Genomic DNA, 44,549 nt, shown 5'->3' on the forward strand with positions numbered 1-44,549 from the left:
TGGTTTTCATTTTCCATGACTTCCAGCTCCCAACCTCGTGCTTCTTCCACCATCTTCCTTCAATTCCTGTCTAATTCCGAGAGGCTATAATAGTAAATAATATCCTCTGAGCAATTGCCGTGGCTTGTGGCTCCACCAACAAACAGTTACTCTTCTTAGGCTGCTATTTTCGTAAACCTCCAAATTGTGTGGGTATTCCACTTACCGCTTGTGATTCGAGCAAACAATTGAGTAACTGGTCCCGACATTCACCATGTATTAAACTTTAAACAATAATGTTCCCGTTTTCTTTTTTAAAGCTTTCATGTACAAATATATACTCCCTAACGATATAAGTAACTGTATAAAATGCATGTTATACGAAACAATACCAAGCTCAAGAGGAAATAGACAGATCAAAAAAGCCAGGAAAAAATCTCTTAGCTTTGTAGCATCCTCTCTATCCATCAATAACTTGTAAATTAAAAAAATATAATAGGAGTAGTATAATACAAGTCCTAATAAACCATGAGTAACCATAAGCTCAATAAAGTTGTTATGAGCATACACCACATTTCCAGATATGTTTCCATACATCAGCTTATAGTTATCAATGCCAAATCCGAATACAGGTCTCTGAGCAAAAAAATCAAGTCCATATATAATCATATTTTGTCTTATTTGATCTTCAGGAAGCTTGACTTTTTCTTCTCCAGAAAATATATTGAAGACACCTTCCATGCGATAACCAACAGTATTATAAAGCTGAGGTATATTAAACATCGCCCAATAACCGATTATACCGATAAAGATAAAAACTAATGTGTATTTTACTACCTCCATTTTTCCTTTTTTATTTTTCTTTAGAATTAGCAATATGTAAAGGAAAAGTGCCGAAACTAATATATACTTTCTACCACCTGAAAGAAAAAGCAAATAAAATTCAGATGCTACGCATAAGGCAAATAAAAGCTTTTTAACACCTGGGTTGTATAGCAAAAGCCAAGTAGAACTCATGAGTGAAACCATTACTATTAACGCAAAGTAGTTAGCATTTCCGAATAGGCTTTCTCCTAAACGATCAGTCGTAAATAGCTGATTTGTGGCTAATAATAGAGTAAATAATCCAAAACCAGACAAAGAAAAACAGACTAAAATTTTTCCAATATCTTCCTCCCCATTAATGACCCATGTTAGAGCCAATGTGAGCCCAAGTACAACAATTAAATTGTATACACTCCCAAATGCAGTATTAATATCAAGTGCATACAAACACGAAATGATCGATAAAGTAATAAACGTTATATACCAAGCATGGTAATTAACAAGTTTAAAACGTCCCAGAAATACAAATGACATTGTACACATCACGATCAGTAAATACAAACTTAAACTGTGCAATCGTTCATCAATAATCCCTTGTTTACCTATATAAGAAAGAAGTATATAGATGCATGCGACTAACAATCCAATGTTTCTTTTTTTGGTTCCGAACTCCATTCTAGCCAGCATACTTACCACCGATATGTTTATTTATATATTCTTCCCATTTACTCATGATTTTTTTTGGAGTAAATCTGTCCACTACCTCTGTCGCTTTTCGACCATATTCCTCAGCAATCTGCCCATTTTCAATGTAATAAATAATGGAGTTGGAGATCGCGTCCACATCCCCCTTCGGAACGAGACAACCATTTACTTTATCTTCAATTAACATTCTCGCACCTCCTGGGCTACAGTCGGTTGCCACAACCGGCAAACCTATGGACATAGCTTCAATTAACGCATTAGGTATGCCTTCATAGTCGGAAGTAAGTACAAACATTCTTGCATTTCTTATTCTTGCAGCCACATTCTCGACAACACCTTCGAATCGAACATGATCCGTAAGATTTAACCGCTCTGTCAACTCTCGGACGTATGTTTCATCCGGCCCGTCCCCGTAAAATACAAGCTTTATATCCGGATACTTATCTGCAACTTTACGGAATGCCAACAACATCAAATCCTGTCTTTTTTGCACCAATTCAAACCGGGCAACAAAAGCAATTTCGTTGTTTCGTTCGGTAACAGGCTCGTGCTTAACCTTTTGAATAACTGGATTTGGAATTACACAACTTTTATTTGCCAACCTTTTTGTAAAATAATCTCTGGCTCCATCCGTTTGAAACACAGCTCCGTCAGCATACCGGTACATATATTGCCGTACTGTATCGAAAATCCCATTTGTTTGATAAGGATCTGCCCGCTCAGAAATAATAACAGGAGTCGATGTAAACATAGTTGCCAGAATGCTGAGCAGATTAGGGAAATTTAAAAATGAAACAACTACGTCAGGCTTATGTTCTTTAATTACTTTTTTAATCTGAAAAATTTGAACAAATCTTCTTATACCTCTTGTTGTAGATATATTCTTTTCTACCAGATGTACAACATCCTCATCTAGTGGATAGTGCTGTACAGCATCCTCATAGGTAAACACCTGTACTTTAAATCCCCTTCGGGATAACTCATTCGCAACAAATGTTAAGTTTTTTTCCGCCCCGCCGTAGCTCAAGCGATGAATAATAAATAATACACTCTTTTGCAATGGCTTATACACCTGCCCCGAAGCCAAACTCTCTAAATATTTTAAAAACCGTTTTGTATTTTATCTTTTGGATTTGAATGCCTGTAGTTTGATCCTTAAATATTTTTAGGCTTGCTTGTAAAGCTCCTTTATGCTTTCTTAAATGAACAAACCATCTTGCCATAAAAGCAGCATAAATAAGGGGCTTAAATAACGATGGATATAATAAATACTTCGAGGCCAGTAACCCGGCATTTTCTCTACAAATTATATCTTTAGCGATATCGCTCCCTTTTCTCCATTTATTCACTTTAGGTCGATGCTCGATTGCAACTTCTGGAAAGTACACATTGCACATTCCTTTATCTATAGTTAGATAGGAAGGTATTATTTCTTCAAATGCGTACTTGAAGTCTGGGTAAAGTGGTTTAGGGAATGCGGATGTTCGAATAAAATTTGAAGTACCAAGGAACATACTAATAGTGTCATAACCTGATACTTTATTAACTCTTGAAGCGATGACTGGCCTATCATAGCCAAGCATTTCATCCCATACTCTTGTAGTAATTGTTGCTACGCTGCTATTTTTTTTAAAAATAGCTATACTGTCTACAAAAAACGAACCTTTACTTTCGTCAGAGATTACAGCGTCATCATCTAAAAAATACACATATTTACCTTTCGCCGTATTAAACCCTTCGTTTCGTCCGCCCCCTACACCACGGTTTTCTTGCATAAACTTGTAAGTGTATGTGGCCTCCTTACCTTTGAAGAAATCTCGGATGGCCTCACCGGTACCGTCCGTCGAATGATTGTCTATAATAATAAATTCCGTTTTTTTAGGCAGCTTGCTTTCCATACAACTTTGAAGAGCATCAAGTAATTGATCTCTTCTGTTCATAGTTATTACTACAATTGAAAGGTCCAAAACATCATTCATGAATAAGCTCACCATCCGCAAGATATGTTTATTTATCAGGATTCTTGATTTGTTCAACCTGATACGTGAATGACTTTAGGTTCCTTCAAGTTTCCTTCTATTACAGACAAGAACTGACGTATCACATAGTCCGGATTATACTTATCGTACTCCTCCAGACAGTTCCTCTTTAAGTTATTGATCGCATCGGGATCACCAAGAATATCCTCAAGCTTATCTTGCAAGCTCTCATTTTCCAGATTGTAAATAAATCCGTTGATTCCATCCGTAACGATCTCTCTGTTGTATTTCCAATCCGAAGCAAGCACCGGCAATCCCGATGCGAATGCATCGAGCAAAGTGCCAGCAAATCCCTCGCTGGAATAATAAGTCGGAAATAATAGCATGAAGTATTCTTTCAGAGTCTCTACAGATTGGTCGTAACCGACAATACCTTTATAAGAAACGTATTCCTTCGCCGTACTCATTACATGGCTAAACCGGTCCTTATATTCCGGATCGATCAAACCATAGATATCCAACGTGTAAACCGTTTTTCCATGTTTTTCGTTAATTTGGGTGACCGCTTCAATGGCCGTCTCGATCCCTTTTTCCTTTAACACCCTGGAAAAAGTACATAACTTGTAGGGCATTTGCTGATTAAGCGTTAGTTCTTCTTCGGAGAGCGGTTTTAATCGTTTGAAGTTGGGCATATAATGGGCTTGCCGAAACCCTAGGTCCATTAATTTATTGATCATCGTATGGCTTTCAACGTGAATGCTGTTTATTTTTTTAACAACCGCTCTGTATGAGCTATGGTCCTTTAAGAAATCCGGAAGCCATCCGCCGATGACCACATAATGAATTTTTCTTCGAAATAAGGAGTTGAGAGCAATCATCAGCGGGACTAACACTCTGATTCCATTGGTGTCCGGCAGAACGACTATATGATTGCAGGTTTGCAATAACCGAACACAATGAAACAATAGTTTAAATGGATTATTCTTCCAGTTGTGCGTATCGACAGATATCGCTTTGTTTTCGAGCACTAGGTTTAATTCGTCTTCTAACATTCTTGTTTTAATCGTTTGTCCGTCTGCTGCATTTAATCCTTTAGCAAAATGACCTATAATACCGATTTTTAACATCGAATTACCTCTCCGTTACTTAGTCCCTTCGCTTGCTTCATCATAGGCTTATCTGACTACTATCTTCTTCAATGTCCGAAAAATTAATGTAATATCCTCGAGAATCGAAACCCGCTTCAAATATTTCAGGTTTAGCAGCAGCTTGTTAACCATAATCACCTTCACATAAGTCTCTTCCGGATTATCGCTCTCTCCAAGCAGCTTGTTCTCGTCGAAATATTCGATCGAGGCATAGTCCGTAATCCCGGGTCTAACCTTCAAGATTCCACGCTGGTTACGGGTATACAGCTCCACATACTTGGGCACCTCGGGCCGCGGTCCTACGAAGCTCATCTCTCCGATCAGCACATTGATTAACTGAGGCAGCTCATCCAGCTTCGTCTTTCTTAGAAAGTGCCCGCACTTCGTAATGCGTCTGTCTTTTCCTACGGTGATTTGCATGCCTTTTTTCTCGGCGTCGACGACCATCGTACGAAATTTATAGATTTTAAAATATTTGCCGTTTTGCCCCACTCGGATCTGCTTGAAAAATACAGGTCCTTTCGATGTCGTTTTTATAAGGAAAGAAATGACCAGCAATACAGGCAGCGTCAGGAGCAAGCCTGCTACCGAAAAGAAAACGTCAAACATTCTTTTGAGTACGAGCTGAAGTCTCCGCTTCTTTAAAATTTCGTCGATTCGCTCGAGAACAAGGAACTCTTCAGCTTGGGATTGCTCATAAAGCAACTGGGGCACCGGCCTCACTCCAACTCATAACGGACAACAAGTTTTCCGCTATATATTCGATCTGTTCATCCGACAGCAGCGTGTGCAGCGGCAATGAAATTTCATTTTGATACATGTTGTAAGCGTTCGGGTAATCTTGAATATCAAATCCCAAGTTCTTATAAGCCGTGTGCATAGGCAGCGGTTTATAATGAACGTTTGTTGCAATTCCTTTTTCAGCCATTTTCTCGATAATGCCGTTGCGGTACGCTTCCGATTTGCCTGTCAGCCGGACCAGGTACAAATGACCGCTCGATACAAAGTCCGTTCCGAAATGTTTTAACGGTTCAACTTCGCCCCGGGCAAGCAGCCGATCGTACCGGCCAATGATCGCTTTTCTTCGTTCCAACAGCTCCGGGTATCTTTGAATCTGACCAAGCCCGATCGCCGCCATAATATCGGTCATATTGCATTTATAAGCGGGCGAAACGATGTCATACTCCCATGCGCCAAGCTTCGTTTTAGCAAGCGCGTCCTTCGACTGACCGTGGAGGGACAGCAGCATAAACTGCCGGTATATCTCTTCATTAGATACGCCAGGAATCTCTCTCCAAGTAACGGCGCCGCCTTCTCCAGTTGTTAAATTTTTCACGGCGTGGAACGAAAAACTGGTAAAATCCGAGGCGGCTCCGCTTCGCGTTCCTTTACAAACAGCACCGAAGGAATGAGCGGCATCAGCCAGTACAACTACTCTACCGAACGCTTGCTGCAAAGGATTGGCTGGTTGAAACAGGCTGCTCTTTCTGTTCACGATAGCAAGGATTTGATCGTAATCGCACATCACGCCGGCAATATCTACGGGGATGATCGCTTTCGTCCGCGGAGTTATCGCTGCTTCCAACTGACCGTAATCCATTTCAAACGAGTTCTCAGCCGTATCCACCAGAACGATCTTAGCTCCTACATGCTCGATTACGCTTGCGGAAGCGGAATACGTATATGCTGATGTAATCACTTCGTCGTCCTTGCCGATTCCCAATAATCTCAAGGTCAGCTCCATCGCGGCTGTTGCGGAATTCAGACATACCGCCATGGACGTCCCGCAATATTCGGCAATTTTCTTTTCCAGCAGCTTCGTTTTCGGGCCGGTTGTGATCCACCCAGATTTTAATGTATCGATCACTTCATTAATTTCGACATCGGAAATATCCGGTGGAGAAAACGGGACTTTCATCGCGAGAAACCCTCTCTTCGTCCAATAATGGGAACGGTCTACCTAAAAAAAGAAAAACCTCAATCCACTATCATGTGGAGCTTGAGGTTTCTCACCGATTCGGCTGGACCGTCATTTCTTTTGTGATCATCCAATCCGCAAACGCCCGGAGCCCGCTGCGAATATCTTTTTTCGGATCATAGTGCAATCTTGCTTTGGCCTTGTCGATATCGGCCCAAGTTCGCGGCACATCACCGACCTGCTCGGGCAGCCATTCGATAGACGGAGCTTTTCCGACCGCATCCTCCAAAGCCTTTACCAGTTCTAGCAGACGAGTCGGCCGATCGTTGCCTAGATTGAATACTTCATACTCTTTCACATTGTAGTGAATGGCCGCTTTGATTCCAGCCACAGTATCGTCTACATAGGTGTAGTCTCTTGAGGTCGATCCGTCGCCGTATAAAGTGATCGCTTCATCGCGAAGCATCTTCTTAGCAAATTTATGAATCGCCAGATCCGGTCTTTGCCGTGGCCCGTAAACTGTGAAAAACCGAAGCGCCACAATGGGAAGCCCGTAACAGTTGCTGTAACTTCTGCATAGCGCCTCTCCGGCCGCCTTAGTCGCTCCATAAGGAGACGCCTGATTCAGAATCGGGTCCTGTTCCGAGAAGGGAACTTTCTCATTCAGTCCATACACCGAGCTGGAGGAGGCAAAAACAAATTTCCCGGCCTTAACCTTTACGGAGGCGTCCAATACGTTTATCGTTCCGTTAATGTTAACCTCTACATATTGCAAAGGGTCTTCGAGAGACGGCCTTACCCCTGCCTTGGCAGCCAAATGAATAACGGATTCAGGTGCGTACGATTCAAAAATTTCAAACACTTTTTCGCGGTTTCTAATATCCGCCTCTACCAGTTGGTACCGGCTCGATTCCAGTTGCTGCGATATGTTTTGTTCTTTTAAACTTCGTGCATAAAAAGGATCGAAATTGTCGATTACCAGCACTTCATGCCCTTCAGCCAACAAGGAGTCCACGAGATGGCTCCCGATAAACCCCGCCCCGCCGGTCACTAGCATTCTCATCTCATTCGCCCCTGCCGATTCCTTTGTATGTAATTCCTGCTCGGACAATTCCCTCTTTATCGAGCACATTGCGTCCGTCCACAATCAGCTTCGTTCTCATCCGCTCTGCGATCCTGGAGTATGGAAGATGCAAAAACTCCTCCCATTCCGTAATCAACACGACTGCGTGACAATCTTCGAACAACTCCTCAGACGACGATGCATAGCTGATGATTAAATCCGGATACAGCCGCTTGCAGTTCGCCATCGCGATCGGGTCGTATACCTTTACATTCGCTCCAAGTTCGAGCAAACCGCGGATAATGTCGAGGGATGGCGCATCTCTTAAATCATCGGTATTCGGTTTAAATGCCAGTCCCAGTATCCCGATCGTCGAACCTCTCAGCACTTTCAGCTCGGACTGGAGTTTTCTAATGATACTCTCGCGCTGTTTGTAATTCGTTTTAATAGCGGCTTGCACAAGCGGCATCTCAAAATTATATTGATTCGCCGTATACATAATTGCAGCGGTGTCTTTGCCGAAGCAGCTTCCGCCCCAGCCGATCCCCGCGTTCAAAAATCTCGATCCGATACGTTTGTCCTGACCGATTCCTTTGGCAACTTCGTTAATGTCCGCTCCCACTAGCTCCGCAAGCCCGGCAAATTCATTAATAAACGATATTTTCATCGCCAGAAAAGAATTCGCCGCATACTTAATAAGTTCGGCGCTCGTCGGACTTGTTGTAATCATATGCGGCAGCGTTAATCCTTCCGGCCGTCTGACCGATACCGGGGGAGTAAACGTCTGCTCGAGTAGCGGCTGGTATAGATTGATCAGCCGGTTTTTCGCTTTATCCGATTCGACCCCGATCACGATCCGGTCCGGATAAAACGTATCAAATAACGCCTCTCCCTCGCGGAGAAATTCGGGATTCGAGGCTACATCAATCTGTTTATGAATGTCCCGCTTCTTCATCTCTTGTTCGATTATAGTCTTTACCCTTCTTGCAGAACCGATCGGCACCGTCGATTTGTTAATGACAACAGGGTCGGAGTCCGCTGTCAATCGTTCACCGATCGCCTTTGCGACCACTTCTACGTATGTCAGATCCACGTCGCCATTGCCTTTATTAGGAGTACCCACTGCTACGATGACGATATCGACTGACGAATCGAACTCTTCCCATCTGGCAATAAATTCGATATTTTGCCTCGATTCCCCGATAACTTCCGCCAAACCTCTTTCGTGGATCGGGATTTCCCCGTCTTTAAGACGCATAATTCTTTCTTCATTAATATCTAATAAGGTGACTTGATGTCCGAGATAAGCCAAAGCACTACCTGTAGTTAATCCGACATATCCGCTTCCTACGATTAGGACTCTCATAGTTCACTCCAGTATGTTTAATATACTCTTTTAACGCGACGCCACTACATGCTTCTCTACCAATTTCTCCATATATTCCAGAAGGCTTTGTCTTAATTCGCTATGCTGCAGCGCAAACTCGATGTTAGTTTGAATAAACCCAAGCTTCTCGCCCACATCATACCTGACACCTTCAAAATCATAGGCATACACAGCTTCTTCTTGATTTAATTTGGCGATGGCATCCGTAAGCTGGATTTCGCCTCCCGCCCCCGGCTCTTGCCGGTCCAAAATATCCAATATTTTTGGGCTAAGAATATAACGTCCCATGATGGCCAGATTGGAAGGAGCCTGTTCCATCTTCGGTTTCTCAACTAGGTTGCTCACGCTAAAAAAGCGTTCATGTATTTCTTTAGCCTCGATGATCCCGTAACGCGGCACCTCTTTCTCAGGAACCCGCTGCACGCCAATGACCGACGCTTTAAAGCGCTCGTATTGTTCAATCATCTGTTTGAGACACGGTTTGTCAGCCGCTACGATATCGTCGCCAAGCAGCACAGCGAACGGCTCGTTTCCGATAAACTTACGAGCGCACCATACGGCGTGCCCCAGCCCCTTAGCTTCCTTTTGTCGGATATAATGAATGTCGACCATCTTGGAAGACTTCTGGACTTCATTTAACAGCTCCAGTTTTCCTTTCTCCAATAAGCTTTGCTCAAGCTCAAACGAGTTGTCGAAGTGGTCCTCTATGGCCCTCTTCCCTTTGCCGGTTACAATGATAATGTCTTCGATCCCTGATTCGACAGCCTCTTCGACAATATATTGAATGGTCGGTTTATCAACGATTGGCAGCATTTCTTTTGGCATCGCTTTGGTAGCTGGCAAAAATCTCGTTCCCAATCCTGCAGCAGGTATGATCGCCTTGCGTACTTTCATTATCGATGTTCTCTCCTTATGTATAGTTATTTAGGTAATCTTAATTAACAGCGGCGAACTTTTTAGGCTGACTAGGCTGGCTTTTCCGGTTGTATACAATATCCATAATCTCCTGACGTAATTCTACGGATGTGAAGGATTGAAATTGATCGATCAAAGTTTCAATCAGGATAATGGGAGTCATAGCCGCCTTGCCTACATATATCTTTGGATAGACGTGGTCGTTATGCACTTCATTTTCATTCAACAGTTCTTCGAACAATTTCTCTCCCGGCCTCATCCCGGTATATTCGATGCCGATTTCTTCCTCCGTATAACCGGACAGCCGAATTAAATTACGGGCCAAATCTGTAATTTTTACGGGTTCGCCCATGTCCAGAACAAAAATTTCTCCTCCTTGCGCGAGTGCACCAGCCTGGAGGACAAGCCTGGAAGCTTCGGGTATGGTCATAAAAAATCGGACCATCTCCGGATGCGTGACCGTAACCGGCCCGCCTCGAAGAATTTGTTCCTTAAATAGTGGAATTACGCTCCCCCTGCTGCCAAGCACGTTGCCGAAGCGTACAGCGACAAATTTTGTTGAACTCCTTCGATCCAAGTCTTGAATGATCATTTCCGCCAGCCGTTTTGTCGCACCCATCACACTGGTAGGGTTGACCGCTTTGTCGGTCGAGATCATGACAAACGTTCTAACACCGCTATAGCTGGCCGCCTCAGCTACGTTTTTCGTGCCGAGCACGTTATTTTTAAACGCTTCCTCAGGATTTCGTTCCATTAAAGGCACATGTTTATGAGCAGCCGCATGAAACACTACGCTCGGTCTGTGCTTCTCCATAATTTTGAACATTTTGTCCCGATCCTGAATATCGGCAATTTCCGCAATGTATTCGACGTTGTTTGCATTCTGGCTCTTTAGTTCCATTTCAACGGAATAGATGCTGTTCTCGCCATGACCCAGTAAAATCATCCGTCTTGGAGCAAAACGCGAAACTTGTCTGCATACCTCGGAACCGATCGATCCGCCGGCCCCTGTAACCAATATCGTATTCCCGGTTACGTAATGCGCGATCGAATATGTATCCAGTTCGACCGGCTCCCGGCCGAGCAAGTCTTCCACCTGGACATCCCGGACGTCGCTAACCGTTATTTTCCCGCTGATCAAATCCTCAAGCATCGGTACGATTTGCGCCTTCGCTTTTGTTTTGTTGCACTTCTCGACAATCTGGCTTAATGCCTTCTTATTTAAGGAAGGGATCGCAATAATGATATTCGTTATCGCCAGCGACCGAACGGCTTGTTCGATCGATTCCTGACCGCCGATCACAGGGAGACCCAATACTTCGAGCTTATGTTTCGTACAATCGTCGTCGATAAAAGCAACCGGGTAAAGCTCTGCATCCGGATTTTGCTTCAGTTGTCTGGCGATCATCGTGCCGGCGGCGCCTGAGCCGATTATTAACGCCCGCTTCTTACCACTTATATCCGGCTTTGTTAAAACGCCGTCACGCATAATCCGCCAAGAAAACCGGATTCCGCCGATCAGAATCAGGTGCATCATCCATGTTATGGCCATCACACGAACGTACACGTCTTGAAAAAGCAGCAGTTGCAAAATCGACGTCACCGCTATCGATACGGTAATGGCTCTAATAATGGCTAGAAGCTCGCCGACACTGCTGTACTGCCATACTCGCTTGTATAATTTATACACATAAGCAAATATAAAGTGACACAGGAGCAGCGAGATCGAGCTGACCATCAGCTCGGGAGTAAATACGGTTTGAGACGGCATTAAAATAAAATTGCACATATAAATGGAAGTCATAACGATGATGGAGTCAATGAAAATTAATGAGACCAATCTTTTCTGGTAAGACATAGTTCCTCCTCCTCAAAATGTGGTGCGCCAATATAAGCTCGCTTATTTGCATGCTCCGACTGGCTCACGAAAATAAGCCAACTCACATTGGCAATAGGGCATTCAACCCCGCCTCACACCACACTCTTGACGATTTACGTCTAAGGTGACAATCACCCACAGCATGGCCGAGTGCCTACAGTGATAAAGGTTCAGTAGACATTACCTGAGTAAGAAGTCACTCCACATTCACTTATTTCGATGTATTCACCAACACAGCCCCGAGTACAACAGCCCTCACATAGTTCAACTGGGCCAAAGCTTTCTTCGCTGCTTCTCGCTTTACTTTTCCTTGATTCACAATCAGCACTACTCCATCGCTTATGGCTGCGATAATCTGTGCGTCCGTTACGGCCAGCACAGGAGGAGAATCGATCAAGACGATGTCGAACTCTTCTTTTACTTGGCTCAAAAGCTCCTGCATCTGTTCCGACGACAACAACTCCGAAGGGTTTACGGTAGCATGCCCGGCCGGTATGAAGGAAAGATTCGCTATTTGCGTCTCGGAAATAGCATTGGATAATGGGCTTTGTCCAAGCAAGATATCCGCTAATCCAAATCCGTTGGATGTAAAAGTGTGGTGCAGCATCGGTGTTCTTAGATCAGTGTCAATGACGAGTACCTTCTTACCTTCTCTGGCGTATATGACGGCGAGATTGGCTATCGTTTTCGACTTTTCGTCTTTGGAAGTTACAGATGTCAACAACACGGTTTTCATCGGCTCGCTTGATGTCGAATACTGAATTTTCATCCGCAGCGTTCTGTAAGCTTCCGTTATTAGTGAGTTTGGATTAAGCTCGGTTACCAGGTTCATTTTGATTTTATCCGTTACTGCTGGCATAAGTTTTCTCACCCGCTACTCTTTGATAGGAAGCTTTATGCCTTCCTTTTAGATCCTTCTTCTTGATCTTTCTGATCATTGCCAATGTAGGTACCCCGAGCGCCAGCTCGATATCTTTCTCGCTTTTGATCGAGTCGTCTAAATATTCGAGAAGGAAGATCAAACCTGTTGAGATTAGCAGAGAAGCAATAACAGCAATAACCATATTCAACTTGATGTTCGGACTAATTGGACTCGGGTTTTGTACTACTTTTGCTTCACTTAGAATGGTAACGTTATCCACCTTCATAATTCTTGGAATTTCCTGTTTAAACACTTCCGCAACTGCATTAACGATACCGACTGCCCTTGTATGCGAAGTATCCTGGACACCAATGGTCATAACTTGAGATTGTTCTTTGGAAGTTACCGTAATTCTTGAATTTATCCCTTCTGAGCTAAGATTAAATTCGGGATGATCCGCCGCCACCTTATCTAGAATAGCTGGTGTCTTAAGAATCTCTTTGTATGTATTAATCAGTTGAATATTCGCGTTTAATGAACCTAAGTCTAACTTCTCAGTGTTAGATGAATCACTTGACTTATTTACAATCAGCTTTGTACTTGTAGAGTAAATAGGTTTAGCGAAATAAATATTAAATATGGCAGTGGCCAGACAAGCGATTAGAACAACCGAAATGATGATCCAAAGTTTTCTCTTTACGATTTGCAGCACTTCTTTCAGTTCCAGCTCCATGGGTACCTCCTATTTTCGATCCACTTCGTATCATCAACCGTAAAAATGATTAATGATACGTATTGTATCATTAATTCCTTAATTAACTATTCACTTTACATATTAAGTGACGTTACGGAGAGGGTTGAACATTCCTGTCGTCTTTTCTAGGAGTAAGATGCTCGATATAAAACTTCTGAACCGTTTCCTTGCTAATCTTCAGCTGTTCTAAAACTTTGTTTATATCTAAATCTGTTCTCCTGTCATTCTCCACTCCGTTCCCTCCTGTCTTATTCATAACCTTACTTTAAGATACATTTTGTATCTGTGTCAAGTATATATTTGGTTAACATAACAGACAAAAAGGAAAAAGCTGCGTTTCTAAAGGGATAGCAGCTCAATCAACAAGGATTCATTATTGGTATGGAGAGCGCATCTTTCAAACCAACCCAATATATTTTAACGTAACCGAAGGAGCCGAATGATTAAACAGCTCCTTTAGTCGCATAACATCATTCGTTTTCAGATAAACATGGTAACCATATGTTTTACGCATCGTGTGAGTCCCTACGTCCTCCAGGCCGGCTTGCTTGGCCGCTTCGTTCAGGATGCGGTATACCCGGATTCGCTTGATCGGCTGCCCGGTCCGTTGGGAGCGGAACAAGTAGTCATTACTGTCCATACTTTTGTTATATTCACGGAGGGCGTGAATTAATTCATCCGTCAGCTTGAAACTTTTCATTTTTCCCGTTCTTTCTTCCCTCAGCGAAACGACGGTTTTGTCCTGGACGTCGCTCACCTTCAGCTTCAAAATATCGGTCAAATGCAGCCCCGAGCTGATGCCTATAGTAAAAAGCAGCCAGTCTCGATCGGACTGTTTTTTCAGTATGGTCTGGATCTCTTTAATTTTCTCCACGTCCTTTATAGGCTGGACGACTTGCATGATTCACACTCCTTCTTAGTAAGAATCCTCTCTCAAATTGTGCGGCTACATTCACAGTAATACGTCAGCCCGAAGCAAGCATTTTGCTAAACGTGCCTCTCGTTTCATCGGACAGCTTCTGGTACTCCCCTTGTTGAATAATTCTCCCGTTCTCCAGAACGATCACCTGATCGGCATTTCGAATTGTAGAGAGTCTGTGAGCGATGACGATTAAGGTCATTTTCCCTTTCAACCGATCGAGCGCTTCCTGAATTTTCGTCTCATTTTCGTGATCCAGCGCGCTCGTTGCCTCATCGAGCACCAGAATGAGCGGTTTTCGCAGGATCGCCCTTGCCAATACGAGCCTCTGCCGCTCCCCGCCCGACAGTTTAATCCCCCGGTCGCCAATAACGGTATCCAAACCTTGCGGAAGCTTGCTTACAAATTCATCCGATGCGGAAAACCGGAGAGCCTCCCACAGCTCCTCCTCTGTGGCGCCCGGTACGACCATCAATAGATTTTCCCGGACGGTTGCGTGAAAAAGGAACGGATCTTGCGAAACGTAACTGATCGCCCCTCGAATGGACGGCCGGTTGGCAGAGGTCAGAGGAATTCCGTCTATTCGGATCTCGCCCCGTTCCGGCTCAATCAATCCGATCAGAAGATCGATCAAGGTACTTTTGCCTGCACCCGACTTCCCTACAACGGCGGTCATACTATTCGCGACAATTTGAAAGCTGACGTCGTGAAGGGCATAGACCGGTTCATGGGGATCATACCGGTAAAATAAATGGCGGCATTCGATACTTTGTTCCATACGCACGGTGGTTACAGCTTGGCCGTGACGGTCGATATCCAGCTCTTTGGCGTCCGCACATTCCCGGTGCAAACCCGACAAACTCTCAAAGGCCGGAAAGGTAGAAACAATCTGCTGCCAGCTCGATTGGATGGACGTAAATCTCGGCCACAATCGGGTAAAGATGAGGATAACCAGCATCAGCTGCCCCGGTTCGGCACGAAGAAGCTTAATCGACACCCAAATGAACATGGCGATCAGCAGCGTCGATACTACGCGATAGACGAATTGGGAAGTCGTTTGCAGCCGCGAAAATTGGACATAAGTGGCCTCCATCTTGTTGCCTAATCGAGTAAACCACGTGTAGTGATGCTCTTCCAGCGTATTGCTTTTTATATCTTTGATCCCGTTAAAATGCTCGGTGACGCCCGCCGTATAGGTCCGAGCCAACAGAGTGATGTTTTCTCCCAAATGTTTGGCTTTTCTAATAAATTTCCGCGAGAACAAAGCTAGCAAAATGCCGCTGACCAGCACAAACAGCGTCAGCTTTACCGATAACCATAAAGCAAACACGATCTGAATGCCGGTAAATACCAGGTTCGTTCCCAATCCAAGCGCGGAAACGGTGCCCTGGCTTACATTCGCAATCTCGTGAGTCATCATATGCGTAAAATCGGCTCTTCTCTTCTTAACGAACAAACTCCAATTCGACTGCAGAATCGCCCGGTACGTCTCAAATCGTAAAGATTTAATGAACATTTGCTGGATTTTGCTGTTCTGGATTGTTTGACTTCTTTGCAAGAAAGCTTGAATCGTTACAATCACGATGAATGAGAGCAGAATAACCAGCAATTGCAAGGTTTCCGGAATATGGGCAAACCCCTGATTCATCCAGGCAATAAGCGGGATTGGTCCCACATCGACGCTCAGAACCCCGATCACGCCCAACATCGGGATTAATAAATAAATCGCCGCCCCTTCCAGAGAACTGATGATCATCATACTGAAAAAGTTAACGTACAGCTTAAACCCGACGACATGGTGCATTTTCTTCAAATAGGGCAGTAATGGCGCCATCTCACATCTCCCTTGTCAGCCCTTGGCGCTTCATAAATCTCCGCCTGATATACAAGAGGGGCCGCAGCGGAACATACAAAAAACGCAGTCCTTTTGGCAGCGGAAACATTTCCATATCATACGCTTTCGGCTGGAGCATATGAATGAAATATTTCAGCTTTGCCATTCCTTTTACCAGGGATATCGAATACTGATGCGTTCTTCGTCCCTGAATATACTCGATCGCCAGCATGGCGAGCCGGTAAGAATGATGGGTGGGTTGAAGGGCCGGCAGCCGGTCGCCCGTCTGCGTTCCGAACAAGCGGGAGGTCAACAGGAGAGCCTGCGCGCCGATATGCTGCAACCGATACGCTTCCAGGTGATGTACGATCCGGCTCCAATCGAGCTCCTCCGCCATCAGCTTATCTATATCTGATAACCAGCGAAGCCTAGACCAGCCATGACGGGCGCCGTGAGTAGTCAAGCTGAGAAACAAGTCCTCGGGGCCGAAGCTGTGCACGGAAACCCCTTTAAATGAGAACGTCCTCTTTCTTGCCCACAATTCGTCGAAGGCAGGTTCGCTCCAGGTTTTCCAATTCAATCTCCAGTGAAGCTCGATCTGTATTTTTTTATTAGGATGAATGTAAGAATGATGATGCTCCCTTGTTTCCGTTAGGATCGTGGTCGGGTCGGCATCCGCCGCGAAGTAACCCGCATCGCGCAATACCGCGCCTGCCCGTTCCAGATCTTGATCCGCTACAAGGATGTCCAAATCTTTGCAGGTCCGCAGCGAAATGTCCCCATATAGACGTTCCGCAAGCAGAGGACCTTTTACTAGCAAATACGGAATCTCGCTTTTGTCCAATTGGATACCGATCATCTGCATCTCTGCGCTTAAGCGAAGCATTTGAAACGTATTATTCGTATAGTCTTGCTGCAGAACCTGAACGACGTGTTGCGGAAGAAGTTCTTTGCCCAATCGGCTCACATTCGAATAAACCAAAGGATACACGCGATGGTGCCGGGTCAGCTCTATAAACTGAACCCAGTCGATTGATGCGGATGTGCGCAAGATGTGACCGGGAAGGTCCGGCGCATGTTCCATGCCAACGATGGAAAGCAGCAGCTTCAGCTCTTGTGACATCGAACTCCGTTTCAGTTTGAACTTGCTACCCATTGACGGCTCCCCTTTGGCTCGCTTGGCGCTTACTAACGTTTCCGAACTTGGCTACAACCGTAAACCGCTCCATTTCCTCATACCCGGAAATATAATACGGACCGCTGCGCAGCCACGCATGGGCGATCATGCTGCCGCTTTCGTCTCTGGTCGTTCCCAGATACAAGGTGCTCTCGATTCCCCGTCTTTCCAGCATCTTCATCCCGGCGATCGCCTTGACCAGACACATGCTTTCCCACCATGTGTAGCGGCTCATCACTTGAATCGCTTGCGAAATATGCTTAATAACGTTCCGCTGGGCCGGATTGGGCGCCAGATCCGTCTCCATCATCCGGATTCCCAAGGTGGGTGCGACTTTCGCAAAAGGCAGCGCTTTTAGCAGTCTCGCCCAGCCCAGATATAAAAAAGCTTCCATAAATAACAGCTTCGTGCCCGAGTTCAGCGACATAAACGATTTCACTTTTCTCCACAACGTTAGGTGCGCCCTTCCTGCTACAATTTGGCCATAGCCTTAAGTTCCGGTTCGTATGAGCTTCTCGGTCAGCATCGTCTGCAAAAACGACAAAACCTGCCGCTCGCAAGCGTCCTGGTCGATCTCGTACTCTTCTCTTAAAGAAGTGACCACTTGCCTGACCGAAGTCGGCGATTCGATCAATTCCCAGATTCGTCCTCCGATCGAGCCGAGGTTATAATATTTGCCCGATTCGACGCTCATCATTACTTTCTCGTCATTCATATTGCTCGCCAGAAATCCGTCGGACTGCATCACGATTTGGTCAAGCTCAAGCGGTTGAACGCTCATCACAGGTCAAGCTCCTTTGTTAATAGAATCCACAATTCGTGCGAGCAGCTGCTCCGGGGCAAAGGACGAAGCGGATCTTCGAACCTGATACACCCGAACCTGCGTACTGATGCTTGCCGACATATGGAAATGCCATTTCTCCAATTGAAGGATCGGGATCAGCATGCTGCGGTACGTATGGAACCGGAACACGGGAAGCTTCTCCAGTCCCTCCAGCTGATGGACATACAGGTCGTCCCGGGCAGGCAGCAGCTCGAAAATTCCGCCAAGCGGCACCGGACTCGAATAAAACCGGTTTTTGACCGGGATCGCGTATTTATTTACTCCGCCGTATAACGGAGCATATTGATCCGTCTGCATGCCGAAGCCGGTCAGACTTTCCTGCCATAATTTTTGCTGCGGATACGACGGGGTTACAACCGGCGTCCCCTCGTGCGACAACGATACGGCAATGACGTCGTCGCTCACAAGCGAGTACCCTTGACGGACGAACGCAGCGGCAAGCGTCGATTTGCCCGCCCCGGATTCACCGACGAAAGCGTAAGCTTTGCCGTCCACGACGACCGCGCTGCCGTGAAGCGGCAATATTCGGCGCTGCATCAACAAGGCGCCCATACAGCTTCCGAGCACATACAGCCGGACCTGATTCTCATCCGAGCCCGCCAGCGGCGACACGAGAATCTCTCTCCCTCCCCGGATACAAACATGGGCGATTCCCGGCAAATGAAAATAAATGTGCCCGTCTTTGCCCGCATAATAAGAGTCGTGAAACAACGAGTCGTCCCAGATGCCGGACAAATCGGCAATCCGGATTTCTACGTCAGGCGCCCCCTCTTCATCGTCGATCGATATAAGTTCGGGCAAAGCAAGGTCGCTGGAAAAACGCAGTCCGAACGCCCGATAGGCATTTCTCTTGGCTGTAGGAATGATCATGCAATTGCTTCCCCCTCCCCCTTAAAAAGGGGCCCCTATACAGGTTATGTATAAGGGCTCGGATTCTCATAATAAGTACGGTTTAGGAATCGTAAAGATCCCCGTCCAGCTTGCCGCCAACCCATGTCCAGTCGACTTTCGTCGAACCGATACCGGACATCGTCATGCTGACGTCAAGGACTTCCAATGTAGGAGCCTGCCACTCTTTTTTCATACGTTTCACCTCCCTCCGTTGCATGCAGCCGTTTTATAAACCGGAACGCGATTAAACTTCGCATCAAAAACCTTACGTCCGAATCGAAAGCCTGCTCCGGGCGCGGAGCGTCGCCGATCCGGGCCAAAGCTTGGTCGATTGCGGCGATGTTTAAATAGGCCGATGCGCCGGTACCCTTGGATAACTCGCGAAGCTCGTCAGTAAACAATCCCCACGCAGGCAGCATCCGATGCAGCCAATCCGCTCCTTGCACCCCGCGGGTCCGTTGATTCAGCCGCACTTTGTCGGGCAAGTACGGCTTCGAGGCTCTCCGGATTAACGACCGGTCGTATCCGTTCTGGACAAACTGGTCGAGCGGCAACGATAAGCAGAACCGTACGACTCGGGCATCACTGCTAGGGTCGCGCTCCCATACCGAATGACGCAGCGACAGCTTCGTGCAGGAAGCTCCCCGCATATTTTGAACGGCCAGGTTGTGGAAGAAGCTTTCCCTTTCATTCATCATGCTGACGCTGGATTCGAGGCCGATATCCTGATCCTTCAACCGTTCATACACGTTCGTTTTCTCGGCGAAATCCGGATGAATCATCGAAACAATATCCATCTGGCCGATCGAGCGGTGCGTAGGGCGGAAGAACGCATACTTGCCGAGCCGTTTGATTAAGTTCAGCCGGCCCATCCGCATATTTCTGCTGTAAGGCTTCAGCTCGCGATAAAAACGGACCCAGCGAAGCTTCCTTAATAAATGGACGTAATATTCGGCCGCCGACCCCCACGAGATGGAGAAGTTCCCGGCTGCGCCTGTAAGCAGGATGCCCACCCCTTGTCTCGAAGCTTCTTCATAGATTCCTTTTATCCAATGCGAGTTTTCGAAATTTTTGTAAGGCGCCTGAAGCACATCCAGCCAATCATCCACTTCCGAAAACGGACTCAGGTCCGGGAAGTCCAAATAATTTTCCGTAATATTGCCTACGAAACCAACCGTTTCCTGAATAAACGGACGTTCGTCCGCCATCCGGCTCGCTGATGTCCAATCGACAAAATCGGGAGCGGGAATCGTGCTGAACGCATGCAGCGGCCTTCCTTCCCGTCGAAGGAGTTTGGCGGCCGCACCCGCGACCAGGCCCGAATCCAGGCCGCCGCTTAATGTCGCTCCCACCTTCCGATGGGTGCGCAGTCTGCAGGCAACCGCTTTTTCAAATACGTCCCGAAACGCTTCTTCGTAGTCCTCATTCGAAGGCAAGCGCAGCCGGGTCTCAGGCACAAGCGTCCCGTACCTCGTCAGCTCGATTCTTCCGCTTCTCATCACGAAAGAATGGGAGGCCGGGATTTGATTAATATGTTTGTACGCCGTGGCATGTATATCCGTATTATCCAGCATCGTCGGGATCGCGAGATATTGCGCAAGCCACACTTCATCAGGCTCCGCCTTCACACCGGGAATCGCGAACAGGGGCGAGATCGTCGTACAAAACGCGGCCCTTTCCGGATTGCGGTGATAGTACAACGTCCGGCTGCCGAATAAATCCCTCGCTCCGAACAAACTTTGATTTTTCCGGTCCCAGATGAGAAAGGCGAAGTCGCCGAGCAAAAACTTCGGAGTATCCGTGCCCCACTTCATGTAAGCGTCCAGGATCAGTTCACTGTCGGTAATCTGCTCCCGTCTCCCCGCTTCGATCTGCAGCTGCTGAAATAACTCGTCGCGATTATCGAGGATCGCGTCCGCCGTTATCGCGAGCCGGGCTTCATCCCGGTAGAGAGGCAGCCGCTCGCCAACCGATTGGGGCGTGATCCATTGGGCATGACAGCCAAGAAAAACAGTTCCGTCATTCCAAGCACCCTGATCGTCAGCAGGATACGGTTCAAGAGCCTGCATCATCCGTCTTCCTTCGTCCTGGAGCTTTCCAGACGCTTCACGATCGTATACAATACCGACTAGTGCACTCATGATTCCCCCTGCAGCATTTGAAGCAATGTTGTCGTCCTCGGATTTATGTTATGATACATTTTGTATATTGTCAATCTAATTTGATACAAATAGTATCATTATGATTATAAGGACTCACTATTGGTTCTTTTTTCCTATTTCATCAAGCGTCGTAAATTGCCGTTTGAAAAGGGGATATGAATACTATATTAGCCGGCGCTGCGATTATGCGCGCTGAACTCAAAAACGGAACGAACCCGGATCTTGGAATCCGGAGCCGGCTCTTACGCGATACTGCCGATCCCCAGCTACTCTCGGTTCTTCTCGGCCTGCTGCTTGAGCTGCGCTTCCTCCCCATTTGCCGCGCTTATTTGAACCCGATCCGTTTCCTTAAACGAGCTCTCCTGCAGCCTGGATAAAAACTGGTAAACTTTCTTCGTTTCAATCTCCAGGTGCCTCATTACTTCCAACACATCGATTTCCCTCTTCTCGGCCATTTTCTCCCCCAAAAATGTAGATCTGATCTTCATCAATTTTGGCGTGCAATGAGTCATCTAATGTTGTAAAATATGAAATGATTTGCTCATCAACAATATCGAACCGAACAGGTATGTAGTTATAGAGTTATGATACTTTTGTATCAACAATTCAATTTTAGATACACAACGTATCAAAGTCAAGCGTTATCCCTTTCCTTTTTCCGTCTTTTTCAAAAAAATCAAATTCAATCCATCCGGAGTTCCTAACGTCAGTATATCAAGGGAATATTTAGTCGCTTCCGTTTGCTAGATTACGAAATTTATATCGTTCGTCTTGTTTTACTGTTATGCCAGTGGGTATACTACTATTATCGGATTTCGAACTTAGGGGGACAGACGATGATGAAATGTGGGGATAGAATAGCATATCTTCGCGAGAAGAGGGGCCTTACGCAAGAGGAATTATCTCATAAACTCGGGATCTCTCGCGCCTCCCTATCCCACTACGAAACCAATCGTAGAGAGCCGGACTATGAGACTTTGCGGAACATAGCCAACTATTTTGACATATCTCTGGATTATTTGCTGGGCCGAACCAACGATCCTTACTCGGAGCTGGATAAGGACGTACGGGATTTCGTAGACAGCCTGGAACTATCCGACGAGAACATCTTGGAGAAATTCAGCCTTACGGTAGACGGAAGGAAGCTTTCGGTTGAAGAAGCCAAACGGTTCATTGCTTTTATTCGAGCGGAGCGTTCCTTCAAATAAAACTCTATATGTTGCTTTTTATCCTTCCAAGAGGTCGTCAGGTTCCATGAGGACTTCTTCTTTATGTTTCATTGATACAAAATGGACCAGCAATCTTTCCCTATTAATTAGTATATGAGAAACAGAAAGGGATGGAAACTATTCTTTTTGTCAGAACTAAAAAACAAAGAGTAAATCGCCTTTGCCTTAGCGACTTACTCTCTCTCCCCTCACATCCGTAAAACCGCATCCCGCCCCTTCATTCCCGGCACAATGCCTAACCGCTCCGCTTCGTGGGTGACGGACTCCAAGGGAGCGTCGAGCAGCTCGTCGAGCGTGCGGACACCGGTAGCCCGGCCAGCGATGATATTTCGATCCTTCAGCCGATCGTTCAGCAGCCCGATGTCCAAGGCGCCGCACATGATGTAGCCCCGGTCCGTGGTGACTGCAATCAGCGTCGTTTTCGGCAAGGAAACGGTAATGCCGATTACGGTACGCCCCTCTATCACGATAGGTTTCGCTTCAATCATTCCAGACGGTTCTCCTTTCGCCTCCAGGTTGGTATCAGCATATGCAAGCGCTGCCCGCTTAGTCCGGTCTTTCGCCCAGTTCGAGCCGGATCTGCTTGGCGGCGGAAGGCAGGAGCGTAAGCGGATTTCCGGTTACTTGAAACCGTGTTTTTTGATATACTAAGGACTACATACCTATTGAATAATTCCGGAGTGAGACCATGGGACCAGAAAAGTCCAAATTTGAGAAAAAAAAACATTTATTCCAAGTGGAGATTTTGGTTGAAGAACCTACCCATATGATGGCACTGGCTGCTCTGCTGCAAGCGTTGAATCATCCCCACGTAGCGGATTTCCGGATTATGCAGGGCATTCAGTTCGGCAAGGAAATCGAGAAAACGTTAAAGGAGAACAAGGGTGAGCGGTTCGCGATTCCTCCCCATCAAGCGGCCCCTGTTAAGGTTCCGCCGCCGAACGGTCCGGAGAAAGATCGTCCTGACAAGCCGGAGCCGAATCCCGCTGGGGAGAAATCGCTGATCGGCGAGCCTGCCGACGGCAAAACGAAAGAGCCCGCTCCAATGAAAAAAACGGACTCTCCGGCTGGCAACCTCAAATCCAGCTTAAGCTTCGACAATTTGTCCGATGTTCAAGCCAAAGGCACGCTCGTTCGAATCGTGGCGGTGAAGGAGAAAGGAATCAGACTGAGCATCCCTTGCCGGATTCTCCGATTCGACGCGGCCGGGCAGCAACTGACGATTTACCACGTGGATGAAAAGAAAGTGTATTCGTTTAACTTGAACGAAATCGAAGATATTATTACCGGTTGATGACGGAGCGCATACGAAACGGGCTGGTCGTACAGGTCTGAAAACCTGACGATCAGCCCGTTTTCTAACGTTTAAAGCGGTAAATTAAAACATTCTTTACCAAGGAAAGCTTCCGCTTACGCAGGGTCATTCGTCGTGGAAAGAGCTTCGTTTAGAAGCTTTTCTTACATCCGGCGAATCAATTGTAAGGCATATGCTGCTGCTGTTGGTGCTGGGGTTGCTGATAGTTGTTCGCGAACATCGGTGCCTGCTGCGCATAGCCCTGCTTGCTTGCGGACATTTTTTGCTGAACGAATTGAGACGTTTTCTGCCCGTCTTGGCTGTACTGTTTCAACTGCTTGTCGATTTCCTGACGCAGCACTGGAGAGGCGGTATTATACATATTCTGCTGCTTCATCAGGGTGTAAAGCCGGCCCTGCATGGTCAGGGTGCTCGTTGTCAGCTCCGTAAACATTTGACGGATCGCAGGGCAATTCGATTCAGTCGTGGCGGTCGTGTATTCGCGAACCGAACGTTTCAGCTCGCATAAGATCGTGTACAGCAAGTCCTGCTCCGGCATAAACGAACCGCTTTGTTGCTGTTGTTGTTGTTGTTGCTGTTGTTGCTGCATGGTTGAGTACAAGACGCTTCTCCTCCTTATTGGGAAGTCCCCGGCTGCTGCGGAGCCAAGTTCATATGATGCTGCAAGCTGTTCAGCAGGGTGTGATAATGCTGCTCATGGGTATGAAGCATATCCAGGCAAATATTGCGTACCTGCGGGTTGTTCGCCGTCGAAGCAGTAGCTGCGCAAAGCTTGATCAGCAAATCCTCGTTCGACATCGTATCCGCTACGTATTCGAGTTCCTTGGCCGTTAACGGCTGTAGCCCATTCATCTGCATATTTGATTCCCTCCCTTCGAAAGTTCCATTGATTAAGATGCCCCAGCCGATTTCTCCTTATGTATGCATGTGCACTCACCGCCTGTACATACTAACGTACAAAGTCAGAAGCAAATTCCGTTTCCGTAAAAATGGTCTGAAGCTCTACTTTCCCGTTTCGTTTCACTTATTAGCCCCGACTATCTTTAGAAAGAGTGTGCTTATTATGGAGTTGTATTCCGGTCAATCGTGCTGGATCGATACGCTTCCCGCGCCCCCCGCCTTTGCGGCGCTCGATCAGGACATCTCGTGCGACGTTGCGATTATTGGCGCAGGCTGCACCGGGGCACTATGCGCTTATGAGCTTGTCAGGCATGGCCTGGACGTGATCGTGGTAGACAAACGGAAGGCAGCCTCGGGAAGTTCTTGCATGAATACAGGTCTCTTGCAATATATCAGCGATAAGCCGCTGTCCGCTTGTATCCATTCTTTTGGTGCAGAGCAGGCAGTCCGCTTTTACTCCTTATGCCGCGAGGCGGTCAGCGAACTACAGCATTTATGCTCCAGTATCGAGGGTGCGGATTTCGTAAGAAGAGATAGTCTGTATGTAGCGAGCCGTCCGGAGGATGCAGCCGCTTTGAAGAAGGAATGCGGGATCTTAACCGGGTACGGATTCGATGCAGAGTATTGGGGCGAGCGGACGACCGCCTCGCGATTCGCTTTCGGCAAGGCGGCTCTTTATTCCCGGGGCGATGCCGAGCTGAACCCTTATCGTTTCGTCAACGGTTTGCTTGCAGCGATCGGGCGGCAAGGCGGGCGGATCTATGAGCATACGGAAGTGAAGCGGCATACAACGAGTCCGGACAGCATTACGCTTTATACGGATAAGTGGAAAATACGGGCGAGATACGTCGTTTTCGCCTCGGGATACGAAACTCAGGAGCGGATGGTGAATCCGAACGCCGTACTTTCGAGCACATTTGCGATCGCCACTCAGCCTCTGGACAGCTTTCCGGACTGGCCGCATCGCTGCCTGATCTGGGAAACGGCCAGACCTTATATGTATATCCGCACGACGGCGGATAACCGGATTATCGCCGGAGGATTCGACGAGCGGACAAACATCGCGGAAGAACGCAACCGGATGCTGCCGCACAAAGCTTCAATGCTGCTCGAGAAGTTGCACGGGATGTTTCCGCGGCTTCCGGAACTGCGTGCCAGCTACAGCTGGGCGGCGGCATTCGGCAGCACCCACGACGGTCTCCCGATGATCGGGCCTCACCCCTCCTCCCCGCGATGTTTCCTGGCACTCGGGTACGGCGGGAATGGAACGGTGTACAGCAAGATCGCAGCATCCATCCTGAGCGGCCTTATCGTGAATGGCGGCCACCCCGATGCGGAACTGTTTCGGGTCGATCGTCCGAGCCGGACGCTCTCGCCCGCCTCATCGAACCAATGATTGCCGCGGATAGATAGGTGTCCAAGCATCGGGCGGCAGACCTGCATACTATGAGGTAGCCTGGCGAAGGGAGGAACACCTGTGCAGTCTACCGTGAAAAGACAAGATGTGAAGAAACTGATAGGGAAACCGATCTATGCGGTGAAAAAAGATGGTGCGGTCGTAACAGGTCTTCTGAAAAGCTTGAACGGCAACCGGCTGGTCCTTGAACGGCCAAAAGGCAAAGGAGTAAGGACAAAAGCGGTAATCCCGCTCGTCCTGTTCGACCTGTTGGCCATCGGCACTTACGGAGGATACGGCGGATACGGTTATGGCGGTTATGGAGGATACGGCGGGTACGGATACGGCGGATACCCGTACGGAGGTTATCCCGGTTTGTTCTGGTAATAGAAGCTTCTTGCGAGCAGAACGGATTCAGCTTCGCTGATAACTCTTGATAAAAAGGACCGAAAGCGTCTGAAGGCTGCTGCCTCTCGCTTCCGGTCCGTTTTTTTAAACACTTTATTGGTTAGACTTCCGCGCGGCCAGTGCCAGGAAAAGCCAGCCGAGCATAAACGATACTCCGCCAAAAGGCGTAATGATTCCAAGCTTGGTTATTTCGGTAACGGCCATCACATATAAGCTGCCTGAGAACAAAACGATTCCGATCAACATAAACAGTCCAGCCCGGGAAAGCCATTTGGATTCGCCGAGCTTCCCTGCCGCCAGACCGATAACAATCAAGCCAAGCGCGTGGGCGATATGGTATTGGACTCCCGTCTGATAAGCGGACATCAGATTGGCTTCCAGCTTGTCCTCAAGGCCGTGAGCGCCGAACGCTCCCAGCGCCACCGCAAGCAGCATCGCGATGGCCCCCCAGCTTACATATTTGCGAAGCATACATCCAGCTCCCTTTCCTTTTTTGCTCTTATACATCCAGCATACAGGAACACACCATGCAGCGCCAGCGAACATTCCGTGAACCGGTTGACATCGGCGCTTTCCTTACTTTACAGTAGAATGGTAGCTGATAATTAAAGGAGTTTACCGATGGAACAAAGGCCAAATGACGTTCAGAACAACCCGGTGCCGGCGAACGATCCACATCTGACCGGTGCCTCTTACATGCCCCCCGCCCAACCGCTTAAGCATTCCGGACTCGGGATTGCTTCGTTTATCATTTCCGTAACGATGCTGGGCGCAATCATCCTGTCTTTTGTAGTTATGACTAGCCTGGCGGCCGACTTAATAACCGGCGGCGGGCTGCCGGACGAACAAATGCTGCTTGAGAAATCGCCAATCCTTATCTTATTCGTATTTCTTATTCTAGGCGCACTCGTGCTCGATATCGTCGGAGGCGTTCTCGGAATCGTCTCTCTGTTTCAAAAAGAACGGAAAAAGGTGTTCGGCATCTTGGGCACGATTTTTTGCTTTTTACCGATAGTCGGCTTCTTTCTGCTCTTTTTGATCGGACTTGTACTATCCGGACAAGCGGTGTAAAGGCAAAGCCGGTTTTATGCTATATAAGTTGAACTAAAGATCTTCGATGGCAAAACCCAATGTAGTGGAGAAAAGAAATTAGCTTGAAAGCGAGTTTTGGCTTTGAGTGTCAACCGTCCGGAGGCCAATTCAATCCGAGACACTCAAAACAAGATGTCTGAAGCTTCAAGCAATTTTTTTCGCATCGAAATGGACTTCAACTTTCATTTGTCAACTTATATAGTCGTTCCGCTATTTCAAACAGCTTACCGATAAGGCGGTGATCTAGATGTTGCCCAAAGCTTGGACACAATGGCTGGTCCGGCTAACCGAAACTTTCGGGTTCCATGGGAACAAAGGCAAGCAGCCGTACAGCTCGATGATCGGACGCCCGATGGCAACGCTGCTGCTGCTGTCCATGGTGCTCCCGGGCTTCGAGGGAACGGCGGAAGGGGCGGCCCGATTGAACGCTTCCGTCTCGTTTACCGACCGGCATATCGTCATCCGCAACACCGGCGCGGCCGTCTGGAAGCAGGCGAAAATATCCATCGACGGCGACTATGCTTACAGAGCCGAATGGGTGCCGCGCGGAACGATATCGATCGCTTATGCGGAAATTGTCGACGCAGCCGGGGAAGCGTATGAGCCGCGGCCTGGGGTCCATCCCCATGTCCGGATCGAGGTTTCGGCAGCGGACGGGAAACCGGTTATATTCGAACGATACCGATAACGCTGCGCCAAAATCAAAAGACGCTTCCCGCCACTTCGGAGTGGAGGAGGAAGCGTCTTTTTTGTGCCCAATGGACCCTATCTGATCGTGAAGATCACAGGCTTGTGATAATTGAGCCCCAGCGGCAGGCCGATTACAGCGTCTTCTGGCCCGGCTTCCAGTTGGCCGGACACAATCCGCCCGCTTGCAGCGCCTGCAGCACGCGCAGCGTCTCGTCGACGCTGCGCCCGACGTTCATATCCGTTACGACCTGATAGCGCAAAATACCTTCCGGATCGATGATGAACAGCCCGCGATGAGCAACGCCGGACTTCTCGTCGAGTACGCCGTATGCGCTCGCAGTCTCCCTCGTAACGTCGCCGGCCATCGGGTAGCGGATCGGGCCGATGCCGTTGCGGTCCCGAGGCGTGTCCATCCAGGCGCGGTGCGTATACACGCTGTCGACGGATACACCGACTATCTCGCAATCCAGATCGAGGAACTCCTCGTACCGGTCGCTAAAGGCAATGATCTCAGTCGGACATACGAACGTAAAATCGAACGGCCAGAAAAACAGCATCACCCATTTTCCTTTGTAATCCTCCAGTTTAACGTTCTCCTCAAGCGTCTCCACGTTTTTGGTCGAAGGCAGGTTAAAAGCCGGCGCAGGTTGTCCCATTTTGGCCAAAGCTTGTACAGTTGTTGTCATAGCTACGATTCCTCCTGATGTTGGGTAATGGTATTCCTAGTGAAATGGTTATGAACAATAGCGGAGATCCGCCCCGTTAATTGGCGGCTGCAGCGTCCGCCACCGCGGCAAGCGCTTTGCGGATGCGGCTCGGGTTAAGACCGAGAATGTGCATGTCTCCGATGACCGTTACAGGCACCGACATCAAGCCCATGCTCTCCAACTGCTCCGCATGCTCAGGATTCGTATCGATGTTGCGTTCCTCGTAGGTGATGCCCTGGTCTTTCAAATATTGTTTCAATTGCCCGCAGTAGTGGCAGTTTGTGCTGGAATATACGATTGCAGTTGACATGAATACACACCCTCCTTATCCGGATATCGGCTTTTATTTATACTGCGGCAGCACTTGCGTCCGCTTATGAATATATTTATCGACGGCCATTGCCGCGATCGCACCGTCCGCCGCAGCGACAACCGCTTGCTTGACCGGCGTCCTGCGGACTTCCCCCGCGCCGAATACGCCCGGTATCGGCGACTGCATCAGGGAATCGAGAATCATAAAACCTTCGTCGTCGAGCGGCACTTGCTCTTTGATCAGCTCCGTGCCCGGCTTGCTCCCGGACAAAAATACAAAGACGCCGTCCGCTTCAAGAATCCGCTCTTCGCCGCCCGCAGTACGAATCTTCACTCCCTCGACGCTTCGTTCGCCGACGATCTCGAGCGGTCTTGTCCGAAACATCCACTCCGTCCCCGGCAGTTCCGGCGCATGATCCACACCCTGCAGCTCAGCGCGGGGCACCAGGAACGTAATCCGGCTTGCGAATTTGGATAAGGCGGCCGCTTCCTCCAAGGCTTCCTCGGAATCGCCGATGACGATGACCGGCCGGCCTGTGAAAAAGGCACCGTCGCAAGTGGCGCAAATGCTGACTCCTTTGCCGAGCAAGCGCTCTTCACCAGGAATCATCCGATTGCGTCCCTTGGAACCGGTAGCAAAAATGACGGCTTTCGCCTCAAATACCCCGTCCGCCGTAAATACAGTCTTGATCTCATCCTCCACATCAACCGCCGTTATCGTGGTCTGAATGTATTCCGCCCCGAATGCCGACGCTTGACGGCGAAATGTTTCGAGCAGCTCCTTGCCGCTCCATTCGCCCTCTATGCCCGGGTAATTGGCGATTTTGTGAGTTAAGGCCAAAGCTCCCGTGAATGGAGCTTTATCGATCACTAGCGTCTTTAAATTTCCTCTGGCCGTATAAATCGCAGCAGAAGAACCTGCCGGACCACCGCCGATAATAATGACATCGTACATTCGTTCACCCCTCACCAGTGAAAAATAACTATCTGTTAATAATGATTATAAACTATATCTAATTAAAGTCAATACTTATTTAGAATTATTATAAATAATAAACATCCTTCTATGACTCTCTTGGATAACATTCACAAGGAAAGTAAAAATCTATTATTTTTCGATACAATACGAATCATTATTATTGGCAAATCCTTCATTATGTGATACGATACGTATCAGAATGTAGAACCGAAGCACTAGGGAGGGACAGTAATGCCTAGAAAAAGAGTATACTCGGATGAAGAAAGGCGCAAACGGCATTGCGAAGCAAGCCGAAAATATCGGGAAGCCAATTTAGAGAAAGTTAGCGCTTACAATAAGAAATGGAAAGCGGAAAACTGGGAATATTACAGCGAATATAACCGGGAATATTTGCGCAGGTGGCGGCAGCGGAAAAAGATGGGGAACACTACGACCACTACATAGCCGCAGCTTTAGCCTTATCCTGCATACCCCACGGCCGGGCCAGAAGGCATGCTGCTTGTTGCGGGCGGTTCACAAAATTCGTTCACTCACTCACTCACTCACTCACTCACTCATTCATTCAGGATATCCGGTATGTAAAGAAGGAACTTACAATCCTCATTCTTTCCAGAGTCCAAATAAAAAAAACCGTCCGGAAAAGCGTCCGGACGGTTCTTTGACGTGCAAATCGTTGCACGTGGAAAGGAATGGGTACCATCGCTCCTGCAGCTCTCCCTCAGTTGTGTTTTCTTCCATGCGGTGGTATGGCTAACGAACCTAGCAACCGTTATCAGAGCCGAATGCGGGCGTTTGAATATCTAAAGAACTCATGTATTGTTATTTCAACAAATCGAATCGTTTTTTCCACTTGCGGTTCAATAACGATGCTTCGATTCGTTACGTCTGGAATAACGTCGTTTTTCAGCCATAAGCACGATCCGATTCGTTAGTCCACGAAATTTTATAAATTCTGTTATATGTCGAAAAAAGAGCCTTAGCTGTTCACGGCTGCCGCCGGTTCCAGCTGGCTCTTCTCCCATTTCTTCGGTCCTCTATCCGCGTACCGTACCGTTCATCCATCCGCCGCTCCGAAGCTCGGCGACCGATTCCTTGACGCACAGCTCGCCTTCCGCTCCGAAATATTCGAAGGAGAGAAAACCTTCATAACCTTTGCTGCGCAGCATCTCGCACAGCTTGACGTTGTCCACGTCGCCGACCAACACCGTCGAAGGCTTGCGGCTTTCCGGAGCGTCCAGCTTCCAGAAGTAGTTTTTGATATGTACATGGTCGGTATAATCGTAAAACGCTTCCAGCGCTTCCGCCTGATCGGTCCGTTCCAGATATAAATTGAAGCCGTCGAACAACAGACGCAGTCTTGGGTGGTCCGCATCTACAATAATGCGCCGCATCGACTCGATGCTGTCCGCAAACGTATTGTTATGCATCTCCAGCCCCAAGTTCACTCCGTACCGGTCTGCAAGGTCCAGCGCCTGCTTCAGTGTCTGAATCGCACGATTCCACAACTCCTCCGAAGCTTCGGCCGACGGAAGATGGCCCAGAAATATCCGGACCAGCGGACTGCCGAACCGGACGGCATATTGAGCCGCTTTCTCGACAGCCGCCAAACTTTCCGCACGTTCTTCGTCACTTTTTGTAAAATGCGTATACGGACTAATCGCCGGCACCTGCCAGCCGCTGCTGCGAATCTCGTCCACCAGCCCGTCGACGGCTCCGCAACGTTCTGCATATTCGTCTATATGCCCTGTCCACAGCTCGACGCCGTCCAGTCCGAGCTCGCGGACGCGGTTTAATACATACTCCACCGGCTTATCCCGGTTTCCTGTAGAGCATAGACTCCATTTCATCGCACGTACCTCCAGTCCCTCTGCCGATTCCGCTTCGGCCTTCCTCCATTTGCAAGAGGAGCCGGCCGTCGCCAGCAATCGTTTACTTCATTGTAAGGGAACGGACTTTCCGGCAGCAAGGCTTGGAATCGTCTTTATCTCGTCCAAAATGTCGCGAGAATCAAGGGCGTCTTCACACAAATTGCTTGTAAAGCTCAAGCAGCCGGTCGAGACTCGGTTTGCCGCTCAGAATAACTTGCCGCATCCGTGCCTCCCGCCGGTCCCCCGCCTGCAACTGGCCGCCGAACAAAGTGAAATAAAGGGCGTTGTGCCGTCTGATGCTGTCGTTTTCCTCCGGGCTGGAATAGGTGATGCCGATCGCTCCGCACTCCGCCGGGTCCGCCATCTGCACGACGTGCACGTCTTCGTTGCCCATGACGGCAATCGGCCTTCCATAATACGGACCTGTGACGAAGTGGGCAATCGGCTTCCCGCTTTTCTCGTCAAGCCATCTGCCGTCCAGATGAGTATGCGCCGCTTCGTTATCCCGCGGAAAATAAACGTAGTGTCCTTTGATGTAAGGATGATCTTCCACTTTCAGCAGATGCAGATCCGAATCGTCCTTTTTGCCCGGCCAGTTCGGCAATACGGCGTAAGGCTCGAGAAGGAAATCGAAATAAGACGATACCGTAAGCTCGTGCCCGGACAACGGATTAACCGCTTCAATCGTTATGCGCAGATCGATCGTAGAAGCGTCCGCGATCGTATAAACCGCTTCCATCCGGCACGGGTTCGCCTCCGTCGGCTCCCATTGCAGACGAATGCCGTTTGCGGTTTCCCCGCTTACGACGAACGGTTCGCTTCGGGCAATCGCGCGAAGACGGCCTTCATTCATGATCCGGTACAAATTCAGCACGTAATACGGTTCCCGGACCAGATCATATCCGATTCCAGGCAACCGGCAAGATACGAGCCCGTGTTTGCCTTTGTCTGCTCCGAGCACAATATCCGTATCGTCCAGCCGGAACGAATATCTTTTGTCCCCTTCTATTCTTTCCCCGGCACCATTCTTCACGTCCATCTTCATCCCTTCCGTTTGATAGATAGTTTCGTCTCCATCATATAGGAAAAAAGAGGAAAGCAGAAGTAAAAGATTTCCGATTTTCCCCGGTAAAAAAGGCGGATACTGCGCAAATCCTGCCATTCTCTGTACAAATGGCAGCAAAAAGAGCGAAAACGACTCCCTCCGCATCGGCCCCAGCCAGGGCGACCGTTCGAGAATGTTTTCCGCTCTTGAGAGTAAGGATCATAGGAAGGATTCATGCCTAAGCCGCCGACACGCCGTTTCCCCAATCTGCCATCATTTACTGAAGACTAACCGTTCCCGGCAGCCGAATGTTCGCTTATGCAAGAGAGGAATGCATGGCCGTACTTGTCGTACTTGACCTTGCCGATCCCTTTAACGGTTAGCATCTCTTCTTCCGTTGCCGGCATTACGATGCACAGCTCCCGCAAGGTAGCGTCGTGGAATATCGTAAACGGGGGCACCCGCTCCCGGTCGGCGAACGTTTTGCGCAGCTGGCGCAGCTTCTCGAACAGCGCTTCGTCCCCGGTATCGGCCGAACGGGAGGCGGAACGCGCGACAGGGGTCACCCTCTGGAACACCTGCTCCTTCCCTTCCAGCACCCCTCTCGCTTCGTTCGTCAGCGTCAAGACCGGATACTGGCTGTCGGTCAGCCGCATATAACCGTCCGCTACAAGCACGTTGATCAGGTTGACAATCTCTTTCTCCTTGCGCGCACTTAATGCTCCGTAAGTAGGCAAACGTTCGAAGCCGAATTGGCGCACCTTGGCGTCGTTAGCCCCGCGCAGCACTTTGGCCGTGAGCGTAATGCCGAACCGCTGCTTCATCCGGGCGACGCATGAAAATATTTTTTGCGCTTCCAGCGTCACGTCCTCGACCTCCCGGTCGTCCGTACAGCTGCCGCATCTGCCGCAGCTTTGCCCGTCGGAATCGCCGAAATAGCGGACGATGTACCGCTGCAGACATTCCGTCGTATGGCAGTATTCCACCATCCCGTGCAGGTTGCCGTATTCGATCGCTTTCCGGTCCTCATCGCTTTCGCCCTGCTCGATCAGAAACTTCTGCGTCATCACGTCCTGCGGCGCGTACAACAGGATGCATTCCCCCGGCTCGCCGTCGCGGCCGGCCCGTCCCGCCTCCTGGTAATACGATTCCACATTTTTCGGGATATTGTAATGAATGACGTACCTGACGTTTGATTTGTCGATCCCCATGCCGAACGCGTTGGTAGCGACCATCACTTTCAGCTCGTCGTACAGGAACAGCTCCTGGTTGCGGACCCGCTCCTCGTCCGGCAGGCCGGCATGGTATCGCCCCGCCCGGATCCCGAGCTTGACGAGGTAGTTGCAGCATTCCTCCACCTCTCGGCGGGTGGAAGCGTAGATAATGCCGCAATCGCCGGAACGCCCCCGTACATAGTCGGCCAAGTACGCCTTTTTGTCGATTCCCTTCATCACGAAAAAGCTCAGATTGTCCCGGGCATAACCGGTCGTTACACGGAGCGGATCGTTCAGCCGCAAATGCCGGACGATGTCCGCCTTCACCTTGTCCGTAGCGGTCGCCGTAAAGGCGGCGATGATCGGCCTCGGCTTAATCACGTCGAGCAGCCGGCTGATCGCCATGTAGCTCGGCCGGAAGTCATGGCCCCACTGGGATACGCAGTGCGCTTCATCGACGGCGACGAACGGGATATTCAGCTCCGCGAGCAGCCGGACGAACCGGTCGGATTCCAGCCGCTCCGGCGCCACGTAGACGAGTTTGTACCGCCCGCCCGCAATGTCCCGGAACCTTGCGTTCAGCTCCTGTACCGTCAGCGTGCTGTTGATAAAGGTAGTCGGGATGCCCGACTGATTGAGCGTATCGACCTGGTCTTTCATAAGCGAGATCAGCGGCGATACGACAAGCGTCACTCCGTCCATCACAGCCGCCGGCACCTGGTAGCAGACAGACTTCCCCGCTCCCGTAGGCATGACGCCAAGAGCGTCACGGCCTTCGAGAATGCCGGAAATGAGAGTCTCCTGTCCCTTTTTGAACGTATCGTAGCCAAAATGCGTTTTTAATACCGCTCTCGCCATCTGTTGCGCGGTCACGTCAGATTCCCTCCGCTTCCTGTTGAAATTCTCCGACTTCCACTATACCACATCTCGGTCGGACCGTTGAATGGAAAGTGCAAAAGGCGCTACCCCGGCGATGAAACCAACCTCATTCCTTCCCCGGTCTACCATTGGGCCGGCACTCTTGACAGCCCTTCATATTTGAGATATATTTTACAAAAATATGAATTTCCTATTGGGACGCTTACGACGGAAGCACCGGTGAAGTGAGGCAGAGATGCCTTGCTTTCCGGTGCTTTTTTGCCGTTCGCCGGCGGACTTTGGGGAAGAAGGAGGAATGAAACGTGCGAGGAAAACGCATGGGAAAAAAGTTCCGGCTGCTGGCCGCCCTGATCGCCGCGGTTCTGATTTTGCATTCGTTTCCGGTAACCGTGGCGGCTGCTGGTTATGAGCTGTCGGCGACGATGAAAAAATCGTTTGACAAAATGGCGGATGCCGCCGGCGGTACGCTCCAACGAAATCTCGGCTCCCATTACGGCGAGCTGACCGCTCTGCAGCAAGAGCATCGGAAGCGCGATGCGGACAGCAAAGAGCTGCGAATCCGCAACGACGAAGCGCTGAAGGTCCTCCGGCAGCAAATCAAACAGCTCGACGAGAGTTTTCTCGCGGAATTAAAACGCCGCGTCGACGACACGAAGGCGCGGTACAAGCCGATGCTGGACTTGTATACGTCGATCAATCAGCAAATCACGACGGCCAAGAAGCTGCACAGTAAAGAGTGGGCGGCTATCCTGCAAATTCAGGCAACCGGCATGAAAGCCGCCGTTCAGCTCGCCAAGCAGGATATCCGGAACAAAGAAGCTCAGTTAACCGCCGCCAAAGGACAAACATCCGCCAAGCAGAAAAAAATACGGGAGACGCTGGCAGCTCTCGAACCCGTCGATGTCAAAATGCGGACGCACCGCGAAGCCGTCACCCGTCTAAACAAGCAGGTCGCCGCCGACTGGAAGATGTTCACTCCGCATGTGAAGCAGCAGGACGCCAAAGCTTCGTCGGAAGCGCTATCCGCCTTGCTGATCCGGCTGCGCCAAATATCCGATCATAAGCGGAGCTTGTACGATCTGGAGGCGGAGACGACGGTTATTATCAATAAAGCGAAAACACAGTTATCCAAGCTTTGAAAGTATAGAGAGGTAGTAGACGGACGGCCCTTACCCGGCAAAATACGGGTTGCTTCCGGTCCCCCGCAAGTCTAGACTTAAGGATAAAGAAGCTTCAACCGGGGGAGGAAACAGGCCATGGGATCGGCCGAACTCGGGGACATCCCCGAGCAGCATTTGTGGAAAAGAGATATCGTTTTACGGCGTCTGGAGCCTCTAATCGGCGGGTTGCGTCTAATCAGCTTCGATGTATTCGATACGCTGCTGTTTCGATGCTGCTCCAGGCCGGCGGACGTATTCGAACGTACCGCCAGGAAGGCGGCGCAGCTCGGGCTGTTTACCCGGCCGACAACCGCCGCACAGTTTCGCGCACTTCGGATGTCAGCCGAAAAGCTCGCCCGCGAACAGGACGTCTCCGGGTTCGGAGAAACGACGCTGGAACGGATCTACGAGCATATGCCCGTACAGCTCGGCGACCGAATCCGGCTCCTGCAGCTTGAACTCGAAACGGAACGCGAGCTGATCTTCGTCAATCCGTATGCCGCTTCGCTGATCCGCTTCTGCAAGGACAACGGCATCGGCGTCGCGCTATTGAGCGATATGTATTTATCAAGCGAACAGATCGCGTCCTTCCTGACCGCCAACGGTATGGACGCCTCGCTGCTGGATGCCGTACTCGTCTCTTCCGAGGAAGGGTTCGGGAAACGTTCGGGCCGTCTGTACGATTCGCTGCTGGGCGCGTTCCCGGACATAAACCGCACGGAGCTCGTTCATATCGGGGATAACGAGGCTGCCGACGTTGAAGGTGCGGCCAGACGGGGAATCGCCGCCATTCACTACACGCTTATACCGGAGACGATCGAAAGCCCGTTTCATTGGGAGTCGGTGCGGCACGGCCCTGTCCTTCCGGCGATCGCCGCAGTCCGGAAGCTGGCGGGGGCGACAATGCCGGCAGCGGTTCTTCATCCCGAAGAAGAGATGAACATTGTGGAAGAACCCGCGCTTGATTCGTTGGAGACTGGTGCGCGATCGTTTTTTTACCGCTTCGGCGCAGAGATACTCGGGCCGTTCGTTCAAGGCTTCTGCGACTGGGTGATCGACCAGTGCGTCGCAGCGGGACGACGGGAGATCCATCCGCTTATGAGAGAAGCGCACCTGCTGGGGCCGGCGCTGGAGAGAGCGGCACGCAGACGGGGACTGTCCATAAGCGTCCAGCCGCTGTATGTCTCGAGACAAGCTACGCTGCTCGCTTCCATGAACGATTTTACCGACCGGGAGCTTGATCAAGTACTGGGGCTCGGCCATATAACGGTTGGTGAAGTATTCCATATGCTCGGAGTCGAAGCGGCTTCGCTGACCGTCGAACTTCCCGTACTGGCGGACTTGCTGTCCACGCCGGTGGAGGAACTGCACTCCGTACGGTTCGGAGAAACTAACGATCGTTCTTGGCACAACACTCTCCGGCGTCTGCTGCTGCAGCCTTACGCCAGACAACTTGCGCTCCGGTCCATCCGTATACAGCGGGAGCGGCTGCTGGAGCATATCCGGCAGCAATGCGGTAGCCCGGACCGGTTAATAACCGTCGATCTCGGCTTTAACGGCACGATTCAGGCCGCCATCGATGCGGCTTATACGCTTGAACGCCAAAAAGGCGATTCCATCCATCTGCTTGCCGTGGGCACGGAGCGCGCCGCGCTGCAATTATTTCGCGGGACAGATATACGCTGCTGGATCGGCCCCGACACGGCCGGCGGTATCGCCCGGCGGTTCGCGCGCAGTCCGGGACTGATCGAAGAGTTGATGATGGGGGATTTCGGCTCGACCCTCCGTTACGAGAGAAACGATGACGGCTCGATCGTCCCCGTGACGGCCAAGCTGAACATTCCTGCCGAACAGTTGGAGTATAAGCGCGCTTGCCAGGCAGGCGTGATGGTGTTCCAGAGCTGGTACAGCGTCTGGCAGAAGGCAAAGCCCGGCTTGACAGCCACCGCCGGTCATCCGCTCGAGTGGAGCCTGCCGCTGCACCGCGTGCTGGATATGCCGACACCGGAGGAAGCGTCCAGACTTGGCGATCTGGTCCATCAGGATAACTTTGGAGGGGTGCAGACGATCCGGCTGTGCGAGCCGTTATCGGTCGAATGGGAGACGCGCGGCGGAGATTACCTGATCGACCTGAGCAGCTTCGGACCGGATACGGCCAACGTATTTTGGCCTCAAGGCCTCGTAACGCGCAGCGAGCCGTACCGGCTGTACGTATCGTTTTTGCGGCTGCGGGACGCCTATGGCAGCGCCGTTATCGCTTTTAACACGATGTACAAGCTGCGACGGGAAGGGATTCGCAGCGCGATGCTTCTGGGCAAAGGCGAGTTCGCCGAACGGCTGCTTCAGGAAGCGCTGCTTCAAGGAATCCGGATAGAACGGGTCCTTGATTCCGAACCAGCCGTACAGACAAGAGCGGATGACACAACAATCGATACGCTGCCTCCGGCTTGGGAAGAAACGATTCGTACGGATCGCTCCGGGTATACCTACGTAATCGCAACGCTCGTCCGTGTGCAAAGCTGCAGGCGGATGCTGACAGACAGTTATTCGCGGCTTAATCCGGCTGTCAGGCCGCAAGTGATCGAACCGTTTGTCTAGCTTTCGTTGATTGACCCGATTGTGCACAAAAAAGCGGAGACAGCCGTCACCTTTTCAGGAACAGCTTGATCTCCGCTTTATCTTCCGATCCCGCCTACGCCCTGCCGATGGCCGCGTATCTCGAGCGGAAGGGCTTCCCGTCCCACAAGACGGTCGTATCGGCACGCCGGCTTTGAACCTCCGGTTCCTCTAGGAGCAGGAAAAAATTTTTCGCAGGCAGCTCGCCCAGTCCGTGTTTGGCCGACAGTTGATTCAAGTAGGCCTTCATATCCTCAAGCTGACCGGACAAATTGCCGCCATCCTGCGAGAAGGCGTACAACACGCCGGCGATCGGCACCCGCTTGACACGATGCTTCTCGGAGACGCGCAGAAAAAAATCCCAGTCCCAGTAATGATACACTTGCTCGTCGAACGAGCCGACAGACTCATGCACGATTTTGCGGTACAGACTGCCTGACGGGACGAAGGTGGAGAACTGCCGCATAGCGGCCAGATCGTGTTCATACGCAAATTCCATACGATGAATAGGCACTCGCGCACCGTCCTGCCATACCAGATTGACGATCTCGGCATCGGAGAACACCATATCGGCGCCCTCTATATGCTTCATCATCGTCTCGATATGGGAAGGCACAAGAAGGTCATCGTCATCGCAAGGCATGATGTAATCCCCATCCGCGTATTGGAGCCCGATATTGCGTGCCCGCACATGCTTCCGGTTCGTCTCCAGGTTAACGATCCGAATGTCCAGCTCCGGATACAAGCTGCAAACCGGCTCGACCGGAACGCCGTTGTCGTTCACGACGACTACCTGCAGCCGTTTGTAGGTTTGGCGGCTGACCGCCTCCAGCAGCTCTCCCAACTCGCCAAGCCGGTTATAGGTCGGCGTCAATACGGATACAAGTGGCAGCATCGCAGATCCCCCGTTCCTTTCCTTATCTTCCGAGCAGAATGCTGCTATTATACCATAGCCTGACCGGAGACGGGACGGAACGAATAATTCCAGATAGTCGGCGTCCCGGCTAGCCGACGATTTCTTTAATTTTAAGCGCGCTTGTTTTGCTCAGATCGATAAATTCGGTATCCAGTGATACGAGCGGACTGGTCGGATAATTGGCGTTGATCAGCACGATTTTCCCTCGCCGTTCGTCGGTTAATATGATCTCGCTTCCGACCTGGGCGGACATTAGACGATTCAGGAACGTCATGCCGATCTTCGAATCGAACCGGTTCTGCAATATATCCGCATGCAGCTTCTGAATAACCTCATAAAAAGGAAGCGCAGGGCACCCTGTACGATCGGTCGTCATCGTTAAGTATACGTCCGCTAAAGCGACGATTTTGCTGAACAGATGGATATCCGCGCTTTTGAGCCTGGACGGGTAACCGCTGCCGTCCTCACGCTCATGGTGCTGCAGGGCGACAAGCGCCACGCAGGGATCGAGTTCCGACTCTTTGAGCAGCTCGTATCCGATGACGGTATGCTGTTTCAAAATCTGGAATTCGTGCGGCGCCAGTTCCGTCGTTTTGTTCAGCAGAGCGCTGGGGAGCTTGACCGTGCCGATGTCGCACAGGCTGGCGGCCATCGCCAGAGTCGTCACTTCCTTCTCATCCAGCTGCAGCCAGCGCCCCAGCATCGCGGCGATAAACGCAGTGCCGATACTATGCTTGAAGCGAAAATCGCCCTCCGCCTTCAGCTCGGCGAACAGCTTGTAGATGTTCCGGTTTTGCGTCGCTCCCATAATCGCCGGCAGCAAGTTGGACTCCATTTCGGAAACAGGAATAGTTCCGGTATGCAAAACGCATTTCTCAATTTCCTGCATTTTGGCATCCGCCCGTTTTACGAATTCGACCGTATTCTCCGCCGCTGGCCTGACCTCGGCAGCTTGCTTGGTCAACTCCGCTGCAGGCTGTTCTTCCTTCCATACCGGTCTGGAATCTTCCTCTAGCTCGACGGCTGCTGCGCGAATATCAAACAAATCGATATGAAAGTTTTGCAGCTTCTCGATATGTCCTTCGGTAAGAACCGTATCCACAGGAACGAGCATCATTCCCTTGGCGCTTATCACATTATGTAGCAGTTTTTTTCCGATCAAGTCTTCATATCGGTCGTACCGCATATCCGGATACTCCTCCTCGAAATTGTGAAGAAATCGCTTACATTGCGGAAGCTACAGTCGCCAAATGACAGACGCATAAAAGAATCCCAACTTCAAAGAAGCCAGGACCGGTTTTATAACGTGAATTATAAAATTTCCCTATGCTTCGGCAGCCCAGCCGCCATCGGTTTAACAACCGGAAGGCCTGCAGCTTTGCGTCCCTACCTTTCGATAAGTTTGCCTTTTCGACTATATTCCCCATCATAATCCATTCGACCAAGAAAATCTATCCTTTCTTTGGCTGTTTTTGGTTATAAAGGCTCTGTTCAATAGGACCAATTGGCCATTGTACAATTAAGGTTCGCCAGTTTAAGGGGCCCAATAATTACCCCTACGCAAGACTCACCTCTGATATCTTTTATTTTCCCCGAATTTTTAAGCCGCCGGGCCCGTTTCGCATCCCAAAGCCCCGCTGTAGCTGGAGTTCAAAATTATTTTCAAAAAAGGGTTATGCTTGTGATTTAAATCACATGTTATTCGCAAAACATGTGGTACATTAAAGACGTGGAAAGGAAAACCAAAGAAAGCGAAAAACAAGCAGGTGATACCCACAACGCAAGCAGCAAGCCCATCACCGGCGAGAAGAGCGCACAAGAAAGGAAGATGCGTCATGCGGCACTTGAAACCGGCCATGCTTCGATCCCGATCCAGCCGACAGCGAAAACCAACCGATAAGTGAATCTTCCGGAACTAGAAAGGTTTCACGCCAACGGTGCAAAAGGATAACACAAATTCATTCAACATCGATCCAAAACCTTTTTTACACCCTATATTGTGAAAAAGTTCACATTATAATCCCATGAGGAGCTGATCACCATGTTGTTCAAATTTTGGAGAGAAAATCGTTACGCCGCTGCCATGCTGCTTATCATCCGGTTGTACCTTGGCTGGGATTGGATGACAGCCGGCTGGGGGAAATTGACCGGAGGGTTCGACGCCGGAGGGTTCCTGAAAAACGCCATTGCCAAGCCGGTAGTCGATAAAGCGACAGGCGGCGCGATGTACCCGACCTTCACCGCATTCCTTGACAACTTTGCGATGCCGAACGTGAAACTGATCAACTTCCTGATCCCGCTCGGTGAATTCCTGGTCGGACTCGGCCTTATCGTAGGGGCTCTGACGACAGCAGCCGCCTTCTTCGGACTGATGATGAACTTCATGTTCCTCTTCGCCGGAACGGTAAGCACCAACCCTTGGATGGTTCTGATCGGTACGCTCATCCTGGTCGGCGGAACAAACGCCGGCAAATACGGAGTCGACTACTACCTGATGCCGCTGCTGCATAAAGCCGTTGCACACTTCAAAAAAGACAAAAAAACGAAAGGCGGAACGCTCGGCGGCACTCACACGCCACTGAACGTGTAACCTGAACGGTAAGCCAAATCGCCCCCGCTGCCATCACAGCGGGGGCGATTTTTTGGTGTTCCGGTTCCAGGGTAATAACGACGAGCCGGTTATTTTAACACAAACTCCGTGCGGCTATACCCCTCCCTCGTCTTGCGCACTTCGAGTACGGCAGGGAACGCATCCTTCAACTCCTGCACGTGGGAGATCACGCCGATCGTCCGGCCTGCCTTTTGCAGGTCGACCAGCGTGGCGACCGCTTTGCCGAGCGATTCTTCGTCCAGCGAGCCGAAGCCTTCGTCGATAAACATCATTTCGATCGTGACGCCGCCCTGATGAGACTGGATGACATCGGTCATCCCCAGCGCCAGACAAAGGGAAGCGTTAAACTTCTCGCCGCCGGACAACGTTTTGACGTCGCGGTTTTGCCCCGTATAAGCATCGTAAACGTCGAGTCCAAGGCCGCTTTGCTTGCCGCCCTTCTCCAAGCGGTCGCTGCGCTGCAGCATAAACTGTCCGTTGGACAAGTTCGATAGCCGGGCATTGGCCGCCTGCAAGATCTGCTCCAAATATTCGATCAGTATGTATCGCTCGAACGATATTTTAAGCGGGTTGTCGCCTTTGATCATCTGGTACAGGTCCATCACCTGCTCGAGACGCTCTTCGAGCTCGCGGGTTTTGCCTTGCGCCGCCTCGATCGACCGACTCAGCCGTTCGGCCTCCTGACGGTACCGCTCGGCCGTCTGAATCTCGGCCAGCACCTGCTCCAGCTCGCGCTTCTGCTCCGCCAGCGCCGCGCTCATCGCATCGGTGTCGGCCGGCTCGCGCCCGGCAAGCTCCCGCTCCAGCTCGGCCATCTGCTCGGCCAGCGCCGCGACCGATTGGCGGAACGCCTCAATCCGTTCGCGCAGCGCCAGACGCTCCGCCTCCGCCAGCCTTGCCTCCACATATTCGGCCGGCGAGGCGAACCCGCTCTCCGCCAGCTCCAGCCGGAACCGCTCCCCGGCCTGCCGCAGGTTGCTCTCCGCCTCTTCCAGCTGCGCGGCCATCTGGACTTCGCCCGCCTTCTCGGCGGCAAGCTTCGTCTGTGCCGCTTGCAGGCGCTGCTGCGCTTCCTTCCAGGCCGCTTCGAGCTGGGCGACGTGCGCGCTTTGCGCTTTCAGCCGCCGCTCCAGCAGATCCGGCGACCGCAGCTCCTCCGGAATGCGCTCCAGCTCTTTTGCGAGCAGCGACTGCTTCGAGCCGCTCTCCACCGCAAGCTGCTGCTGGCGCTGCTGCAGATCGTCCTTGCCCTTCAACTGCTCATCCAGCTTCCGGTCTAGCAGCGCTTCTTCCTGCCGCAGCGCTGGCAGCGAAGCGGCAAGCTGCTTCAGCTTGTCCGTCTCGGCTCGCAGCTTCTTGCCCTCGGCCTCCAGCCGCGCGTATTGCTCCGCCAGGGCTGCCGGCTCGATCCCGTGCTCGGACGCCTCCCTCGCCCCGGCGTCCCAGCCGGTCCGCGCCGCCGCCGCTTGCGCCTTCGCTGCGCTGAACTCCTGCTCCGCATGACGCAGCGACTCTTTCGCCTGCTGCAGCGCCTCGCGCGACGGAAGCGCCTCCCCTGCGGCCGCTTTGCTCGGATGCTCGGCGCTTCCGCATACCGGGCAAGGCTTGCCGTCGTGCAAATGCGCCGCCAGCAAGCTCGCCTGCCCTTCGATCCAGAGCGTCTCGAGCCGGTCGTGCTCCGCCCGCATTCGCCGAAGCTCGCGCTCCTGCTCGCCTTCGAGCCGGCCGAGCTCGCCGAGCCGCTTCTCGAGCTCGCTCAGCTCCTTCAGCAGCCGCGCCTGCTGCCGCATCCGCTCGAGCGCCTCGAGCCGCTCCGGCAACGCCGCCGTCTCGGCTTCGGCCGCGTGGCGCCGCTCGGCGCACGCCCGCTTCGCTTCGCGGACGCCGGCCAGCGCCGCCTCGGCCGCTGTCAGCTTCGCGCGGCCGGCCCGCTCCTCACCGGCGAGCCGCTCCGCTTCGCGCCGCAGCGCG

45 protein-coding genes and 1 riboswitch are annotated in these 44,549 nt (G+C 50.3%); of the genes, 11 read left to right on the forward strand and 34 right to left on the reverse strand.

Going from position 1 to position 44,549, the window contains the following annotated elements:
* Positions 1–258 precede the first annotated feature (258 nt).
* The 21 genes from IDH45_RS31450 to IDH45_RS31550 all read right to left on the reverse strand — a co-directional run bounded on the left by IDH45_RS31450 (position 259) and on the right by IDH45_RS31550 (position 21,672).
* Positions 259–1,491, reverse strand: a complete 1,233-nt coding sequence (locus tag IDH45_RS31450) for an O-antigen ligase family protein (RefSeq protein WP_190932116.1) — start codon at positions 1,489–1,491, stop codon at positions 259–261.
* Positions 1,481–2,569, reverse strand: a complete 1,089-nt coding sequence (locus IDH45_RS31455; RefSeq protein ID WP_190932117.1) for a glycosyltransferase — start codon at positions 2,567–2,569, stop codon at positions 1,481–1,483. Before IDH45_RS31455 ends, IDH45_RS31450 begins: the two co-directional genes overlap by 11 nt.
* A gap of 4 nt (positions 2,570–2,573) precedes the next feature.
* On the reverse strand, positions 2,574–3,488 hold the full coding sequence (locus IDH45_RS31460; RefSeq protein WP_190932118.1) for a glycosyltransferase family 2 protein: 915 nt from the start codon (positions 3,486–3,488) through the stop codon (positions 2,574–2,576).
* Between the two features lie 53 nt (positions 3,489–3,541).
* Positions 3,542–4,615, reverse strand: coding sequence for a glycosyltransferase family 4 protein (locus tag IDH45_RS31465; protein WP_190932119.1), 1,074 nt, complete (start codon positions 4,613–4,615; stop codon positions 3,542–3,544).
* A gap of 48 nt (positions 4,616–4,663) precedes the next feature.
* Entirely contained in the window at positions 4,664–5,350 is a 687-nt protein-coding gene (locus IDH45_RS31470) for a sugar transferase (RefSeq protein WP_317891316.1), read from the reverse strand.
* On the reverse strand, positions 5,331–6,554 hold the full coding sequence (locus tag IDH45_RS31475; RefSeq protein WP_190932120.1) for a DegT/DnrJ/EryC1/StrS family aminotransferase: 1,224 nt from the start codon (positions 6,552–6,554) through the stop codon (positions 5,331–5,333). Before IDH45_RS31475 ends, IDH45_RS31470 begins: the two co-directional genes overlap by 20 nt.
* A gap of 91 nt (positions 6,555–6,645) precedes the next feature.
* A complete protein-coding gene (locus tag IDH45_RS31480) occupies positions 6,646–7,617 on the reverse strand; it encodes an SDR family NAD(P)-dependent oxidoreductase (RefSeq protein WP_190932121.1) in 972 nt (323 codons plus the stop codon).
* 1 nt (position 7,618) lies between these two features.
* The gene (locus IDH45_RS31485) at positions 7,619–8,983 is read right to left on the reverse strand and encodes a UDP-glucose dehydrogenase family protein (protein ID WP_190932122.1); all 1,365 of its coding nucleotides are present in this window, start codon (positions 8,981–8,983) and stop codon (positions 7,619–7,621) included.
* A gap of 30 nt (positions 8,984–9,013) precedes the next feature.
* Positions 9,014–9,898 carry a UTP--glucose-1-phosphate uridylyltransferase GalU gene (gene galU / locus IDH45_RS31490; protein ID WP_223837193.1) on the reverse strand — a complete coding sequence of 295 codons (885 nt, stop codon included), beginning with the start codon at positions 9,896–9,898 and terminating at the stop codon, positions 9,014–9,016.
* 40 nt (positions 9,899–9,938) lie between these two features.
* Complete coding sequence (locus tag IDH45_RS31495) at positions 9,939–11,777, reverse strand: polysaccharide biosynthesis protein (RefSeq protein ID WP_190932123.1); 1,839 nt, start codon at positions 11,775–11,777, stop codon at positions 9,939–9,941.
* Between the two features lie 232 nt (positions 11,778–12,009).
* Positions 12,010–12,657 (reverse strand): CpsD/CapB family tyrosine-protein kinase, encoded by a 648-nt coding sequence (locus IDH45_RS31500; RefSeq protein ID WP_190932124.1) that lies wholly within the window; start codon positions 12,655–12,657, stop codon positions 12,010–12,012.
* Complete coding sequence (locus IDH45_RS31505; RefSeq protein ID WP_190932125.1) at positions 12,638–13,393, reverse strand: YveK family protein; 756 nt, start codon at positions 13,391–13,393, stop codon at positions 12,638–12,640. The genes IDH45_RS31500 and IDH45_RS31505 overlap by 20 nt, the downstream gene beginning before the upstream one ends.
* Positions 13,394–13,811: 418 nt before the next feature.
* Complete coding sequence (locus tag IDH45_RS31510) at positions 13,812–14,315, reverse strand: tyrosine-type recombinase/integrase (protein WP_190932126.1); 504 nt, start codon at positions 14,313–14,315, stop codon at positions 13,812–13,814.
* A 64-nt stretch (positions 14,316–14,379) separates the two neighbouring features.
* Entirely contained in the window at positions 14,380–16,167 is a 1,788-nt protein-coding gene (locus tag IDH45_RS31515) for an ABC transporter ATP-binding protein (protein WP_190932127.1), read from the reverse strand.
* A gap of 1 nt (position 16,168) precedes the next feature.
* A complete protein-coding gene (locus IDH45_RS31520) occupies positions 16,169–17,323 on the reverse strand; it encodes a nucleotidyltransferase domain-containing protein (RefSeq protein ID WP_190932128.1) in 1,155 nt (384 codons plus the stop codon).
* Positions 17,316–17,771 (reverse strand): lasso peptide biosynthesis B2 protein, encoded by a 456-nt coding sequence (locus IDH45_RS31525; protein WP_190932154.1) that lies wholly within the window; start codon positions 17,769–17,771, stop codon positions 17,316–17,318. Before IDH45_RS31525 ends, IDH45_RS31520 begins: the two co-directional genes overlap by 8 nt.
* A 63-nt stretch (positions 17,772–17,834) precedes the next feature.
* On the reverse strand, positions 17,835–18,125 hold the full coding sequence (locus IDH45_RS31530; RefSeq protein WP_190932155.1) for a lasso peptide biosynthesis PqqD family chaperone: 291 nt from the start codon (positions 18,123–18,125) through the stop codon (positions 17,835–17,837).
* 6 nt (positions 18,126–18,131) lie between these two features.
* The gene (locus IDH45_RS31535) at positions 18,132–19,058 is read right to left on the reverse strand and encodes an HPr kinase/phosphorylase (protein ID WP_223837194.1); all 927 of its coding nucleotides are present in this window, start codon (positions 19,056–19,058) and stop codon (positions 18,132–18,134) included.
* An 82-nt stretch (positions 19,059–19,140) separates the two neighbouring features.
* Positions 19,141–19,272: a paeninodin family lasso peptide gene (locus IDH45_RS31540; protein WP_190932129.1), complete on the reverse strand. Its 132-nt coding sequence runs from the start codon at positions 19,270–19,272 to the stop codon at positions 19,141–19,143.
* Positions 19,232–21,220: an asparagine synthase-related protein gene (locus IDH45_RS31545; RefSeq protein WP_190932130.1), complete on the reverse strand. Its 1,989-nt coding sequence runs from the start codon at positions 21,218–21,220 to the stop codon at positions 19,232–19,234. The genes IDH45_RS31540 and IDH45_RS31545 overlap by 41 nt, the downstream gene beginning before the upstream one ends.
* A 287-nt stretch (positions 21,221–21,507) precedes the next feature.
* Entirely contained in the window at positions 21,508–21,672 is a 165-nt protein-coding gene (locus IDH45_RS31550) for a hypothetical protein (protein WP_190932131.1), read from the reverse strand.
* Positions 21,673–22,080: 408 nt separating this feature from the next.
* On the opposite strand from IDH45_RS31550, the gene IDH45_RS31555 reads away from it, so the two are divergent.
* Entirely contained in the window at positions 22,081–22,449 is a 369-nt protein-coding gene (locus IDH45_RS31555; protein ID WP_190932157.1) for a helix-turn-helix domain-containing protein, read from the forward strand.
* Positions 22,450–22,658: 209 nt separating this feature from the next.
* On the opposite strand, the gene IDH45_RS31560 is transcribed toward IDH45_RS31555, so the two are convergent.
* Complete coding sequence (locus tag IDH45_RS31560) at positions 22,659–22,958, reverse strand: YunC family protein (protein ID WP_190932132.1); 300 nt, start codon at positions 22,956–22,958, stop codon at positions 22,659–22,661.
* 200 nt (positions 22,959–23,158) lie between these two features.
* Here IDH45_RS31560 and IDH45_RS31565 point away from each other — a divergent pair, with 200 nt between their 5' ends.
* Positions 23,159–23,764 carry a hypothetical protein gene (locus IDH45_RS31565; protein ID WP_190932133.1) on the forward strand — a complete coding sequence of 202 codons (606 nt, stop codon included), beginning with the start codon at positions 23,159–23,161 and terminating at the stop codon, positions 23,762–23,764.
* 178 nt (positions 23,765–23,942) lie between these two features.
* Here the strand turns inward: IDH45_RS31565 and IDH45_RS31570 are convergent, their stop codons facing one another.
* Both IDH45_RS31570 and IDH45_RS31575 read right to left on the reverse strand, forming a co-directional pair.
* On the reverse strand, positions 23,943–24,386 hold the full coding sequence (locus tag IDH45_RS31570; RefSeq protein ID WP_317891317.1) for a spore coat protein: 444 nt from the start codon (positions 24,384–24,386) through the stop codon (positions 23,943–23,945).
* A 14-nt stretch (positions 24,387–24,400) separates the two neighbouring features.
* Positions 24,401–24,643 (reverse strand): hypothetical protein, encoded by a 243-nt coding sequence (locus tag IDH45_RS31575; RefSeq protein WP_190932134.1) that lies wholly within the window; start codon positions 24,641–24,643, stop codon positions 24,401–24,403.
* Between the two features lie 205 nt (positions 24,644–24,848).
* On the opposite strand from IDH45_RS31575, the gene IDH45_RS31580 reads away from it, so the two are divergent.
* Positions 24,849–26,081, forward strand: coding sequence for an NAD(P)/FAD-dependent oxidoreductase (locus IDH45_RS31580; RefSeq protein ID WP_190932135.1), 1,233 nt, complete (start codon positions 24,849–24,851; stop codon positions 26,079–26,081).
* A gap of 81 nt (positions 26,082–26,162) precedes the next feature.
* Positions 26,163–26,468 (forward strand): hypothetical protein, encoded by a 306-nt coding sequence (locus tag IDH45_RS31585; protein ID WP_190932136.1) that lies wholly within the window; start codon positions 26,163–26,165, stop codon positions 26,466–26,468.
* A 114-nt stretch (positions 26,469–26,582) separates the two neighbouring features.
* On the opposite strand, the gene IDH45_RS31590 is transcribed toward IDH45_RS31585, so the two are convergent.
* Positions 26,583–26,960, reverse strand: coding sequence for a DUF423 domain-containing protein (locus IDH45_RS31590; RefSeq protein WP_190932137.1), 378 nt, complete (start codon positions 26,958–26,960; stop codon positions 26,583–26,585).
* A gap of 150 nt (positions 26,961–27,110) precedes the next feature.
* On the opposite strand from IDH45_RS31590, the gene IDH45_RS31595 reads away from it, so the two are divergent.
* Both IDH45_RS31595 and IDH45_RS31600 read left to right on the forward strand, forming a co-directional pair.
* The gene (locus tag IDH45_RS31595; RefSeq protein ID WP_190932138.1) at positions 27,111–27,560 is read left to right on the forward strand and encodes a hypothetical protein; all 450 of its coding nucleotides are present in this window, start codon (positions 27,111–27,113) and stop codon (positions 27,558–27,560) included.
* Between the two features lie 268 nt (positions 27,561–27,828).
* Positions 27,829–28,269, forward strand: coding sequence for a hypothetical protein (locus IDH45_RS31600; protein WP_190932139.1), 441 nt, complete (start codon positions 27,829–27,831; stop codon positions 28,267–28,269).
* A gap of 133 nt (positions 28,270–28,402) precedes the next feature.
* On the opposite strand, the gene IDH45_RS31605 is transcribed toward IDH45_RS31600, so the two are convergent.
* The 3 genes from IDH45_RS31605 to IDH45_RS31615 form a co-directional block, all read right to left on the reverse strand.
* Positions 28,403–28,957: a peroxiredoxin gene (locus tag IDH45_RS31605; RefSeq protein ID WP_190932140.1), complete on the reverse strand. Its 555-nt coding sequence runs from the start codon at positions 28,955–28,957 to the stop codon at positions 28,403–28,405.
* A 76-nt stretch (positions 28,958–29,033) separates the two neighbouring features.
* Positions 29,034–29,288, reverse strand: a complete 255-nt coding sequence (locus IDH45_RS31610; RefSeq protein WP_190932141.1) for a glutaredoxin family protein — start codon at positions 29,286–29,288, stop codon at positions 29,034–29,036.
* A gap of 33 nt (positions 29,289–29,321) precedes the next feature.
* Positions 29,322–30,245, reverse strand: a complete 924-nt coding sequence (locus IDH45_RS31615; protein WP_190932142.1) for an NAD(P)/FAD-dependent oxidoreductase — start codon at positions 30,243–30,245, stop codon at positions 29,322–29,324.
* Positions 30,246–30,500: 255 nt separating this feature from the next.
* Here IDH45_RS31615 and IDH45_RS31620 point away from each other — a divergent pair, with 255 nt between their 5' ends.
* Positions 30,501–30,713: a hypothetical protein gene (locus IDH45_RS31620; protein WP_190932143.1), complete on the forward strand. Its 213-nt coding sequence runs from the start codon at positions 30,501–30,503 to the stop codon at positions 30,711–30,713.
* A gap of 590 nt (positions 30,714–31,303) precedes the next feature.
* On the opposite strand, the gene IDH45_RS31625 is transcribed toward IDH45_RS31620, so the two are convergent.
* The 3 genes from IDH45_RS31625 to recQ all read right to left on the reverse strand — a co-directional run bounded on the left by IDH45_RS31625 (position 31,304) and on the right by recQ (position 35,254).
* Positions 31,304–32,116 carry a sugar phosphate isomerase/epimerase family protein gene (locus IDH45_RS31625; protein WP_190932144.1) on the reverse strand — a complete coding sequence of 271 codons (813 nt, stop codon included), beginning with the start codon at positions 32,114–32,116 and terminating at the stop codon, positions 31,304–31,306.
* A 172-nt stretch (positions 32,117–32,288) separates the two neighbouring features.
* Positions 32,289–33,176, reverse strand: a complete 888-nt coding sequence (locus IDH45_RS31630) for a hypothetical protein (protein WP_190932145.1) — start codon at positions 33,174–33,176, stop codon at positions 32,289–32,291.
* A gap of 293 nt (positions 33,177–33,469) precedes the next feature.
* Positions 33,470–35,254 carry a DNA helicase RecQ gene (gene recQ, locus IDH45_RS31635; protein ID WP_190932159.1) on the reverse strand — a complete coding sequence of 595 codons (1,785 nt, stop codon included), beginning with the start codon at positions 35,252–35,254 and terminating at the stop codon, positions 33,470–33,472.
* A gap of 323 nt (positions 35,255–35,577) precedes the next feature.
* On the opposite strand from recQ, the gene IDH45_RS31640 reads away from it, so the two are divergent.
* Both IDH45_RS31640 and IDH45_RS31645 read left to right on the forward strand, forming a co-directional pair.
* Positions 35,578–36,414: a hypothetical protein gene (locus tag IDH45_RS31640; protein WP_190932146.1), complete on the forward strand. Its 837-nt coding sequence runs from the start codon at positions 35,578–35,580 to the stop codon at positions 36,412–36,414.
* 117 nt (positions 36,415–36,531) lie between these two features.
* Complete coding sequence (locus tag IDH45_RS31645) at positions 36,532–39,033, forward strand: HAD family hydrolase (RefSeq protein WP_190932147.1); 2,502 nt, start codon at positions 36,532–36,534, stop codon at positions 39,031–39,033.
* Positions 39,034–39,127: 94 nt separating this feature from the next.
* On the opposite strand, the gene IDH45_RS31650 is transcribed toward IDH45_RS31645, so the two are convergent.
* Both IDH45_RS31650 and IDH45_RS31655 read right to left on the reverse strand, forming a co-directional pair.
* A complete protein-coding gene (locus IDH45_RS31650; protein ID WP_190932148.1) occupies positions 39,128–39,946 on the reverse strand; it encodes a glycosyltransferase family 2 protein in 819 nt (272 codons plus the stop codon).
* A gap of 109 nt (positions 39,947–40,055) precedes the next feature.
* Entirely contained in the window at positions 40,056–41,153 is a 1,098-nt protein-coding gene (locus IDH45_RS31655; protein ID WP_190932149.1) for an HD-GYP domain-containing protein, read from the reverse strand.
* A gap of 144 nt (positions 41,154–41,297) precedes the next feature.
* Positions 41,298–41,384: riboswitch (cyclic di-GMP riboswitch) on the reverse strand.
* Between the two features lie 294 nt (positions 41,385–41,678).
* On the opposite strand from IDH45_RS31655, the gene IDH45_RS31660 reads away from it, so the two are divergent.
* Together IDH45_RS31660 and IDH45_RS31665 are read left to right on the forward strand one after the other, a co-directional pair.
* Entirely contained in the window at positions 41,679–41,867 is a 189-nt protein-coding gene (locus IDH45_RS31660; protein WP_190932150.1) for a hypothetical protein, read from the forward strand.
* Between the two features lie 141 nt (positions 41,868–42,008).
* On the forward strand, positions 42,009–42,557 hold the full coding sequence (locus IDH45_RS31665) for a DoxX family protein (protein WP_190932151.1): 549 nt from the start codon (positions 42,009–42,011) through the stop codon (positions 42,555–42,557).
* Positions 42,558–42,646: 89 nt separating this feature from the next.
* Here IDH45_RS31665 and IDH45_RS31670 read toward each other — a convergent pair.
* Positions 42,647–44,549: SbcC/MukB-like Walker B domain-containing protein (locus IDH45_RS31670; RefSeq protein ID WP_317891318.1), on the reverse strand; the 1,903-nt coding region annotated here is incomplete at its 5' end.

Origin of the sequence: Paenibacillus oceani (assembly GCF_014705615.1) — a bacterium.
Taxonomy (GTDB): Bacteria; Bacillota; Bacilli; order Paenibacillales; family NBRC-103111; genus Paenibacillus_AB; species Paenibacillus_AB oceani.

What these genes read in the sequence shown, in the direction of transcription:
- IDH45_RS31525 (WP_190932154.1), bottom strand. Translation starts at nt 17,771, where the DNA reads ATGTCGCTGAACTCGGGCACGAAGCTGTTATTTATGGAAGCTTTTTTA.
- IDH45_RS31615 (WP_190932142.1), bottom strand. Translation starts at nt 30,245, where the DNA reads ATGTACGATGTCATTATTATCGGCGGTGGTCCGGCAGGTTCTTCTGCT.
- recQ (WP_190932159.1), bottom strand. Translation starts at nt 35,254, where the DNA reads ATGGCGAGAGCGGTATTAAAAACGCATTTTGGCTACGATACGTTCAAA.
- IDH45_RS31540 (WP_190932129.1), bottom strand. Translation starts at nt 19,272, where the DNA reads ATGAAAAAAGAGTGGCAGGCTCCTACATTGGAAGTCCTTGACGTCAGC.
- IDH45_RS31450 (WP_190932116.1), bottom strand. Translation starts at nt 1,491, where the DNA reads ATGCTGGCTAGAATGGAGTTCGGAACCAAAAAAAGAAACATTGGATTG.
- IDH45_RS31465 (WP_190932119.1), bottom strand. Translation starts at nt 4,615, where the DNA reads ATGTTAAAAATCGGTATTATAGGTCATTTTGCTAAAGGATTAAATGCA.
- IDH45_RS31645 (WP_190932147.1), top strand. Translation starts at nt 36,532, where the DNA reads ATGGGATCGGCCGAACTCGGGGACATCCCCGAGCAGCATTTGTGGAAA.
- IDH45_RS31475 (WP_190932120.1), bottom strand. Translation starts at nt 6,554, where the DNA reads ATGAAAGTCCCGTTTTCTCCACCGGATATTTCCGATGTCGAAATTAAT.
- IDH45_RS31500 (WP_190932124.1), bottom strand. Translation starts at nt 12,657, where the DNA reads ATGCCAGCAGTAACGGATAAAATCAAAATGAACCTGGTAACCGAGCTT.
- IDH45_RS31530 (WP_190932155.1), bottom strand. Translation starts at nt 18,125, where the DNA reads ATGAGCGTTCAACCGCTTGAGCTTGACCAAATCGTGATGCAGTCCGAC.
- IDH45_RS31560 (WP_190932132.1), bottom strand. Translation starts at nt 22,958, where the DNA reads ATGATTGAAGCGAAACCTATCGTGATAGAGGGGCGTACCGTAATCGGC.
- IDH45_RS31535 (WP_223837194.1), bottom strand. Translation starts at nt 19,058, where the DNA reads ATGATCATTCCTACAGCCAAGAGAAATGCCTATCGGGCGTTCGGACTG.
- IDH45_RS31515 (WP_190932127.1), bottom strand. Translation starts at nt 16,167, where the DNA reads ATGGCGCCATTACTGCCCTATTTGAAGAAAATGCACCATGTCGTCGGG.
- IDH45_RS31590 (WP_190932137.1), bottom strand. Translation starts at nt 26,960, where the DNA reads ATGCTTCGCAAATATGTAAGCTGGGGGGCCATCGCGATGCTGCTTGCG.
- IDH45_RS31565 (WP_190932133.1), top strand. Translation starts at nt 23,159, where the DNA reads ATGGGACCAGAAAAGTCCAAATTTGAGAAAAAAAAACATTTATTCCAA.
- IDH45_RS31555 (WP_190932157.1), top strand. Translation starts at nt 22,081, where the DNA reads ATGAAATGTGGGGATAGAATAGCATATCTTCGCGAGAAGAGGGGCCTT.
- IDH45_RS31665 (WP_190932151.1), top strand. Translation starts at nt 42,009, where the DNA reads ATGTTGTTCAAATTTTGGAGAGAAAATCGTTACGCCGCTGCCATGCTG.
- IDH45_RS31605 (WP_190932140.1), bottom strand. Translation starts at nt 28,957, where the DNA reads ATGACAACAACTGTACAAGCTTTGGCCAAAATGGGACAACCTGCGCCG.
- IDH45_RS31580 (WP_190932135.1), top strand. Translation starts at nt 24,849, where the DNA reads ATGGAGTTGTATTCCGGTCAATCGTGCTGGATCGATACGCTTCCCGCG.
- IDH45_RS31610 (WP_190932141.1), bottom strand. Translation starts at nt 29,288, where the DNA reads ATGTCAACTGCAATCGTATATTCCAGCACAAACTGCCACTACTGCGGG.
- IDH45_RS31650 (WP_190932148.1), bottom strand. Translation starts at nt 39,946, where the DNA reads ATGCTGCCACTTGTATCCGTATTGACGCCGACCTATAACCGGCTTGGC.
- IDH45_RS31485 (WP_190932122.1), bottom strand. Translation starts at nt 8,983, where the DNA reads ATGAGAGTCCTAATCGTAGGAAGCGGATATGTCGGATTAACTACAGGT.
- IDH45_RS31495 (WP_190932123.1), bottom strand. Translation starts at nt 11,777, where the DNA reads ATGTCTTACCAGAAAAGATTGGTCTCATTAATTTTCATTGACTCCATC.
- IDH45_RS31460 (WP_190932118.1), bottom strand. Translation starts at nt 3,488, where the DNA reads ATGAATGATGTTTTGGACCTTTCAATTGTAGTAATAACTATGAACAGA.
- IDH45_RS31520 (WP_190932128.1), bottom strand. Translation starts at nt 17,323, where the DNA reads ATGGGTAGCAAGTTCAAACTGAAACGGAGTTCGATGTCACAAGAGCTG.
- IDH45_RS31660 (WP_190932150.1), top strand. Translation starts at nt 41,679, where the DNA reads ATGTGGTACATTAAAGACGTGGAAAGGAAAACCAAAGAAAGCGAAAAA.
- IDH45_RS31480 (WP_190932121.1), bottom strand. Translation starts at nt 7,617, where the DNA reads ATGAGAATGCTAGTGACCGGCGGGGCGGGGTTTATCGGGAGCCATCTC.
- IDH45_RS31630 (WP_190932145.1), bottom strand. Translation starts at nt 33,176, where the DNA reads ATGGACGTGAAGAATGGTGCCGGGGAAAGAATAGAAGGGGACAAAAGA.
- IDH45_RS31575 (WP_190932134.1), bottom strand. Translation starts at nt 24,643, where the DNA reads ATGCAGATGAATGGGCTACAGCCGTTAACGGCCAAGGAACTCGAATAC.
- IDH45_RS31595 (WP_190932138.1), top strand. Translation starts at nt 27,111, where the DNA reads ATGGAACAAAGGCCAAATGACGTTCAGAACAACCCGGTGCCGGCGAAC.
- IDH45_RS31600 (WP_190932139.1), top strand. Translation starts at nt 27,829, where the DNA reads ATGTTGCCCAAAGCTTGGACACAATGGCTGGTCCGGCTAACCGAAACT.
- IDH45_RS31620 (WP_190932143.1), top strand. Translation starts at nt 30,501, where the DNA reads ATGCCTAGAAAAAGAGTATACTCGGATGAAGAAAGGCGCAAACGGCAT.
- IDH45_RS31545 (WP_190932130.1), bottom strand. Translation starts at nt 21,220, where the DNA reads ATGAGTGCACTAGTCGGTATTGTATACGATCGTGAAGCGTCTGGAAAG.
- IDH45_RS31510 (WP_190932126.1), bottom strand. Translation starts at nt 14,315, where the DNA reads ATGCAAGTCGTCCAGCCTATAAAGGACGTGGAGAAAATTAAAGAGATC.
- IDH45_RS31655 (WP_190932149.1), bottom strand. Translation starts at nt 41,153, where the DNA reads ATGCGGTACGACCGATATGAAGACTTGATCGGAAAAAAACTGCTACAT.
- IDH45_RS31505 (WP_190932125.1), bottom strand. Translation starts at nt 13,393, where the DNA reads ATGGAGCTGGAACTGAAAGAAGTGCTGCAAATCGTAAAGAGAAAACTT.
- IDH45_RS31625 (WP_190932144.1), bottom strand. Translation starts at nt 32,116, where the DNA reads ATGAAATGGAGTCTATGCTCTACAGGAAACCGGGATAAGCCGGTGGAG.
- galU (WP_223837193.1), bottom strand. Translation starts at nt 9,898, where the DNA reads ATGAAAGTACGCAAGGCGATCATACCTGCTGCAGGATTGGGAACGAGA.